General features: G+C 75.3%; 30 protein-coding genes and 2 pseudogenes (2 of these 32 only partly in view). 19 read left to right on the plus strand and 13 right to left on the minus strand.

All coding sequences use genetic code 11. From position 1 onward, the window contains the following. From ACIQOW_RS10835 to ACIQOW_RS10855, 5 genes are all read right to left on the minus strand, one after another. A protein-coding gene (locus ACIQOW_RS10835; protein WP_401082503.1) for a non-ribosomal peptide synthase/polyketide synthase crosses the window boundary here: on the minus strand, positions 1–4,378 show its beginning. 15,485 nt of this gene lie to the left of the window's left edge; only the first 4,378 of its 19,863 coding nucleotides appear in the window; its start codon is at positions 4,376–4,378; its stop codon lies off the left edge, out of view. A gap of 10 nt (positions 4,379–4,388) precedes the next feature. Further along, positions 4,389–22,085, minus strand: a complete 17,697-nt coding sequence (locus tag ACIQOW_RS10840; RefSeq protein ID WP_401082506.1) for a non-ribosomal peptide synthase/polyketide synthase — start codon at positions 22,083–22,085, stop codon at positions 4,389–4,391. Between the two features lie 134 nt (positions 22,086–22,219). Further along, on the minus strand, positions 22,220–23,587 hold the full coding sequence (locus ACIQOW_RS10845) for a serine hydrolase domain-containing protein (RefSeq protein WP_401082509.1): 1,368 nt from the start codon (positions 23,585–23,587) through the stop codon (positions 22,220–22,222). Positions 23,588–24,447: 860 nt separating this feature from the next. Further along, a complete protein-coding gene (locus tag ACIQOW_RS10850; RefSeq protein ID WP_401082512.1) occupies positions 24,448–25,815 on the minus strand; it encodes a glucose-6-phosphate dehydrogenase in 1,368 nt (455 codons plus the stop codon). After that, positions 25,812–27,641 carry a glycoside hydrolase family 15 protein gene (locus ACIQOW_RS10855; RefSeq protein WP_401082515.1) on the minus strand — a complete coding sequence of 610 codons (1,830 nt, stop codon included), beginning with the start codon at positions 27,639–27,641 and terminating at the stop codon, positions 25,812–25,814. The genes ACIQOW_RS10850 and ACIQOW_RS10855 overlap by 4 nt, the downstream gene beginning before the upstream one ends. Positions 27,642–27,885: 244 nt before the next feature. Between ACIQOW_RS10855 and ACIQOW_RS10860 the strand changes: the two genes are divergently transcribed. After that, positions 27,886–28,932, plus strand: a complete 1,047-nt coding sequence (locus ACIQOW_RS10860; RefSeq protein ID WP_401082517.1) for a lactonase family protein — start codon at positions 27,886–27,888, stop codon at positions 28,930–28,932. Between the two features lie 60 nt (positions 28,933–28,992). On the opposite strand, the pseudogene ACIQOW_RS10865 reads toward ACIQOW_RS10860, so the two are convergent. Then, positions 28,993–29,450, minus strand: a pseudogene (locus ACIQOW_RS10865) (universal stress protein). A 323-nt stretch (positions 29,451–29,773) separates the two neighbouring features. Between ACIQOW_RS10865 and ACIQOW_RS10870 the strand changes: the two are divergent. From ACIQOW_RS10870 to ACIQOW_RS10885, 4 genes are all read left to right on the plus strand, one after another. Then, positions 29,774–30,532, plus strand: coding sequence for a class I SAM-dependent methyltransferase (locus ACIQOW_RS10870; RefSeq protein ID WP_401082520.1), 759 nt, complete (start codon positions 29,774–29,776; stop codon positions 30,530–30,532). Between the two features lie 291 nt (positions 30,533–30,823). Beyond that, positions 30,824–32,308 carry a Y4yA family PLP-dependent enzyme gene (locus ACIQOW_RS10875; protein WP_401082523.1) on the plus strand — a complete coding sequence of 495 codons (1,485 nt, stop codon included), beginning with the start codon at positions 30,824–30,826 and terminating at the stop codon, positions 32,306–32,308. Further along, a complete protein-coding gene (locus tag ACIQOW_RS10880; RefSeq protein WP_401082526.1) occupies positions 32,305–33,639 on the plus strand; it encodes a pyridoxal-phosphate dependent enzyme in 1,335 nt (444 codons plus the stop codon). The genes ACIQOW_RS10875 and ACIQOW_RS10880 overlap by 4 nt, the downstream gene beginning before the upstream one ends. 13 nt (positions 33,640–33,652) lie before the next feature. Next, entirely contained in the window at positions 33,653–34,840 is a 1,188-nt protein-coding gene (locus tag ACIQOW_RS10885; RefSeq protein ID WP_401082529.1) for an aminotransferase class V-fold PLP-dependent enzyme, read from the plus strand. A gap of 19 nt (positions 34,841–34,859) precedes the next feature. Here ACIQOW_RS10885 and ACIQOW_RS10890 read toward each other — a convergent pair whose 3' ends face one another. Further along, positions 34,860–35,573: a BTAD domain-containing putative transcriptional regulator gene (locus tag ACIQOW_RS10890; protein ID WP_401082532.1), complete on the minus strand. Its 714-nt coding sequence runs from the start codon at positions 35,571–35,573 to the stop codon at positions 34,860–34,862. Between the two features lie 586 nt (positions 35,574–36,159). On the opposite strand from ACIQOW_RS10890, the gene ACIQOW_RS10895 reads away from it, so the two are divergent. The 5 genes from ACIQOW_RS10895 (at position 36,160) to ACIQOW_RS10915 (ending at position 39,959) form a co-directional block, all read left to right on the plus strand. After that, entirely contained in the window at positions 36,160–38,679 is a 2,520-nt protein-coding gene (locus ACIQOW_RS10895; RefSeq protein ID WP_401082535.1) for a S8 family serine peptidase, read from the plus strand. A 68-nt stretch (positions 38,680–38,747) separates the two neighbouring features. After that, positions 38,748–38,930 (plus strand): hypothetical protein, encoded by a 183-nt coding sequence (locus ACIQOW_RS10900; RefSeq protein ID WP_401082537.1) that lies wholly within the window; start codon positions 38,748–38,750, stop codon positions 38,928–38,930. A gap of 67 nt (positions 38,931–38,997) precedes the next feature. After that, positions 38,998–39,189: a hypothetical protein gene (locus ACIQOW_RS10905; RefSeq protein WP_401082540.1), complete on the plus strand. Its 192-nt coding sequence runs from the start codon at positions 38,998–39,000 to the stop codon at positions 39,187–39,189. Positions 39,190–39,305: 116 nt separating this feature from the next. Continuing rightward, a complete protein-coding gene (locus ACIQOW_RS10910) occupies positions 39,306–39,656 on the plus strand; it encodes a hypothetical protein (protein ID WP_401082543.1) in 351 nt (116 codons plus the stop codon). 102 nt (positions 39,657–39,758) lie between these two features. Next, positions 39,759–39,959, plus strand: a complete 201-nt coding sequence (locus ACIQOW_RS10915; protein WP_401082546.1) for a hypothetical protein — start codon at positions 39,759–39,761, stop codon at positions 39,957–39,959. A 128-nt stretch (positions 39,960–40,087) separates the two neighbouring features. On the opposite strand, the gene ACIQOW_RS10920 is transcribed toward ACIQOW_RS10915, so the two are convergent. After that, complete coding sequence (locus ACIQOW_RS10920; RefSeq protein ID WP_401082549.1) at positions 40,088–41,167, minus strand: inosamine-phosphate amidinotransferase 1; 1,080 nt, start codon at positions 41,165–41,167, stop codon at positions 40,088–40,090. A gap of 489 nt (positions 41,168–41,656) precedes the next feature. Beyond that, positions 41,657–43,534: a hypothetical protein gene (locus ACIQOW_RS10925; protein ID WP_401082551.1), complete on the minus strand. Its 1,878-nt coding sequence runs from the start codon at positions 43,532–43,534 to the stop codon at positions 41,657–41,659. A 254-nt stretch (positions 43,535–43,788) separates the two neighbouring features. Here ACIQOW_RS10925 and ACIQOW_RS10930 point away from each other — a divergent pair, with 254 nt between their 5' ends. From ACIQOW_RS10930 to ACIQOW_RS10940, 3 genes are read left to right on the plus strand one after another with little or no spacing between them, the layout of a single operon-like run. Beyond that, positions 43,789–44,772 carry an HpcH/HpaI aldolase/citrate lyase family protein gene (locus ACIQOW_RS10930; protein ID WP_401082554.1) on the plus strand — a complete coding sequence of 328 codons (984 nt, stop codon included), beginning with the start codon at positions 43,789–43,791 and terminating at the stop codon, positions 44,770–44,772. Between the two features lie 2 nt (positions 44,773–44,774). Further along, the gene (locus ACIQOW_RS10935) at positions 44,775–46,034 is read left to right on the plus strand and encodes an aminotransferase class I/II-fold pyridoxal phosphate-dependent enzyme (protein ID WP_401082556.1); all 1,260 of its coding nucleotides are present in this window, start codon (positions 44,775–44,777) and stop codon (positions 46,032–46,034) included. Between the two features lie 12 nt (positions 46,035–46,046). Beyond that, complete coding sequence (locus tag ACIQOW_RS10940) at positions 46,047–46,577, plus strand: MaoC family dehydratase (RefSeq protein ID WP_401082559.1); 531 nt, start codon at positions 46,047–46,049, stop codon at positions 46,575–46,577. Between the two features lie 14 nt (positions 46,578–46,591). On the opposite strand, the gene ACIQOW_RS10945 is transcribed toward ACIQOW_RS10940, so the two are convergent. The 4 genes and pseudogenes from ACIQOW_RS10945 to ACIQOW_RS10960 form a co-directional block, all read right to left on the minus strand. Continuing rightward, the gene (locus ACIQOW_RS10945) at positions 46,592–47,587 is read right to left on the minus strand and encodes a zinc-binding alcohol dehydrogenase family protein (RefSeq protein WP_401082562.1); all 996 of its coding nucleotides are present in this window, start codon (positions 47,585–47,587) and stop codon (positions 46,592–46,594) included. 44 nt (positions 47,588–47,631) lie between these two features. Further along, positions 47,632–48,957: a peptide ligase PGM1-related protein gene (locus ACIQOW_RS10950; protein WP_401082565.1), complete on the minus strand. Its 1,326-nt coding sequence runs from the start codon at positions 48,955–48,957 to the stop codon at positions 47,632–47,634. Between the two features lie 302 nt (positions 48,958–49,259). Further along, positions 49,260–50,351, minus strand: coding sequence for a chitinase (locus ACIQOW_RS10955; protein WP_401082889.1), 1,092 nt, complete (start codon positions 50,349–50,351; stop codon positions 49,260–49,262). Between the two features lie 42 nt (positions 50,352–50,393). After that, positions 50,394–50,990, minus strand: a pseudogene (locus tag ACIQOW_RS10960) (carbohydrate binding domain-containing protein); the annotation flags it as partial. A gap of 244 nt (positions 50,991–51,234) precedes the next feature. On the opposite strand from ACIQOW_RS10960, the gene ACIQOW_RS10965 reads away from it, so the two are divergent. The 6 genes from ACIQOW_RS10965 to ACIQOW_RS10990 form a co-directional block, all read left to right on the plus strand. Next, positions 51,235–51,366: a hypothetical protein gene (locus ACIQOW_RS10965; protein WP_401082568.1), complete on the plus strand. Its 132-nt coding sequence runs from the start codon at positions 51,235–51,237 to the stop codon at positions 51,364–51,366. A gap of 23 nt (positions 51,367–51,389) precedes the next feature. Continuing rightward, entirely contained in the window at positions 51,390–52,379 is a 990-nt protein-coding gene (locus tag ACIQOW_RS10970) for a radical SAM/SPASM domain-containing protein (protein ID WP_401082571.1), read from the plus strand. A gap of 149 nt (positions 52,380–52,528) precedes the next feature. Next, entirely contained in the window at positions 52,529–53,839 is a 1,311-nt protein-coding gene (locus ACIQOW_RS10975) for an alpha/beta hydrolase (RefSeq protein ID WP_401082574.1), read from the plus strand. A gap of 35 nt (positions 53,840–53,874) precedes the next feature. Further along, positions 53,875–54,933 carry a trypsin-like peptidase domain-containing protein gene (locus tag ACIQOW_RS10980; RefSeq protein ID WP_401082577.1) on the plus strand — a complete coding sequence of 353 codons (1,059 nt, stop codon included), beginning with the start codon at positions 53,875–53,877 and terminating at the stop codon, positions 54,931–54,933. A gap of 4 nt (positions 54,934–54,937) precedes the next feature. After that, entirely contained in the window at positions 54,938–56,035 is a 1,098-nt protein-coding gene (locus ACIQOW_RS10985; RefSeq protein ID WP_401082580.1) for an effector-associated domain EAD1-containing protein, read from the plus strand. A 5-nt stretch (positions 56,036–56,040) separates the two neighbouring features. Further along, on the plus strand, positions 56,041–57,671 hold the 5' end (the start) of the coding sequence (locus ACIQOW_RS10990; protein ID WP_401082583.1) for an AAA family ATPase. 2,449 nt of this gene lie beyond the right edge of the window; the window shows 1,631 of its 4,080 coding nt (coding positions 1–1,631); it begins with the start codon at positions 56,041–56,043; its stop codon lies beyond the right edge, outside the window.

The following is a 57,671-nucleotide window of genomic DNA, read 5'->3' on the forward strand; positions in this document are numbered from 1 at the left end:
GCGGCTCGTCCGGGGCGAGGTCGCGGCCCGGGGCCTGCCCGGCGGGGGCGAAGTCGCCGGCCGCGGGGGCGGTCCACTGTCCGTGGTAGTTGAAGCAGACCTGCGGCAGCGGGACGTCCCGCAGGGCCGCGGCGCCCTCCGAGGGCGAGCCGAGCCTGGCCAGCGCCTCGTAGCCGAGGCCGCGGCGGGGCACGGCGCGCAGCCGCTCCTTGACCCGCTTGAGGGTGGCGGCCCAGTCCGCGTCCCCGGGCAGCTCCAGGGTGACGGGGTACTGGGTGGTGAACCAGCCGACGGTGCGGGAGAGGTCGAGGTCGTCGAAGAGCTCCTCGCGGCCGTGGCCCTCCAGGGCGACGGTGACCCGGCCGCTGCCGGTCCAGTCGGCCAGGGCCCGGCCCAGCGCGCTGAGCAGCACGTCGTTGACCTGGGTGCGGTAGACCTCGGGGACCTTGCGCAGCAGCGCCTCGGTGGTGGCCGGGTCGAGCCGGGTGCGCAGGGTGCGCACCGAGCCGGCCGTGGGGGTGCCGGGCAGGTCGACGGGCAGCGGCTCGGCGGGGGTGGCGGTCTCGGCGGTCCAGTACGGCAGGTCCTCGTCCAGGCCGCCGGCCCCGACCAGTTCGGCGAGCCGGTGCGCCCAGTCGGTGAACGCGGTGGGCTCGGGCTCCGGCCGCGGAGTGCCGCCCCCGGCGGCCTGCCGGTAGGCCTGGTGCAGGTCGGCGAGCAGCACCCGCCAGGAGACGCTGTCCACGGCGAGGTGGTGGGCGGTCAGGAAGAGCCGGGGCCGTTCCTCGCCGCCGGTCCTGAACAGGACCGCGCGCAGCAGGGTGCCGGCGGCCGGGTCCAGCTCGGCGCGGGCGGCCTCGGCGGCCCGCAGCCCGGCGGCCTCGGGGTCCTCGCCGGGGGCGGGCGGGTCGAGCCGGGTGAGGAGCGGTCCGGCGTCGGCGGCCGGCTCCTGACGCCGGCCGGCGCCGGCCGGGGTGAAGCGGGTGCGCAGCGCCGGGTGGGCGGCGACCAGTGCGTCCAGCGCCCGTTCCAGGGCCGGTTCGTCGAGCCGGTGCGGCAGGTCGAGCAGCATCGACATGGTGAAGTGCCGCAGCGGGCCGTGGGCGGCGAAGAACCACTCCTGGACCGGGGTGAGCGGGGCCGGCCCGGCCTCCCGGCGGCGCTCGACGGCGGCCGGCGCCCCGGCGGTGCGGGCCGCGGCGGCCAGGTCGGCGACGGTCTGGTGGCGGAAGACGTCCTGGGAGCCGATCCGCAGCCCGGCGGCGCGGGCCCGGGAGACGGCCTGGATGCTGAGGATGGAGTCGCCGCCGAGTTCGAAGAAGTTGTCGGTGACGCCGACCCGCGGCACGCCCAGCACCTCGGCCCAGATCGCCGCGAGGGTCTCCTCCTCGGGGGTCCGCGGGGCGGTGAACCCGCCTTCCCCGGCGTCGGTTCCGGGGGCGGGCAGGGCGCGGCGGTCCAGCTTGCCGCTGGTGGTGAGCGGCAGCGCGTCGAGCACGGTGAAGGAGGACGGCACCAGGTGGTCGGGCAGCACCCGGCGCAGGGCGGCGCGCAGTTCGGCGGCGGGGCGGGCGGCGCCGTCGGTGAAGACCAGGTAGGCGGCCAGCCGGGCGTGGCCGTGGACGTCCGGCACGGCGAGGACGGCGGCGCCCGCGACACCGGGCAGGTCGAGCAGGGCGGCCTCGACCTCGCCGGGTTCGATCCGGTGGCCGCGCACCTTGACCTGGTCGTCGGCGCGCCCGAGGTACTCCAGGCGCCCGTCGGCCGTCCAGCGGGCGAGGTCGCCGGTGCGGTACATCCGGGTGCCGGGCGGGCCGTACGGGTCGGCGGTGAAGCGGGCGGCGGTCGGGCCGGGGCGGCCGGCGTAGCCGCGGGCGACCTGGGCGCCGGCCAGGTGGAGCTCGCCGCTCACCCCGGGCGGCACCGGCCGCAGCCGCCCGTCCAGGACGTAGGCGCGGATGTTGGGCAGCGGGCGGCCCACCAGCGGCCGGTCCCCGCCGTCGATCCGGCAGGCGAGGGCGTCGACGGTGCACTCGGTGGGGCCGTAGTAGTTGTAGGCGGCCACCCCGGTCCTGGCGGCGAGGTCGCGCCAGAGCCGGGGGCCGACCGCCTCGCCGCCGAGCATCAGCACCCGGGGGCGGTGGCGGGGGTCGTCGAGCAGCCCGGCGGGCAGCAGTTGGCGCAGGTAGGAGGGGGTGAGGTCGAGGAAGTCGATCCGGTGGCGCACCACGTACTCGACCAGGGCGGCCGGGTCCATCCTGGTGGTCTCGTCGACCAGGTGCAGCGGGTGGCCGTCGGCCAGCAGCAGCACGCCCTCCAGCGAGGTGTCGAAGGAGAAGGAGGCGGTCAGCGCGACCCGCAGCGGCCCGCCGCCGGCGTCGGCGACGAAGCCCGCCCGGTGGGCGGCGAGCAGGTGGACCAGGGCGCGGTGCGGGACGGTGACGCCCTTGGGGCGGCCGGTGGAGCCCGAGGTGTAGAGCACGTACGCGGTGGTGTCCGGGTCCGGCGGGGCGAGCGGGCCGGTGTCGCCGGGGTCGGTGTCCGCCAGGGTGCGCAGCGTCGGCTCGTCCAGCAGCAGGGCCGGGCGGGCGTCCTCCAGCAGGTGGCGCACCCGCTCCTCGGGCAGCGCCGGGTCCAGCGGCAGGTAGCCGGCGCCGGTCTTCCAGACCGCGAGGACGGCGACCACCAGGTCGGCGGTGCGCGGCAGTCGCAGGGCGACCAGCCGTTCGGGGCCGGCGCCGCGGGCGGCCAGGTGGCGGGCGAGCCGTTCGGCGCGGGCGTCCAGGGTCGCGTGGTCGAGCCGTTCCTCCCCGGCGACCAGGGCCGGGGCGTCCGGGGTCAGGGCCGCCCGGCGCCGGAACAGTTCGGGGAGGCTGGTCTCCTCGACGGGCAGCGCGGTGCCGTTCCAGTCCCGGGTGACCTGCGCGGTCTCCCGCGCGGAGAGCAGCGGCAGGGTGCCGAGCGGGCGGTCTGGTTCGGTGGCTGCGCCCTCCAGCAGCCGCAGCAGCTGGCCGGCCATCCGCGCGGCGGTGGGCGCGTCGAAGAGGTCGGCGCGGTACTCCAGGACGCCGGTGAGCGCCTCGCCGTCGGGGACGAACTCCACGCTGAGGTCGAAGGTGGCGGCCTGCCGGGGCACGGTGACCGGGGCGGTGGCGGGCCCGTCGGCGGTGCCGGCCGCGGGCGGGGCGGGGTGCAGCAGGACCAGCACGTCGAACAGCGGGTTGCGGCCGGCCTCGCGGGGCGCGCCGACCGCTTCGACGAGCCGTTCGAAGGGCGTGTCGCCGTGCGCGAGGGCGTCGTTGCCGGTCTCGGTGGCGGCCGCGAGCAGGTCGCGGAAGGAGGCGCCGGGCTCGACCGGGGTGCGCAGCACCACGGTGTTGACGAAGCAGCCGACGGCCCGTTCCAGCTCGGTGCGGGAGCGCCCGGCCGTCAGCGAGCCGACGGTGACGTCCGGCTGCCCGGACCAGCGGGCCAGCAGCGCCTGGGTGCCGGCCACCAGCGCGGTGTTGAGGGTGGTCTGCCGTTCGGCCGCGAGGGCGCGCAGCCGGGCGGTGAGCGGCGCGGGGACGGTGAAGGCGTGCAGGGCGCCGGGGCCCGCCTCCTCGCCGCGCCGGGGGTGGTCCAGCGGCAGTGCGGGCGGCACCGCGCCGGCCAGCTTCTCCCGCCAGTGGGCGAGCTGCCGTTCCAGCCGGTCGCCGGACAGCTGTTCGCGCTGCCAGAGCGCGAAGTCGGGGTACTGGGCGGCGACTTCGGGCAGATCGGGCTCCTCGCCGCGGGCCAGGGCGGCGTGGGCGGTGCACAGTTCGTCCAGGACGACGCCCATCGACCAGCCGTCGGTGACGATGTGGTGGGCGGTCAGCTGGAGCACGTGGGAGTGCTCCGCCTCGGCGACCAGCAGGGCGCGCAGCAGCGGCCCCCGCGCGAGGTCGAAGGGCCGGGAGTACTCCCGCAGCAGGACGTCGTCCAGGCTCTCCCCCGCGTCCGGTGCCAGGACCGGCAGCGGCACCGGGGCGGCGGGGCGGACGCGCTGCACCGGCCGCCCGTCGTCCTCCTCGAAGACGGTGCGCAGCGCCTCGTGGCGCGCCACCACGGCGGTGAGCGCCGCGGCGAGCGCCGTGCGGTCCAGCTCTCCGGTGAACCGCAGGGCGACGGCGCTGTTGTAGCGCGGGTCGCCGGGGCGCAGCCGGTCCAGGAACCAGAGCCGCTGCTGGACGAAGGAGGCCGGCAGCGGACGGCCGCGGTCGGCGCGCGGGATGGCCCGGCCGGCGGCCTCGGCACCGCCGCCGGACCGGCCGGCCAGCCGCTGCCGCAGGGCCTCGCGCAGGTCGGCGGGCAGCGCGGCGGCGCGGTCCCGCTTCGAAGGCGTCGAAGGCGTCATGGTCGGCTCCTCACCGTTCGTCATCGTCGGGGCTGCCGGTGGCGCCGGCTTCGTCGGGGCCGCCCAGCGCGGCTTCGAGTTCGCTCAGCACCAGGTCCTCCACCAGGTCCGCCAGGGCGGCCACGGTGCGGGAGACCAGCACGTCGCGGGGGGTGAGCGTGACGCCGAAGGCGTCGTTGGCCCGGGAGGCGATCAGCAGGGCCCGCATCGAGTCGCCGCCCAGCCGGAAGAAGTCGTCGGTGGCGCCGACGGCGGTGTGCAGGGTGTCGGCCCAGATCTCCGCCACGGCCTCCTCGGTGGGGGTGCGGGGTTCGACCCGTCCGGCCGGTTCGGCCTCCTCCGGTCCGGGGGCGGGCAGCGCCGCGCGGTCGGTCTTGCCGCTCGCGGTGAGCGGGAAGCGCTCCAGCACGGCGAAGGCCGAGGGGACCATCGGGCCGGGCAGCGAGCGGGCGGCCAGCGCGCGCAGTTCGGCGCCGGTCGGCGGTTCGGCGCCGGGGGCGGCCAGCAGGTGGGCGACCAGCCGGGGCAGCCCGGGCTCGTCCTCCCTGATGCTCACCACCGCGTCCAGCACGGCCGGGTGGCGGGCCAGTACGGCCTCCACCTCGCCCGCCTCGATCCGGTGGCCGCGCAGCTTGAGCTGGTGGTCGGTGCGGCCCAGGTAGTGGAGTTCGCCGTGGCGGTCGCGGCGCACCAGGTCGCCGGTGCGGTACATCCGGGTGCCGGGCGGGCCGTACGGGTCGGCGGTGAACCGGGCGGCGGTCAGTCCCGGGCGGCCGAGGTAGCCGCGGGCCAGGGCGGGGCCGCTCAGCCACAGCTCGCCGGGGACGCCGTCGGGCACCGGGCGCAGCCGGGCGTCCAGGACGCGGGCGCCGGTGCCGGGCAGCGGGCGGCCGATCGGCGGGGCGGCGCCGTCCGCGGTCAGCGGCGCGGACCAGGTGGCGACCACGGTGGCCTCGGTGGGGCCGTAGGAGTTGACCATCCGGTGGTGCGGGGCCCAGCGGGCGACCAGGTCGGGCCCGCAGGCCTCGGCGCCGACGATCAGCGTCTTCAGCGCGGGCAGGGTGCCCGGGGTGCCGGCCGGCAGGGTGGCGAGGGCGGCGGGCGGCAGCAGGGTGTGGGTGATCCGCTGGGCCGCGAGCAGTCCGGCGAGCTGTTCGCCGAGCAGCGGCCCCGGTTCGGGCACCACCAGCCGGGCGCCGTGCGGGAGGGCCAGGCACAGTTCCAGCACCGAGGCGTCGAAGCTGGGGGTGGCGAAGGCCAGTACCCGGTCCCCCGGGGCCACCCCGTAGTGCGCGGCCTCGGCGGCGGCGAAGGCGGCGAGGCCGCGGTGGGTGACGACGACGCCCTTGGGGGTGCCGGTGGAGCCGGAGGTGAAGATGACGTACGCCGGGTCGTCGAGGTCGAGCGGGCGGCCGCGGTCGGCGTCGGTGGGCCGGTGGCCGGGGGCGCCGTCCGGGTCGGCGGCGAGCAGTTCGGCGACCTCCTTGGCGTCCAGGGTCAGCGCGGGGGCCGCGTCGCGCAGCATCGCCCCGATCCGTTCCTCGGGGTAGTGCGGGTCGACGGGCAGGAAGGCGGCGCCGGTCTTCGCCACCGCCAGTTCGGCGAGCACCGTGTCGGCCGAGCGGGGCAGCAGCAGGGCGACGATCCCGCCCGGGCCGGCGCCGCGGGCGATCAGCCGGTGGGCGAGCCGGTTGGCGTGCTCCTCGGCCTCGGCGAAGGTCAGCTCCAGGCCGGCGGCGCTGAGCGCGACGGCCCGCGGCCACCGGTCGGCGGCTGCCTCGACCAGGGCGGGCAGGGTCGCCGGGGGCACCGGGGCGAGTGCCGGGCGGGCCGGGCCGTGCAGCAGCCGTTCGCGTTCGCCGGGCGGCAGCAGGTCGAGCCGGTCCAGCGGGGTGCCGCCGTCGGAGGCGGCCAGCGCGGACAGGGTGTGCAGCAGCCGGTCGGCCAGCCGCTCGGCGGTCTCCCGGTCGAGGTGGCGCGGGTCGTGGCCGAGTTCCACGGCGAGCCGCTCGCCGGGCGAGACGACCAGGGTGAGCGGGTAGTTGGTGGCCTCCCTGGCGTCCAGGTCGCGCACCAGCAGGCCGTGCGCGCCGGCCGTGGCGTCGCCGACCGGGTAGTTCTCGAAGACCACCAGGCTGTCGAACAGCTCGGTGCCGGGCGGCACCCGGCTCAGCCCGTGCATCCGCGCCAGCGGCAGGTGGTCGAAGCGGCGGTCCTCGGCCTGCTCCTCCTGGAGGGTGCGCAGCCAGTCGGCGCAGGGCCGCGCGCCGTCGACGGTGACCCGGGCGGGCAGGGTGGTGATGAACAGGCCGACGATGCCGTCGGAGCCGGCCAGGTCGGCGGGGCGGCCGGAGACGGTGGTGCCGAAGCAGACCCGCCGTTCCCCGCTCCAGCGCGACAGCAGCAGCGCCCAGGCGCCCTGGACGACGGTGTTGAGGGTGAGGCGGTGGCGGCGGGCGAACTCCTGGAGCCGCTCGGTCCGCGCCTCGTCGAGCCGGTAGGAGAGCCAGTCCCCGGAGCGGGCGGTGTCGCCCGGGGCGGGCCGGCGGTCGTAGGGCAGCGGGGTGGGGGCGGCGAGGTCGGCCAGTACGCCGCGCCAGTGCGAGACGGCGGCGCCGGTGTCGCGGGCGGCGAGCCAGCCGACGTAGTCCGCGTAGGGGCGGCGTTCGGGCAGGGCGGGCCGTTCGCCGCGGGCGAGGGCGGCGTGGGCGGCGAGGACGTCCGCGAGGACGTGGAAGACGCTCCAGCCGTCCAGCAGGACGTGGTGGAACTCCCACACCACCCGGACGGCGTCGGGGCCGAGCCGGATCAGGTCGAGCCGCAGCAGCGGGGCGCGGTCCAGGGCGAGCGGGCGGGTGCGCCGGTCGGCGAGCAGTTCCTCCAGCCGGCCCTGCCGCTGCTCGGCGGTCAGGGCGCTCCAGTCGTGCTCGGTGACCGGGAGCACCGCCTGCCGGTGGACGACCTGGAGCGGCACCGGAACGCCGCGCAGGACGACGGAGGTGCGCAGCACCGGGGTGCGGTCGACGACGTGCTGCCAGGCGGCGGCCAGCAGGCCGGGGTCGCGGGCGCCGTCCAGGACGAAGGTGATCTGTTCGACGTACAGGCCGTGTTCGGCCTCGTCCAGGCCGTGCACCACCATGCCGGTCTGGGTGGGGGTGAGCGGCTGGATCTCCGTCACCTCCCGTCCGGTGCCGGCCAGCCGGTCGACGGCGGCCTGGTCGAGGCCGGCCAGCGGGAAGTCCGAGGGGGTGCGTCCGCCGGCGCCGGGTCCGGCGCAGTGGCGGACGATCTCCCGCAGCTCGTCCAGCAGTTCGGCGGCGAGCCGGGCGACCGTCCCGCTGTGGTGCACCCGGCGGGAGTAGGACCAGGTGAAGGAGAGCCGGCCCTCGGTGACCTGCCCGAGCACGTCCAGCAGGTGGGGGCGGCGGGCGGTGCGGTCCATGCCGCCGGTGAGCGGGCCCGCCGGGGCGTGCAGCAGGCCGCCGGGGGTGGCGGTCCAGTCCTGCCGGCCCAGGTAGTTGAAGCCGATCCGCGGGAGCGTGAGGCCGGGTGCCGGGCTGAGGTGGCGCAGCGCGCCGTGGCCGAGGCCGCCGCCGGGGACGGCGCGCAGGCTCTCCTTGACGGCCTTCAGGGCGGTGCCGGTGTCCGCGTCCTCGGGCACCTCCAGGGCGACGGGGTACATGGTGGTGAACCAGCCGACGGTGCGGGACAGGTCGACGCCGTCGAACGGTTCCTCGCGGCCGTGGCCCTCCAGGGTGACCAGCACCCGGCGCCGTCCGGTCCAGCGGGCCAGGACCCGGCCGAGGGCGCAGAGCAGCACGTCGTTGACCCGGGTGCGGTAGGCCTCCGGAACGTCCTGGAGCAGCCGGCGGGTGTCCTCGGTGCCCAGGGCGAAGGTCAGCGACTCCTCGGTGTCGGCCGTGTTCGCGCCGTCCAGGTCGGTGGGCAGCCCGCCGTCCGGGCCGATGTCCTGCGTGTCGTCCACCAGGCTCTGCCAGTACGGGAGTTCCTCGTCGAAGCCGCCGGCCGCGGTGTGGGCGGCGAGCCGTTCGGCCCAGGCCGGGAAGGAGGTGCTCCGGACGCCGAGGTCGGGCCGTTCGCCGGCGCTCAGCGCGCGGTGGGCGCGCTCCAGGTCCTCCAGCAGGATCCGCCAGGACACGGCGTCGACCACCAGGTGGTGCGCGGCCAGCAACAGCACCGGGCGCGGCTCGCCGGCGAAGCGGCAGAGCGCGGCGCGCAGCAGTGGTCCGGCGGCCAGGTCGAAGTCCTCGGCGAGCCGTTCGCCGAGGTCGCGCAGGACGGCTTCCCGGTCCTCGCCCTCGGCCGCCTGGTGGACGTGCAGTTCGGGGGCCTGGCCGGGTTCGGTGCCGTGCTGGCGCCACCGGCCTCCGGCGAGCGGTTCGTAGCGCAGCCGCAGGGCGTCGTGGTGGTCCAGGACGGCGGCCAGGGCGGCCCGGAGCGGGCCCTCCTCGGTGCCGGGCGCGAGGGTGAAGGAGACGGACTGGGTGAGCCGGGCGGGGTCGCCGTCGAGGGTGTCCAGCAGCCAGTGCTGGACGGGGGTGAGCGGGGCGTCGCCGGTCACGGCGCGCTGGTCGGCGGCGGGCCCGGGGCGGGGCGCCCGTTCGGCGGCGCGGGCGAGTTCGGCCAGGGTCTGGTGGGCGAACAGGTCCCTGGGGGTCAGCGCGAGGCCGGCCCGGCGGGCCGCCGAGACGACCTGGATGCCGAGGATGGAGTCCCCGCCGAGGGTGAAGTAGTTGTCGTCGGCGCCGACGTCGGGCACGCCGAGCACCTCGCGCCAGATCGCGGCGAGGGCGCGCTCGGTGTCGGTGCGCGGCGGCCGGTCGTTCCCGGTGCTCCCGGTGTTCCCGGTGCCCCCGGCGGCCGGGGCGGGGACGGGCAGGGCGCGCCGGTCGAGCTTGCCGGTGGCGCCGAGCGGCAGCCGCTCCAGCGGCACCACCAGGGCGGGCACCAGGTGGTCGGGGAGGGAGCGGCCGAGGAAGGCGCGCCACTCGGCCGGGTCGGGCAGGGCCCCGTCGCGCGGCACGGCGTAGCCGACCAGCCGCTTGTGGCCGTCCTGGTCGACCACCCGGGCGGCCGCCGCGGCGACCCGCGGGTGGCGGGCCAGCGCGGCCTCGACCTCGCCGAGTTCGATCCGGAAGCCGCGCACCTTGACCTGGTCGTCGGCGCGCCCGAGGTAGCCGAGTGCGCCGTCGGCGTTCCAGCGCACCCGGTCGCCGGTGCGGTACATCCGGCTGCCGGGCGGGCCGTACGGGTCGGGCAGGAAGCGTCCCGCGGTCAGTCCGGGGCGGCGCAGGTAGCCGCGGGCCACGCCGGTGCCGGCCAGGTACAGCTCCCCCGGCGCGCCGACGGGCACCGGGCGCAGCCGCTCGTCGAGGACGTAGGCCCTGGCGCCGCCGGCCGGGCGGCCGATCGGCGGGTCGCGGTCCGGGTCGCCGGGGTCGCAGGTGTGGGCGGTGGCGTAGACGGTGGCCTCGGTGGGGCCGTAGACGTTCAGCACCCGGCAGCCGGGGACGGCCTCGCGGACCCGGCGCACGGTGCGGGCGGGCAGTCCTTCGCCGGCCAGCACCACGGTGTCGGCCGCGAGGTGCACGGCGCCGTCGGCGAGCAGTCCGCCGAGCGCGGAGGGCACCGCGCTCAGCAGGCCGGCCCGCCAGGGGCCGGGGCGCTCCGCGAGGGCCAGCAGGTCGCGCAGGAGTTCCACCCGGCCGCCGGAGAGCAGCGGCGCGAAGATCTCGAACACCGACACGTCGAAGTTGAGCGAGGTGGCGGCGACCACGTGCTCCAGGCCGCGGCCGGCGAACTCGGCGGCGGCCCAGTCGGTCAGCGCGAGCACCGAGGCGTGGGCGACCACCACGCCCTTGGGGCGGCCGGTCGAGCCCGAGGTGTGGATGACGTACGCGGGGTGCTCGGGCCGCAGGGCTCCGCGCCGCTCCCCGTCCCGTACGGCGTCGGTGCGGGCGGCGGCCAGCCGGTCCCGGCAGGCCGGGTCGTCCAGGACGATCCGGGTGTACGGCCCGTCGGGCAGCCGCCCTTCGGTCGCCGCGGCGGTGACGACGGCGTCGGGCCGGACGTCCTCGAAGAGGTAGGCGATCCGCTCGGCCGGGTAGCCGGGGTCGACCGGCAGGTATCCGGCACCGCTCTTGAGCACCGCGAGCAGGGCCACGGCCAGGTCGACGGTGCGGGGCAGGGCGAGCGCGACGAACCGCTCGGGGCCGGCCCCGGCCTCGATCAGCAGCCGGGCCAGCCGGTTGGAGCGCTCGTCGAGTTCCCGGTAGGTCAGCATTTCGTCGCCGGAGTGCACCGCCGGGGCCTCGGGGGTGCGGGCGGCCTGCCGGGCGAAGGCCTCGGGCAGGGTGCCGGCGGGCGCCCGGCGCACCGGGCCGCCGAGGCGGTCCAGGAGGGCGCGCCCCTCGGCCGGGTCCAGCAGCGGCAGTTCGGCCGCCGGCCGGTCGAGACCGGCCGCCATCCCGGCGAGCAGGGTGCGCAGGCTCGCCCCGAGCCCTTCGACGGTGGCGGCGTCGAAGGCGGCCGGGTCGTGGTCGAGGCTGACCTCGATGGAGTCGCCGGGCGCGACCACCACGCTGAGCGGGTAGCTGGTCGGCTCCAGCACGTGCTCGGTCTCCACGCCGAGGCCGTGCCTGGTCAGCGACCCGGCGTCGAAGGGGTAGTTCTCGAAGACCACGATGCTGTCGAACAGGGCGGTGCCGCCGGGCAGTTCGCTCCAGCCCTGGAGCTGGGCCAGCGAGACGGCGTCGTGCCGCCTGGCCTCGGACTGGGCGTCCTGGACCTCGCGCAGCCAGTCCAGCAGCGGGCGCCGCCCGTCGATCCGCACCCGGGTCGGCAGCGCGTTGATGAACAGCCCCACCATCGAGGTGACGCCGGGGAGTTCGGCGGGCCGGCCGGAGACGATGGTGCCGAACACCACGTCGTCCCCGCCGCCGTAGCGGGAGAGCAGCAGCGCCCAGGCGCCCTGGAGCACGGTGTTGACGGTCAGCCCGGCCTGCCGGGCGGTGGTGCGCAGCCGCTCGGAGAGCCCGGGGTCGAGGGCGACCCGCACCGAGGCCGAGGAGGAGGCGCGGTGGGCGCCGTCCTGGCGGCGGTCCCTGGGCAGTTCGGTGGGGGCGGGGAAGCCGGCCAGGGTGTCCCGCCAGTACTGCTCGACCCGGGCCCGGTCCTGGCCGGCCAGCCAGCGCAGGTAGTCGGCGTAGGGGGCGCGCTCGACCGGTTCGGGCGCGCGGCCCGCGGTGAGGGCGGCGTAGCGCTCGCACACCTCGTCGAAGACCTGGGCCGCGCTCCAGCCGTCCAGCAGCACGTGGTGGAAGGTCCACACCACCCGTACCCGGTCCGGCGCCAGCCGGATCAGGGCCAGCCGCAGCAGCGGTGCGCCGGTGAGGTCGAGCCCGGCCGCCCGGTCCTCGGCGAGCAGCCGGGCGGTGTCCCGCTCGGCCTGCCCGGCCGGGCGCCCGGTCCAGTCGTGGTGGGTCACCGGGACGACGGCGCGGTGCTGGACGACCTGGAGCGGTTCGGCGCCGTCCTGCCAGCTGAGCCGGGTGCGCAGGACGGGGTTGGCGTCGGCGGTCTGCTGCCACGCCTCGGCCAGCGCGTGCGGGTCGGTGACCCCGGTGAGCACCAGCTGGACCTGGTTGACGTAGGTGTCGCCGTCCGGGTCGAGCAGGCTGTGGAAGAGCATGCCGGCCTGCATCGGCGTCAGCGGGTGGACGTCGGCGACCGTCCGGCCGTCCCCGGCGATCCGGTCCACCGCCGCCTGGTCGAGGCGGGCGAGCGGGAAGTCGGCGGGGGTGCGGCCGCCGGCGCCGGGCTCGGCGCAGTGGGCGACGATCTCCTCCAGCGCGCGCAGCATGGCCCGGGCGAGCCCGGCGACGGTCTCCGGGCGGTGCCGGCCGGCGCTGTGGTACCAGCCGATCTCCAGCCGGCCGTCCTCGATCCGGGCGACCACGTCCAGCAGGTGCGGGCGCTCGGTGCCGGGGGCCTCCGCGCCGCCGAGGCCGCCGGGGACGGCGCGGACCAGGGCGGCGCCGTCGGCGGACCAGTCGAAGCGGCCCAGGTAGTTGAAGCTGATGGCGGGGGCGGGCAGGGCGGCGAGCGCCTCGTCCCGGGCGAGGTGGCGCAGCGCGCCGTAGCCGAGGCCGCGGTCCGGCACCGCGCGCAGCTGTTCCTTGACGGCCTTCAGGGCGGTGCCCCAGTCCCCCGCGGGGACGTCGAGGGCGACGGGGTACAGCGAGGTGAACCAGCCGGCCGTCCGGGACAGGTCGAGGTCCTCGAAGAGCCGGTCCTCGCGGCCGTGTCCCTCCAGCCCGACGGCGACGGTGCCGCGCCCGGTCCAGTCGGCGAGCACCCGGCCGAGCGCGGTGAGCAGCACGTCGTCGATCCGGGTGCGGTAGACGGCGGGGACCTCGCGCAGCAGGGCGTCGGTGCGTTCGCGGTCCAGCCGGACGGTGACCTCGCGCAGGTCGGCGGCGGTGTTGCCGCCGTCGCCGTCCACCGGCAGCGGCTCGGCACAGGCCCGGGCGGCCGCCAGCCAGTGGGCGCGCTGCCCGGCGAAGCCGCCGGCGGCGGTGTGCCCGGCCAGCCGGCGGGCCCACTCCCGGACGGAGGTGGTGCGGGCGGGCAGTCGCAGCGGGCGGCCCTCGACGGCCTGCCGGTAGGCGGTCTCCAGGTCCTCCAGCAGCACCCGCCAGGAGACGCCGTCGACGGCGAGGTGGTGGACGGCCAGCAGCAGCCGGTCGGGGCGGGCGCCGTCGTCGCCCGCCGCCGGGGAGCCGACCAGCAGCCGGGCGGTGAACAGCGGGCCGTCGGCCAGCCGGAAGGAGCGGTGGGCGGCTTCGGTCACCGCCTCTTCGAGGGCTCCGTCGTGGACCTCCAGCAGCTCGGGCGCGGCCTCGTCGGCGGGGACGCAGTACTGCTGCCACGCGCCGTCCGGGGTACGGACGAACCGGGAGCGCAGCGCGTCGTGGTGGGCCCACAGGGCGGCCAGCGCGCGGCGCAGCGCCTGCGGGTCGACGGCGCCGGGGGCCTCCACCACCAGGGACTGGTCGAAGTGCCCGGCGTACGGCGGGTTCGGGTCGAGGAACCAGTGCTGGATCGGCGTCAGGCCGACCTCGCCGCTGACCGGTTCGGTGCCGGCCACGGTGACGGCGCTGCCGGCGGCCGCGGCCAGGGCGGCGACGGTGGGGTGCCGGAAGAGGTCGCGCGGGGAGAGCGCGAGTCCGGCGGCGCGGGCCCGGGAGACGACCTGGATGCTGAGGATGGAGTCGCCGCCGAGCAGGAAGAAGTCGTCGTCCAGCCCGACCCGTCCGACGCCGAGCAGCTCCGCCCAGATCGCGGCGAGCAGGCGCTCGGCCCCGGTGCCGGGGGCGCGGTGCGGCCGGTCGCCGCCCGCCCGTTGCGGGTCGGGGGCGGGCAGCCGGCGGCGGTCCACCTTGCCGTTGGCGGTGAGCGGGAGCCGGGGCAGGGTGACGTACGCCGCGGGCACCATGTAGTCGGGCAGGCCGGCGGCCAGGTGGGCGCGCAGGTCGGCGGCGGTGGGCGGCTCGGCGCCCTCGGCGGGCACCAGGTGGGCGACGAGGAGCTTGCGTCCGGCCTCCTGGTGCAGTGAGACCACGGCCTCGGCGACGGCCGGGTGGGCGGTGAGCCCGGCCTCGATCTCGGCGGGTTCGATCCGGAAGCCGCGGATCTTGATCTGGTCGTCCGCGCGGCCGACGAAGTGCAGTTCGCCGTCCTCGCTCCACCGGACGGTGTCGCCGGTGCGGTACATCCGGGTGCCGGGCGGGCCGAAGGGGTCGGCCCGGTAGCGGGCGGCGGTCTCGCCGGGGCGGCCCGCGTAGCCCCGGGCGAGCCCGGCCCCGGCGATGTACAACTCCCCGGTGATGCCTGGTGGTTGGGGCTGGAGCGCACCGTCCAGGACGTACACCCTGGTGTTGTCCAGCGGGCGGCCGATCGGCAGCACGGCGGGCAGCACGGCGCCGGGCAGGAAGGCCCTGCGGGTGGCGAAGGTGGTGGTCTCGGTGGGGCCGTAGCCGTCGACCACGGTGAGGCCGGGGCAGGCCTCCAGGACCCTGCGGACGGCCGCGCCGGGCACCGCCTCGCCGCCGGTCCACACCTCGCGGGCGCCGCGCAGGCAGCCCGGGTCCTCCTGGGCGAGCAGCCGGAACAGGCCCGCGGTCAGCCACAGGCAGCGCACGCCCCGCTCGGTGACGGCGTGCCGGACGGCGGCGGCGTCCAGCTCGGCGGGCGGGGCGAGGACGGCGGTGCCGCCGCGCAGCAGCGGCACCCACAGCTCGTAGGTGGCGGCGTCGAAGGCGTGCGGGGAGTGCACCAGCACCCGGTCGTGGCCGGTGAAGGCGCGGTCCAGGGCGAGTGCGGCGACGTCCCGGCGGCGTACCGCGACGCCCTTGGGGGTGCCGGTGGAGCCCGAGGTGAACATCAGGTACTGGACGTTGTCGGGGTGGACGGCCGCCGGGGCCGCCGGGGCCACGACCGGCGGGTGCTCCTCGGGCAGGTCCACCCGCAGCACCCGCCCGGCCGGGCGCAGTCCGGCGGCCGCGCCGGCCCGGTGGGCGTCGGTGAGCAGCAGCTCCGCGCCCGCCTCGGCCAGCATCCGGTGCAGCCGTTCGCGCGGCGCCCGGCCGTCCAGCGGCACGTACACGCCGCCGGTGCGGACCAGCGCCAGCTGGGCGACGACCAGCTCGACGGAGCGTTCCATGAGCACCCCGACCGGCTGCTCGACCCGGACCCCGTGCGCGGCCAGCCGCCCGGCCAGTTCGGCTGCCCTGGCGTCGAGTTCGCGGTACGTCAGGCGCTGCTCCGCGGTCTCCAGGGCGACCGCCTCCGGGGTGCGGAGCACCTGCTCGGCGAACAGCTCGGCGATGTCGGCGGCGGGCTCCGGGGCGTCGGTGGCGTTCCAGTCGGCCAGGACGCGCCGGCGCTCCTCCCCGGTCAGCAGCGGCAGCAGCGCGGGCGGGCGGTGGGCGCCCTCGGGCAGGCCGGTCAGCACCGCGGTGAGCTGCCCGGTCAGCCGCCGCACGGTGGACTCGTCGAACAGCCGCGGGTCGTAGCAGAGCCGCAGGTTCAGCTCGGGGCCCGGGTAGGCCAGCAGGGTGAGCGGGTAGTTGGTGGTCTCGATCCCGTCGAGGTCGCGCAGCCGCACGCCGTGGGCGTCGGCCGCGTCCTCGTCGACCGGGTAGTTCTCGAACACCACCAGGCTGTCGAACAGGCCGGTCTGCTCGGGCAGTCCGGTGGCGGCGCGCAGGCGGGTGAGCGGGACGAAGCCGTACCTGCGGTCCTCGCTCTGCTCCCGCTGCACCGTCCGCAGCCAGTCGAGCAGGGTGCCCTCGGCGGGCACCGCGGTACGGGTCGGCAGGGTGGTGATGAACAGGCCGGTCATCGTCTCGACCCCGGGCAGCTCGGGCGGCCGCCCGGAGGAGGTGGTGCCGAACACCACCTCGGCGCGGCCGGCCTGGCGGCCCAGCAGCACCGCCCAGGCGCCCTGCACCAGGGTGTTGAGGGTGAGCCCCGAGCCGCGCGCGAGGTCCTCCAGCGCCCTGGTCGCGGCGGCGGGCAGGGCGAACGGCACGGCCCGGGTGGACTCGGCCCGGTGGCTCTGCACCGGTTCGCGGTCGTACGGCAGCGGGGTGGCCTCGGCCAGCCCGGCGAGGCGGCCCCGCCAGTGCCGTTCGGCCTCGGCGTGGTCGCGCCCGGCCAGCCACGCCAGGTAGTCGCGGTAGGGCCGGCGCTCCGGCACGGTGCCGTACGGGATCTCGCCGTCCCGTCCGGCGCGGGCCAGCGCGGCGTGCACCGCGAAGACGTCCGAGAGCACCTGGAACAGGCTCCATCCGTCCAGGACGAGGTGGTGGAAGGACCACAGCACCCGCACCCGGTCCTCCGGGAGCCGGACCAGCACCAGCCGCTGGAGCGGCGCCTGCCCGAGATCGAGGCCGCGGGCCCGGTCGCGGTCCAGCAGCCCGGCCGGCCGGTCGCGGCGCTCCTCCTCGGACAGCGCCCGCCAGTCCAGGTGGGTGACCGGCACGGCCACCCGCCGGTGCACCACCAGCACCGGCTCGGGCACCCGCTGCCAGCGGACGTGGGCGCGCAGCACGGCGGTGCGGTCGGTGACCCGCTGCCAGGCCTCGGCCAGCCGCGCCGGGTCGGGCACGCCCTCCAGGACGAAGTCCAGCTGCTGGAAGTAGGCGCCGCTGTCCTCCTCGGCGAGGCCGTGGAAGAGCATGCCGGACTGGGTCGGGGTGAGCGGCAGGACGTCCTCCACCGCGCCCGGGTCGTCGCCGGTGATCAGGTCCACCGCCGGCTGGTCGAGCCCGGCCAGCGGGAAGTCGGACGGGGTGCGCCCGGCCGCGCCGGGGCGGGCCGCGTGGCGGGCCAGGCCGGCCAGCTCCTCGGCGAACCGCCGGGCCAGCGCCTCGACCGTCCCGCTCCGGTGCACGGCGGCGGAGTGGAACCAGGTGAACTCCAGCGCGTCGCCGTCCAGCCGGCCGACCACCTCCAGCGGGTGGGGGCGCTCGACGACCGGGTCGGCGTCCAGCTCCAGCGGCCTGAAGGTGCCGCGGAACAGCCCGTCCGCGTCGTCCGGCAGGGCGATCCGGCCCAGGTAGTTGAAGCTGATCCGGGCGGCCGCCACCTCGGGGGCCGTGCCGGGCCTGCCGAGGTGGCGCAGCGCCTCGAAGCCGAGGCCGCGCCGGGGGACGGCCCGCAGCTGCTCCTTGACCTGCTTGAGGACGGTGTCCCAGCCGGCCTCGGCGGGGACGGCCAGAGCGACCGGGTGGCGGGTGGTGAACCAGCCGACCGTACGGCTGAGGTCGAGCTCGGCGAACAGTTCCTCGCGTCCGTGGCCCTCGACGTCCACCACGACCCGCTCCAGGCCGCTCTCCCCGCACAGCGCGCGGCCGAGGGCGCTCAGCAGCACGTCGTTGACCTGGGTGCGGTAGGTGTCGGGCAGGGTGCGCAGCAGGGCGGCGGTGTCGGCGGCGCTCAGCCGGACGGTGACGGAACGTTCGGTGGCGTAGGTGGCGGGTCCGTCCGGCTCCGCGGGAAACGTTTCCGCGGGCCGGCCGGGGACGGCCCCGGCCCAGTACTCCGTCTCGTCCTCGAAGCCGCCCTCGGCGGCGAAGGCGCTCAGCCGCGCGGCCCACTGCCGCAGCGGCGAGGACTTGGCCGGCAGTGCCGCCGCGCCGTCCCGGCCGTCGCGGCGGGCGCGGTAGGCGGTGTCCAGGTCCTCCAGCAGCACCCGCCAGGAGACCCCGTCGACCACCAGGTGGTGGACGGCCAGGTGCAGCACGGGCGGCCTGCCCCCGGCGCGCTCGTGCAGCACGGCGCGCAGCAGCGGCCCGCCCGCGGCCAGGTCGTACGGGCCGAAGTGCGGGGTGTCGTCGTCGGGGCCGGTGTGCCTGGTCAGGACGGTCCGCGGCGCCGGCTCCTCGATCCGCCAGTGCACGGCGCCGGAGCCGTCCGGGGCGGAGAAGGCCGAGCGCAGCGCGTCGTGGTGGGCGACCAGGTCGTTCAGGGCCGCCTCCAGCGCGGCCCGGTCCAGGTCGCCGGGCAGCAGCAGGGAGAGCGCCTGGGCGAAGTGGCCGGCCCGGCCGCCGGCCCGGTCGAACCACCAGCGCTGGATCGGGGTCAGCGCCGCCTCGCCGGTGGCGGCCACCGGTGCGGGCGCGGCCGGCGCCTCGGCGTCCTCGGCGGCCCTGGCGAGCGCGGCGACCGTCTGGTGCCGGTACAGGTCGCGGGAGGTCACCGGCAGCCCGGCCTGCCGGGAGCGGGCCACCACCTGGATGCCGAGGATGGAGTCGCCGCCGAGGTCGAAGAAGTTGTCGTCGGCGCCGACCCGCTCCAGCCGCAGCACCTCGGCCCAGATGCCGGCCAGCGCGCGTTCGGCGGGGGTGCGGGGGGCGACGTGGCGGACGGCGGGCGCGGCCGGCCCCGGGTCGGGCAGCCTGGCGTGGTCGAGCGTGCCGTCGGGGCCGAGCGGCAGGGCGGGCAGCGGTACCACGACCGCGGGGACCAGGTGGTCGGGCAGGGTCAGGGCGAGGGTGCGGCGCAGCGCCTCGGGCTCGATCGGGCCGCCGGGGACGGGCACCGCGTAGCCGACCAGCCGTCCGGGGCTCCCGGTGAGGACGGCGGCGGCCTCGGCCACCCCGGCGCAGCTCCGCAGCGCCCGCGCCGTCTCCTCCGGGTCGGCCGCCAGGCCGCGGGGCCGCGCCCGCTGTTCGACCCGGCCGAGGTGCTCCAGTTCGCCGTCCGCGGTCCACCGCACCAGCTCCCCGGTGCCGTACATCAGCGACCCCGGCGGACCGTACGGGTCGGCGACCGGCCCCGGCTGCTCCCCGAGGTCGCCGGCGAGGTACAACTCGCCCGGCACACCGTCCGGTTGGTGGCGCAGCGCGCGGTCCAGCACGTACACCCGGCTCCAGCCGGGCGGCCCGGCCGGGTCGCCGCCGGGGAGGGCGGCGGGCGGCTTCCGGGAGCCGGGCAGCGCGCGCTGCTCCGCCTCGGGGATCAGCGGCAGTTCGGCGAGGGTGCGCTGCGGCCCGTCCGCCATCGCGGCGAGCAGGCGGTGCAGGTGGTCCGCCAGCGCGGTGACGGTCCGCCGGTCGAACAGGTCGGTGTTGTACTCCACCGTCAGCGCGCAGTCGCCCGCCTCGGACGGGGTGAACTCCAGGACCAGGTCGAACCGGGCGGCCGGGCGGGGCAGCGGGTGCTCCGTGAAGCGCAGGCCGCCGGCCGGGGCCGGGGCGGTGGGGGTCTGCTGGACGACCACCACCTGCACCAGCGGGGTCCGGCCGGGGTCGCGGGGCGGGGCCAGTTCCTCGACCACCCGGTCGAAGGGCACCGCGGCGTGGGCGAAGGCGTCCAGCAGGGTGGTGCGCATCTCCGCCACGAACCGGTCGACGGTGGCCCGTTCGTCCACGTCGGCGCGGAGCACCACGGTGTTCACGAAGAAGCCGGTCACCTCCTCCAGCTCCCGGCGCTCCCGCCCGTTGGTGACGGTGCCGAAGGCGACGTCCCGCTGGCCGGAGTGGCGCGAGAGCAGCAGCGCGGACGCCCCGGCGAACAGGGTGAACACGGTGGTGCCGCGGCCCGCGGCGAGGTGGCGCAGCCGGTCCGCCAGTTCGGCCGGGAGGTGGTGGCGGTGGGCCGCGCCGCTGCTGGTGCGCTCGGCGGGCCGGGGCCGGTCGGTGGGTATCCGCAGGGTCGGCAGGCCGGCCAGGGCGCGCTTCCAGTAGGCGAGGTCGGCCGTGTGGTCGGTCCGGCGGTGCTGCTCCCAGTGCGCGTAGTCGGGGTACTGGAGCGCGGGGGCGGGCAGCCCGTCGGGTTCGCCGGTGGCCTCCGCCCGGTGGAGCGCGGCCAGTTCGCGGGTGAGGACGCCCACCGACCAGCCGTCGGTGACGATGTGGTGCTGCGCCAGCAGCAGCAGGTGGTCGTCGGCGGTGAGCCGCAGCAGCAGCGCCCGGGCGAGCGGGCCCCCGGTCAGGTCGTAGGGCCGTTGCAGTTCCTCGGTGAGCAGGCGCTCGGCCGCCTCGGCGCGCTCCGCGGCGGGCAGTGCGCCGAGGTCCTCGGTGCGCAGCGGCAGTTCGGCCCGTTCGGCGACGTGCTGCGCCGGCTGTCCGTCGACGGTGGGGAAGGTGGTACGCAGCGAGTCGTGCCGGGCGGCGAGGCGGTGCAGGGCCCGGCCGAGGGCCTGGTGGTCGACGGTGCCGTGCAGCCGCAGGGCGACGCCGGTGTGGTACTCGGTGCCGCCGGGGGCGAGGTCGTCCAGGAACCAGAGCCGGAGCTGGGCGCTGGACAGCGGCAGCGGCGCCCCGCGCGGGGCGGGCGGGATCGGTTCGGCGGGCGCGGCGGTGCGGGCACCGTCGAGCAGCGGGGCGAGGGCGGCGACGGTGCGGGCGGTGAAGACGTCCCTGAGGGTGAGCCGGACGCCGAGCCGCTCGCCGGTCCTGGCCAGGGTGCGGGCGGCGAGGATGGAGTCGCCGCCCAGGTCGAAGAAGTCGTCGTCGGCGCCGACCGCGTCGAGGCCGAGGACCTCGGCCCAGATGGCGGCCAGGGCGCGCTCCCGCTCGGTGCGCGGGGCGAGCCGTCCCGCGCTGGGGCGGGCGGCGGGCGCGGGCAGCGCCCGCTGGTCGATCTTGAGCTGCGGGGTGAGCGGGAGTTCGGCCAGCACGACGACGGCGGAGGGCACCAGGTGGGCGGGGAGCCCGGCGGCCAGGGCGGTGCGCAGCTCGGCCGGATCGGGGGCGCGTTCCGGGTCGGCGGGCGTGGCGTAGCCGACCAGCCGGGCGTGGCCGGGCTCGTCCTCGCGGACCACCACCACGGCCTGGTCGACGGCGGGGTGGGCGCGCAGCGCGGCCTCGATCTCGCCCGGCTCGATCCGGAAGCCGCGGACCTTGACCTGCCGGTCGAGCCGGCCGAGGAACTCCAGCTCCCCGGTGGCGTTGCGGCGGGCCCGGTCGCCGGTGCGGTAGAGCCGGGCGCCGGGCGGGCCGAAGGGATCGGCGACGAAGCGGGCGGCGGTCAGGCCCGGGCGGCCGAGGTAGCCGCGGGCGACGCCCTCGCCGCCGAGGTACAGCTCGCCGTCGGTGCCGTCCGGCCGGGGCCGCATGGCCTCGTCGAGCACGTACACCCGGGTGTGCGGCAGGGCTGCGCCGATGCCGGGCGTGCCGGTGCCGGCGGTGAGCGCTCCGGTCCAGGTGGCGACGATGGTGGCCTCGGTCGGGCCGTAGGAGTTGACCATGCGCCGGCCGGGCGCCCAGCGGTCGACCAGCTCGGCGGGGCAGGCCTCGGCCCCGACGATCAGGGTGCGCAGGTGGCGGCCGGCGCCGGCGGGCACGGTGGCCAGGGCGGCGGGCGGGATCAGGGTGTGGGTGATGCGGTGCTCGTCCAGGACGGCGGCGAGTTCCTCGCCGAGCCAGGGGCCGTGCGGGGGGATCACCAGGGTGGCGCCGGTGAGGACGGAGACGAACAGTTCCAGCACGGAGGCGTCGAAGCTGGGCGAGGAGAACTGGAGCACCCGGTCGCCGGGGCCGACCGCGTAGTTCTCGACGGCCGCCGCGGTGAAGCCGCCGATCCCGCGGTGGGTGACGACGACGCCCTTGGGAGCCCCGGTGGAGCCCGAGGTGTAGATCACGTACGCCGGGTGGCCGGTGCCGGCCGGCCGGGGCGGCGCGGCGGCGTCCTCGGGCCCGGCCGCCTCCGGGGCCTCGTCCTGCGGGGCCTCGTTCTCCAGGGCCTCGCGCACCAGCTCCGGGTCGTCCAGGACGAGGGCGGGCCCGGCGTCGGCGAGCATCAGCGCCCGCCGGTCGGCGGGGTAGGCCGGGTCCACGGGCAGGAAGGCGGCGCCCGCCCGGGCGACGGCCAGTTCGGCCGCGATCAGCTCCATCGAGCGCGGCAGGACGAGGGCCACCGTCCGCTCCGGTCCGGCGCCGCGCCGGCGCAGGTCGCGGGCCAGCCGTCCGACCCGTCCGGCCAGCTCGCGGTAGGTCCAGGTGCGCCGGCCGTCGGTCAGCGCGGGTGCGTGCGGGGTGCGGGCCGTCTGGGCGGCGAACAGCTCGTCGAGGGTGCGGTGCTCCGGCGACGCGGGAACCGGGCCGGGGGGTGCGGGGGTGCCGCCGGCCTGCGGCGGAGCGGAGGGGTGCGCGGGCTGGGCAGGCCGGTCGGCCATGGCGGAAGGTCCTTCCGGATGGAGGCGAGCGACGCGGGCGTCGGGGCAGGCGGTAGCCGGCCCGCGGGCCCGGGGAAGCGACGGGATGCAGGGGGAAGCGGCGGTGCGAGGTGTGCCGCGGCGGGCCGGTGGGCTCAGCCGGAGCCGGCCCGGCGGGCGGTGCGCCCGGAGACCTGCACCCGGTCGATCCGGCCGGTGGCCCGGTCCCGGTGGAAGTGCCCGCCGGGCTCGGGGAGGCCGGTGTCGGGGGCGATCAGGTCGTACGAGAGGTCGGCGTAGCAGCGCAGCGGGATCGGCGGGTCGCCGTCCACGGAGAGGGTGGCGGGGCCGTCCCCGGCCGGTTCGACCCGGTAGCGGACCGAGCCGTTGCGGTAGTCGCCCGCGCACTCGGCGACGGCCGCGGGGTCGGCGAGGGCCACCGGCCGGCCCGCGCCCACCGGCTCGATCGCGGCGGGCACCCGCAGGCCGGCCGTCTCCGCCAGGTCGGCGGCGAGGGCCCGCCAGAGCGCGGTGGCGGCCCCGGCGTTCCCGGTGAAGGCGACCACCACACCGCTGTCCGGGTCGGCCCGCAGGTGACAGGAGGTGCCCATGGCGTTGCCGTCGTGGCCGCACCACAGCCGTCCGTGCCGCCGGTAGAGGGCCACGCCGGTGCCCCAGTCGTCCGCGAGCGCTCCCGGGCGGGCTCCCGGTTGCGGGCGGCGCATCCGCCCGGCGACGTCCGGGGGCAGCACCTTGGACCGGCCGACCAGGGCGGCGCCGAGCGCGGCGAGGTCCGCGGCGCTCGCCAGCAGGGCGCCGGCCGGGGCCTCCAGCGGGGCCAGGTTCTGCCGGACGGCCCTGGGCAGGCCGGTCGCGGCGTTGAGCGCGTGTCCGGCGGCGACCGGGCGCCCCGGTATCGCCGTGTCGGTGAACACCGCCGTGGTGCCGAAGGGTTCGAGCAGCAGGGCGCGTACCGCCTCGTGCCAGGGCATCCCGGTCACCGTCTCGACCAGGCGCCCGGCGGCGACGTAGCCGGCGTTGGAGTAGGAGAAGCCGGTGCCGGGCGGGAACAGCGCGTCCCCGGCGGTGCACACGGCGGTCAGGTAGCGCGCCGCGGTGGTCCCGGCGGCGGCGTCGGAGTCGGGTCCGGTGGGCAGTCCGCCGGTGTGGCCGAGAAGTTGACGAATCGATACTTCAGGTAGCTGACGGAACTCCGGCAGGTGCTCGGCGACCGGTTCGTCGAGGTCCAGGTCGCCGTCGTCGGCGAGCAGCATCACCAGGGCGGCCGTGTAGGGCTTGGTCAGCGAGCCCACCGGCACGACGGTGTCCTCGGTGAACGGCGCGCCCGTGCCGGTGTCGGCCACACCGGTGTGCAGGGCCACGGTCTCCGAGCCGGTGTCCAGCACCAGTTGGGCGCCGGGCACCCGGTGGGCACGCGCGAGCACGTCGAGCCGGTGCTGGAGTTCACCGCGCCGGAGGAGCGGCACACGTTCCCGGACGGGCGCCGGGCTGGGGTACGGCATGACGGAAGCTCCCGTTGACTGGTTCTCGGGTGCGGGCGCGCCGGGCGCCCGCGGTGGAATTGCGGATTGGAGTGCGGCACAGCGGGAATTTTCCGGCCGCGGGCCCCGCCCGGCTCAGGACGTGCGGGTACGAGGGGAATCGGCGCGGGCCGCGCCGGTGGCGGTCGGCCGTCCCGGGAATCCCCGGTCACCCGCGCCGGGGCGCCGCACCCGCCCGGAGCCGTTCCGGCGCCGCTCCCACGTGTCCGGACCGGACGGTGCGAATGCGACCCGAATTCCCCGCCGCGCGGGGAACGGCGAACCGGGGAACGGTCCACGGTGAACCGTGGACGACCGAATACTCACCCCGCCGGCGCGACCGGACAGAAACCCGGCCACCGCCGGCCGACTGCTCCCCCGGCCCCCACCTGCGCGTTCGCCGTCACCGGCATGTCCGATCCCCCTTTTTGCGAACCGCCCCCGCAACCGCGGCGCGGAACGCGCCGACACGGCCGGAGAGCCGCACAATCCCTGCCGTCCCGAACGTCCGGACGACGAACGCGCAACAGTCTTCACGGCGGATCAGCCGCTCGCAACCCCCTTCGATTGAACGGAAAGCGACCGCACCCGGAATCGGAACCGCAAAATCCCTGGTGCGACTCGCGGCCCTGCCTGCGACGTCGGATCAGCACCGTGAATTCTTTGGCCGAAAATATGACATCAGAACCTCACCATTCACTCGAACAGTTATTCGCGATTATTCGAGTGAATTTTCGGGCACCTGTGACGGCTGTGCCGGAATTCACCGACTGGGCCGCCTGTGCACCGGCGGCCCGGCGACCACCCCCGCCGTCCACCCCCGCCGTCCACCTCCGCGCCACCTACGGGAAACGCGGCGGCGGCCCCTGCGAGCCGGCCGGGTACTCCTCCAGCGGCACCAGGTCCCGCTCCCAGCCGGACAGCACGGGTTCGAGCACCCGCCAGGCCTCCTCGGCCTCGTCGCCGCGGATCGACAGCGCCGGGTCCCCGTTCAGGACGTCCAGCAACAGCCGCCCGTACGCGGGCAGTTCCTGCGGTTCCATCCGCGCGGTCAGCGAGACCGGGGCCAGCTCGTGGGCGTGGGCGCCGATGCCCGTCAGGTCCAGGGTCAGTCCCTCCGGCTCCAGCTCGAACCGCAGCACGTTGGGCGCGGCCGTCCCGCTGTGGCCGAACGGCAGGTGGGGCACCGGGCGGAAGTGCACCGCGACCTCCTTGCGGTCCTCCCCCAGCGCCTTGCCGCTGCGCAGCCGGAACCGCGTCCCGGCCCACCGCCAGCTCTCCAGCTCCAGCTCCACCTCGGCGAAGGTCTCGGTGCGGCGCTTCGGGCTCACCCCCTCCTCCTCGACGTAGGAGGGCACCTCGCGGTCCCCGATCCGGCCGGCCAGGTAGCGGGCCCGCCGGGTGCGGTGCAGCACGTCGTTCCCGGTGAGCGGCCGCACCGAGCGCAGCACGTCCACCTTCCGGTCCCGCAGGTCCCGTTCGCCGAGCGTGATCGGCGGCTCCATGGCGACCAGGCAGAGCAGTTGCAGGAGGTGGTTCTGGATCATGTCCTTGAGCGCGCCGACGTGGTCGTAGTACCCGGCCCGCCCCTCCAGCGCCAGCGTCTCGTCCCAGGTGATGTCCACCCGGGAGATGTGGGTGCTGTTCCAGATCGGCTCCAGCACCCGGTTGGCCAGCCGGCTGCCGAGGACGTTCTGGACGGTCGTCATGGCCAGGAAGTGGTCGACCCGGAACACCGCCCGCTCCGGCACCAGGTCGGCGAGCAGCCGGTTGAGTTCCTGGGCGCCGGCCAGGTCCTCGCCGAACGGCTTCTCCAGCACGATCCGGCTGCCGGCCGGCAGGCCCGCCGCGTGCAGGGCGGTGATCACCGAGGGGAAGAGCGCCGGCGGGAGGGCGAGGTAGACGGCCACCGGTCCCTCGCCGGCCACCACCGCGGCCACCTCGGCCGGGTCGGTGACATCGGCCCGCCGGTAGTCGACGGCGGCCGCCACCGCCTTCCGCGCGTCGGCCGGGAGGTCGCCGCCGTGCTGGTCGAGCCGGTCGGCGGCCCACCCGCGGTAGTGCTCGGTGACCCAGTCCTCCCGGCTGGCCGCGGTCACCCGGAGCCGGTCGCCGACGTGTCCCGCCGCCCGCAGGGCGGCCAGCGCCGGCAGCAGGAAGCGGGCGCTGAGGTCCCCCGTCGCGCCGAGGACGGCGAGCCGGTCGATCATCCTCGCCCACCCGCCTTCGCCCGGCCGATGCTGACGCCACTGGCGATGATCCCGATGTGACTGAACGCCTGGGGGAAGTTGCCCATGAACTCTCCTGTGGACGGGTCGATCTGCTCGGACATCAGCCCCAGCGGGCTCGCCCGGGAGCACAGCGAGACGTACAGCTCCTCCGCCTCCCCGATCCGGCCCTGGCCGACCAGGTTGTCGACCAGCCAGAAGCTGCACAGCACGAAGGCGCCCTCGTCGCCCGGCAGGCCGTCCGGGGACTCCTCGTGCAGGTAGCGGTGGAGCAGCCCGCCGCCGGCCGAGAGGCGCTCGGCGACGGCGGCGGCGGTGGCCACCATCCGCGGGTGCCCGGCCGGCACCACCTGGCGCAGCGGCAGCGCGAGCAGGCTCGCGTCCAGCGCCCCGCCACCGTCCAGGTGGGCACTGAGGGTCCCGGCGTCCTCGTCCCAGGACTGCTCCAGGATGAGCCGGCGCAGTTCCTCGGCCGAGGCCCGCCACCGGTCGGTCCCGGCGGGCAGGCCGAGCCGCTCGCCGATCTGCGCGGCCCGGTCCAGGGCCACCTGGCACAGGCCCGCCGAGTACGTGAACACCCGGCCCTCGCTGCGCACTTCCCAGATGCCCTGGTCGGGCCGGCGCCAGGCCTGCCCGGCGGTGTCGGCCAGGCCGGCCAGGCCCGCCCACAGCGCGGGCTGGATCTCGCCGCCGGCCCGCAGCCACTGGTCGGCGCAGTCCAGGATCTCGCCGTAGACGTCGTGCTGGCGCTGGTCGGCCGCGCCGTTGCCCCAGCGCACCGGGGCGGAGCGCTGGTAGCCCTCCAGCTCCCCGTCCTCGACCTCGTCCGGCACCGGGCCGCCCCTGAGGTCGTACATGATCCGTGGCCGCCGGCTGGACTCGAAGGCGTCGAGGACCCAGCCCAGGAAGGCGTCGGCCTCGCCGCGGAAGCCGATCCGGCGCAGCGCGAACACGGCGAACGCCGCGTCGCGGATCCAGCTGTAGCGGTAGTCCCAGTTGCGGATGCCGCCGATCGGCGCGGGCAGCGAGGAGGTGGGTGCCGCGACCAGGGAGCCGTTGGCCCAGTCGTCGCAGAGCTTCAGCGTGATCGCGACCCGCCTGACCAGCGGTTCCTGGGGGCCGTCGTACGCGAAGTGCCGCATCCAGCGGCGCCAGGCCTCGGCGGTGCCGCGCAGCGTCGCGTCGGTGTCGAAGCGGTGGTGCCGGTGGAAGCGGCCCCAGGAGAGCACCAGGTCCAGCCGTTCGCCCTGGCGCAGTTCGTGGGTGCCGTGCGGGCCGGTCAGCGGACGGTTGGAGCGCAGGTGCAGCCGCAGGTCGGGGCGCCGGTTCGGCCGCACCTCCAGTCCGCTGAACAGGGCCCTGGTCTGCGCGCCGCCGCGCGGCTCCAGCTCCGCCCGCAGGCGCACCGTCCCGTCCAGCACCACGGCCGAGCGCACCAGTTCGGCCCGGTCGGCCGGTGCGTCGTCGGTGAGGTCGGCGCCGGAGCGCAGGGTCAGCGCGTCGGTGACCCGCACCAGGCCGGTGGGGCCGCGCAGTTCGGTGACCAGGACGCCGGTGTCCGGTTCGTAGCGCTGTCTGGCCTCCACCAGGCCCTCGGGGGCGAGTGTGAACTGCCCGCCGCGGGCGTGGTCCAGCAGTCCGCAGAACAGCGGCTCGGAGTCGAAGCCGGGCAGGCACATCCACGGGATGGTGCCGTCCAGGCCGACCAGCGCGGCGGTCGTACCGTTCCCGATGAGGCCGAGGTCCTCCAGCGGCAGGTAGCCGTGGCGCCGGGTGACCGGCCGGAACGGTGGATCGGGGTCGTACATGCCGCCTCGCTTCCGCAGCTCCGGGGGAACCGGCCGTCGGGGAGGTCGCCCCGGTGCCGCCCGGAAGGTGATCGTCACCCTGACGATCCGAACGACGGCGTCGTCCGGTCCCGGCCGCGCGACCGACAGCTCCCACGTTCCCGGAGATCGGGCCGGTCCGCGATTCGGCCGCTCCGGCAGCGGGTGCCTTCCGGGGAAAGCACCTGCTAGCGTCTGAGCGCAGTGACGGACGGCGGAGGTTGCTGTGGTTGACAGGGGCGCGGAGCGGGCGTTCATCGGGTCGTTCACCTCGACGGGCGGGCGCGGCATCGTCCTGGCCGCGGTCGATCCCGACACCGGGGCGCTGACCGCCACCGGGGTGGTCGAGGCCACCGACCCGTCCTACCTCACGGTCGCACCCGCGCAGGGCGGCCCGGTGCTGTACGCCGTCTCCGAGACGGCGCCGGGCGCGGTCACCGCCCACGACGTCTCCGGCCCCGTGCCCCGGCCGCTCGGCGCCCCCGTACCGGTGGACGGGGACCACCCGACCCACCTGAGCGTCACCCGGGGCCACCTGCTGACCGCCAACTACGGCTCCGGCAGCCTCAGCGTGCTGCCGCTCGACGCCGACGGCACCCCCGAGGCCGCGAGCAGCGTGCTCCAGCACCGGGGCAGCGGGCCGCACCCGGACCGCCAGCGGGGCCCTCACGCCCACCAGGTGCTCCCCGACCCGTCGGGCCGCTGGGTGCTCGCCGTCGACCTCGGCACCGACTCGGTGCGGGTCTGCGCCCTGGACCGGGCGGCGGGCGGGCTGACCGTGCACCAGGAGATCGCGCTGCCGCCCGGCACCGGCCCCCGGCACCTCGCCTTCCACCCCGACGGCCGCCACGTGTACGTGCTCGGCGAGCTGCGCCCGGTCGTGACGGTCTGCCGCTGGGACGCCGACGCCGGGGCGCTCGAACCGGTCGCGGAGGTCCCGCTGTTCCCCGACGGCGTCCAGGGCCCGGTCTCCCCGTCGGCCCCGGTGGTCTCGCCCGACGGCCGGTTCCTGTGGGCGGCGGAGCGGGGCACCGACACCATCGTGCTGCTCGCCCTCGACGGGACGGGCGAGCGGGCCCGGGTGGTCACCTCGGTGTCCTGCGGGGGCCGCTGGCCGCGCGACCTGGTGCTGGGCCCTTCGGGCACCCGGCTGTACGCGGCGAACGAGCACTCCGGCGACGTCACCTGGTTCGACGTGGACGCCACCACGGGCGTCCCCCGCCGGGCGGGTTCGCTGGCCGTCCCGTCGGCGTCCACCGTCCTCTTCACCTGAGCTCAAGCCCGAACCCGAACCCGAACCCGGTCTTGGGCCCGGGGCCGGGCACCGGATCGCTCACTGCCCGCCGTCGCGGACCACCACCACAGGGACGGTGGCGTGCCGGGTGCAGTGCTGGGCCACCGAGCCCAGCAGCATCCCGGTGAAGCCCCCGAGGCCCCGGCTGCCGACCACCAGCAGGTCCGCTCCCCTGGCCGCGTCGACCAGGGCGCCCGCCGGGGTGCCGTAGCGCGCCTCGGCGCGCACCTCGACCGGCGGCTTCTCCCCCACCGCCTGTTCGACGGCCCTGGCCACCTCCTGGCGCGCCCGGCCCTCCAGCACCGCCTCGTCGGTGGCCGCCGGGGGGAACCAGCCGCGCGCGCGTGGTAGGTCGGGTACTCCCAGGCGATCACCGCCTCCACCACGCCGCCGGTCAGCTCCGCCTGGCGCACGGCCCGGCGAAGCGCCAGGTCGGACGACTCCGACCCGTCCACCCCGACCACGATGCGGCCCTTCCCCTCAGCCTGGTCAGCCATGTCTCCTCCTCGACTCGACGGTGGCGGGGTCCGCACGGGTCCGTGGTCCGCCGTCACCGGGCTCGGAGTCCAGCCTCCTGCCGACCACGCGGGGTGCGCAGTCCGGCAGGTCCGGACCGGGCCCCGGGGCTCCGTCCGGACCTGCCGGCGGGTGCGCGGCGGTCCCGCGCCCGCTCCTCGGCGGCCCCGAGTGGAAGCCTTCTGATGAAAACGGATATCGTTTCGCCGGAACCTCGCGCCGGACGGTTGCAGAGTCATATGGACATGACAAACACTGACGGCAAGCGGGACCTCGAACGCGCGGGGACACGGCGGGAGTCGGGATGCGAGTGGATGCGGCGCTGGCCGACACCTGGGTGGAGCGCTGGGAGCGCCAGCAGGAGCGGTACGCGGTGGAGCGCGAGGAGCGGTTCACCGTCATCGCCGACGTGCTGGAGCAGGTCGTCGGCCCCTGCGAGCGGCCGCTCGTCGCGGACCTCGGCAGCGGCCCCGGATCGCTGTCCGCCCGCGTCGCGGCCCGGCTGCCGCACGCGGAGATCGTCGCGGTCGACATCGACCCGCTGCTGCTCGCCCTCGGCAGCGCCAGACACCCGCAGATCAGCCGCTGGGTCGAGACCCTGATCGGCCGTCCCGGCTGGATCGGAGAGCTCGGACTCGACCGCCCGCTGGACGCCGTGATGTCCACCACCGCGCTGCACTACCCGCCGCCGGACGCCCTGCTCGGCATCTACCGCGACCTCGCGGGCGCGCTGCGCCCCGGCGGCCTGCTGGTCAACGGCGACCACCTCATCCCCGAGGACCGCTCCCTCGCCGAGCTGGCCCTCGCGGTCGGCCGGCGCCGCGCCCAGCGGCTGGGCACCGGCACCGCCGAGGACTGGTCCCAGTGGTGGGAGGCCGCCGGCCTGGTCCCCGAGTTCGCCGACCTGCTGAGCGCCCGCGCCCGACAGTTGCCCCCCAGCGACGGCACCGGCAACGGCCTGTCCGCCGCCCAGCACGGCGAACTGCTCCGGATGGCCGGCTTCCGCCAGGCCGGCTCCGTGTGGCAGTACGGCACCAGCTCGGTCGTCGTCGCCCTGCGCTGACCTCCGGCTGCCGGGCCCCGGAACCGGCCAACTCGCCAAGCGGAGCCCCGAGTTACGCATAGGCACAGTCTTTGCGACGGCGTGACACAAATCCCTGTCGATCACAGGTGGAAACAGTTACCGTTTCCCTCGGTCGCCGACGCCCGCCACGGTGGAATCCGCGCACGGGGTCCGACCGCACGCGCGCCTGCCGACGCGCGAACCGCCGGGGACGCCGGCCGACACGGGGCAGCCTGTCGGTGGCGGCATGCCCCCTTCCCGCCGACTTCCCACCATGGAAAGCTGTTTCGCATGCGGCTTCTACCGCTGTATCTCGAACCACGGCTGGAGCCCAGGCTCCGATCCCTCCTGGAGCAACACGACTTCCTGCACACCCTGGTCGACGCCCTGGGCTCACCGCTCAACCTGCTCCTGCCCGGGCAGATCGCGGACAACCTGGCACGCTTCCGGGCCGTCTACCGCAAGCACCACCTGAACGGCCCGATCCACTTCGCCCACAAGACGAACCGCTCCAGCGCCCTGGTGCGCCGGCTCGCCGCCACCGAGGCGGGCGTGGACGTCGCCTCGCTCTCCGAACTCCAGCACGCCCTCGGCGCCGGTTTCACCCCCGAGCGGATCATCGCGACCGGCCCCAAGACCCGCGAGTTCCTCTGGCTGGCGGCCCGCACCGGCGTCACCGTCCACCTCGACTCCCGGGCCGAACTCGACGAGCTGGCCGACCTGGTGCGCGCGCACCGGCTGCCCCCGGTGCGCGTCATGCCGCGACTGTCCGGCTTCCTGGCGCCGGGCGTCACCGTGCTCACCAGGCCGAGCCGCTTCGGCTCCGACGTCGGCGAACTCGACGGCCTGCTCGACGCGGTCGAGCACCACCGGGACGCCGTCGAACTGACCGGCGTCGGCTACCACCTGGACACCACCGGCGTGGCCGAGAAGGCCGTCGCCCTGGAGACCTGCCTCAGGGTGATGAACGAGTGCCACCGCCGGGGCCTGCGCCCCCGCACCATCGACATCGGCGGCGGCTTCGGCGTCAACTACCTGGCCGACGCCGCCCAGTGGGAGCGGTACACCAGCGAGCTGACCGACGCCGTCCTGGGCCGGCGCCCCGCCCTGACCTGGCAGGGGCACGGCTACGGGCTGCGCAACGAGTCCGGCACCCTGCGCGGCGCCCTCGGCCTCTACCCGGCGCACCGCCCGGTGGCCGCCGAGGCCTACCTGGACGAACTGCTCTCGACCCCGGCACCCACCCTCGGACGGCCGCTCGCCACCCTGCTGCTGGAGGGCATGTACGACCTGGCGGTGGAACCGGGCCGGGCGCTGGCCGACCAGTGCGGGGCGACCCTCGCCCGCGTCCTGGAGGCCCGGCACACCCCGGCCGGCGAGTGCCTGGTCCGGCTGGAGATGAACGCCAGGGACGTCGGCCTGGAGGAGCACGGGGTGCTGATGGACCCGGTGCTGCTCCCCCGGCCCGGCGCGCCCACCGCGCCGGACGGCCCGGTCGGCGTCCACCTGATCGGCAACCTCTGCCTGGAGACCGACCTGATCACCCGCCGCACCGTCTTCCTGCCCCGCCTGCCCGTACCCGGCGACCTGCTCGCCTTCGCCAACACGGCGGGCTACCTCATGGACTTCAGCGCCGGCCAGGCGCTCCGCCAGCCCGTCGCGCGCAAGGTCGCCGCGTACCGGCAGGACGGCGCCTGGCGCTGGCGCCTCGACGAGCAGTACTGGCCCGTCGACGTGACGGGCACCGCGGGACGACGGGGGGACGGACGGGCATGAGGTACGACAGCATCACCGACGCGATCGGCGACACCCCGCTGCTCCGGATCGACCCGGCGGTGACCGGCCTGCGCGCCATCGACCTGTACGCCAAGCTGGAGATGCTCAACCCCTTCGGATCGGTCAAGGACCGCGCCGCCTGGAACATGACCCGCGACGCGCTCCCGGCCGCCGTCGAACGCGGCGACACCATCGTCGAACTGTCCAGCGGCAACACCGCCAAGGCGCTCGCCCTGATCGCCGGGATACACGGACTGCCGTTCAGGAGCGTCACCAACCGGATGAGGGTCCCCGAGATCAAGGACCTGCTCCTGCTGCTCGGCGCGCAGATCGAGGAACTGCCCGGCCGCACCGAGTGCCTCGACCCGACCGACACCGACGACCCGCTCACCCGCATCCACCGGATGCTCTCCGAGGCGGACTCCGGCTACCTGCACACCGACCAGTACTACAGCCGGCTCAACGTCGACGCGCACGTCACGGGCACCGGCCCGGAGATCGTCCGCGACCTCGACGGCCGCGCCCCCGACCACTTCGTCGCCTGCGTCGGCACCGCCGGCTCGTCCACCGGCGTGGCCGGCGTGCTGCGCGCCCACAACCCGGACGTGGAGGTGCTCGGACTGGTCGCGCACAAGTCCGACTTCATCCCCGGCATCCGCACCATCGACGAGGTGCACGAGGTCGGGCTGTTCGACCCCGGCACCTACGACGCCATCGCGTCGGTCACCGCCGACCAGGCCATCGACGGCATGCTCACCCTGCTCCGCCGCTGCGGCCTGCCGGCCGGCCCCACCGGCGGCGGCGCCTACTTCGGCGCGCTGCGCCACCTGCGCACCGTGGACGCCGAGTTGACGGAACGCGGAGCCGGCGAGCGGCACACCGCCGTCTTCATCGTCTGCGACCGGGTGGAGAGCTACCTGAGCTACCTGCGCCTGCGCCGGCCCGAGCTGTTCAACCAGCCCCCGCGCCCGAACTCGGTCGGCACGCTGACCCAGGACGAGCTCGCCGCCGCCCGGTCCGTCGACGTCGACGCCGCCCGCAAGTGGATCGCCGAGGAGCGGCCGCTGGTGGTCGACCTGCGCGGCCCGTTCGCCTACGCGGCGCTGCACATCGAGGGCTCGGTCAACATCGTCGACGAGCTCTTCGACGAACTCCTGCACGGCGGCCTGCCGTTCGGCACCCACCAGCCCGTCCTGCTGGCCTGCCCGGTCGGCGAGAAGTCGCTCCGGTACGCGGCACTGCTCACCCGGATGGGACACCGGGACGCGCGCAGCCTCGCGGGCGGCGTCATCGGCTGGCGGGACGCGGGCGCCCCGCTGGTGCGGGACTGAACGGAGGCGGGCCATGACCACCCTCGACGAACTCCACGACTGGCACCGGGAGCTGCGGGCACAGTTCCCGATCATCACCGACAACCCCGACCAGGCGTACCTGGACAGCGCGGCCACCTCGCAGAAGCCGCTGGCGGTGCTCGACGCCGTCCGGCACTACCTGACCACCGCCAACGCCAACGCCGGGCGCGGGACGTACACCTGGGCCAACGCCACCACCGCGCTGGTCGACCGCACCCGCGGCAGGGTCGCCCGCTTCCTCGGCGACCCGGCACCGCTGGACCGCTCCGGCGTCCACTTCGTCAGCGGCGCCACCGAAGGGCTGCGCACGGTGGCCAGGGACTGGCTGCCCGGGCACCTGCGGGACGGCGACGAGATCATCGTGCCGTTCGCCGACCACCAGGCGAACGCGCTGCCCTGGCTGGAGGCCCGGCAGCTGCTGGCCGGCCGCGGCACCCACGTCACGGTCCACGAGCTGCCGTACGACCCGTCCTCGCACGACTACGACCACACCGCGCTGGCCGGACTCGTCACGGAGCGCACGGCGTTCGTCGCCGCCACCCACGTGCACCACGTGTACGGCGGCGACATGAACGTCCACCGGATCCGCGCCGCGGTCGGCCCCGAGGTGCCGATCTGCCTGGACGCCGCCCAGAGCGTCGGCCACCTGCCGGTCGACGTCGCCGCCCTGGACGTCGACTTCGTGGTCTTCTCCGGGCACAAGACGATGGCGCTGCCCGGCACCGGCGCGGTCTGGGCCCGCAACACCCGCGGCCCGGTCTTCGCCCCCGGCGGCTGGGCCGGCACGCCCAACACCTGCGGGATCGCCAGCCTGGAAGCCGCCCTCGACTGGCTCGACGCCGCCGGACCGGAACGCGTCCGGCGCTGGAACACCGCCCTGGCCGCCCGGCTCACCGACGGGCTGCGCACCCTCGCGCCGTACGAGGTCCTCGGCTGCCAGCTCAGCCTCGCGGCCGGCTCCGAGGTCCAGCAGCGCGAGGGCATCGTCACCTTCCGCCACCGCGGCATCCCCTCCAACGACCTCGGCTTCGTCCTCGCCAGCCACGGCCTGATGGTCCGCGCCGACGGCCACTGCCAGGGCCGGGCCGGGGAGCGCGACAGCTCGGTGCGGGTGAGCCTGCACGCCTACAACGGCCCGGAGGAGGTGGACCGGCTGCTCTCCGTCCTGGCCGGGCTGTAGGGCGCGTCCTGATCGGCCGTCACATCCGCTGGAGGTTCCGCACCAGTCCGGTCATCTTCGGCGAGGGGGCGACGTTGAGCTCCCGTTGCAGGAACGAGCGGTAGTGCTGGTAGGAGCGCAGCGCGCTGGCGAGGTTGCCCTCGGCGAGGTGCACCTCGACCACGATCCGGTGGGCCGTCTCACGGACGGGGTCGATGGCGATCGCCGCCAGCGCGGTCTGGAGGGCCGGCAGGTAGCGCTCCGCGTCGCACAGTTGGTGAGCCAGCCCCTCCAGGGCGTACAGCCTCAGCTGGTCCCACCGTTCGCGTTCCGGCGTCAGCCACTCCTCCTCCCAGCCCGGGAGGAGTTCGGCGGCGAGGTCGTCCACGAGTTCGTCGCAGCCGGCCGGCAACCGGTCGAGCCCGGCCACGACCTGTCGTGCGGAGTTCCGGGCGGAGCGCAGGTCCACCCGGACCTCCGGCTTGAGGCGGAGCCACTGCCCTGAAGTCTCGATCGGTATGGCCGGACCCCGCCGCCTCGCGTGGTAGAGCGCGGTGCGCAGGTTCGCGCCCGCACGGCACTGCGTGCAGTCCGGCCAGAGCCGTTCGGCGGCCGCGGCGCGCTGGACGCCGTCGTCGTGCAGGGCGAGGAAGGCCAGCAGGTGCTGGGCACTCACCGGGAGGGAGACAGCGCCTCCCGCGTCGGTGGCCTCGAAGCCCCGCAGCAGTTCGATGCGCGGACCGTCCCACAACACACCCCCACTCTGCCGCGACGGGCCGTCGCCCGCACCCGTTCGGGCGCGCCCCGGTTGCGGCCGAGGCGCGTCACCGCCGTGTTCCGTCCGGTCCCGGATCAGCGTCGCGCCGGCGTCGTACGGATGGTACGGAGGCGTCACGGAGATGCCGCCCGGGCGTCACGGCCGCCGTCGCCGACCGTCACGGTGCTCACCGCCACCGGCCGCCCGACACTCCAATGGCCCGCCGCCGAACGGGTGTTGGAGAAGAATTCGGCACCTCGCGGACACCCGTGGCGGTCCGCGGACGCGCCGACGGTCACCGGGTGTGCATCCGCGGGGCCCGGCCGCGAAACACGGCCACGGCGGTTCCGCCACGAGGACGCGACGCCCCCGCGACGGCACCCGCCCGCCCGCCGCGACGCTCCCCGGCACACCCGCGCGACGGCCGTCTCGTTGACTGGCAGCACCTGCCGCGGGGCCTTCGCGACAGGGCGACCGGCGCCCACCGCCCAGCGCGGTGCGACCGTCCGGCCGCGGCACGACACACACCGCTCGGCGGGGCACACCCGGTGCCCCCGCCCGACACCGGGAAAGGTGAGGCCGCATGAAGGCCAGATCGGTGCTGCGCGACGTCCGCGCCCCCGAGGGCGAACTCCTCGGCGACCCGGCCGTGTGCATCGCCGTCCTGGACGGTCCCGTCGACCTGTCGCACCCCTGCTTCGACGGCGCGGACCTCACCCGGCTGGACACCCTCGTCGCCGAGCCGGCCGGAACGGGCCCGATGTCGCTGCACGGCACCCATGTCGCGGGCCTGCTCTTCGGCCGGCCGGGCAGCCCGGTGACCGGGATCGCCCCGCGCTGCCGCGGACTGATCCTGCCGGTCTTCACGGACGCGGGCGAGGGACGGGTGCCCCAACTCGACCTGGCCCGGGCCGTCGAACGCGCCGTGCAGGAGGGTGCGCACATCATCAACATCAGCGGTGGCGAACTCGGCCGGGACATCCAGCCGGACCCCCTGCTGGAGCGGGCGCTGCGGCTGTGCGACAAGAGCGGGGTCCTGGTGGTCGCGGCCGTCGGCAACGACGGCTGCGACTGCGCCCAGGTGCCGGCCGCCGTCCCGACGGTGCTCGCCGTCGGCGCGGCCGGCCCCGACGGCGAACCTCTGGACATCAGCAACTGGGGCTCCGCGTACGCCGCCCACGGCGTTCTCGCCCCCGGGAGCGATGTCGAGGGGGCCGCCCCCGGCGGGGGGAGCGCGGCCCTGACCGGCAGCAGCTTCGCCACCCCGCTGGTGTCCGGAGTCGCCGCCCTGCTGGTCGGCGCCCAGGTACGCGCGGGGCGCCCGCCCGACCCCCGGGCGGCCGGTCAGGCCCTCCTGCGGGGGGCGCGGTCCGCACCCTGCGCACCCGCCGACGCGCCGGAGTGCCGCCGCCGGCTGGCCGGCCACCTGGACGCGGCCCGGGCGTACGAGCTGATCACCCGAGGAGACCTGACGGACCATCCGGCCAGTGCCGGAACCACGGCGGACGGCGCCCGCCGCACCACCCCCTCCCCCGAGGCCGGGGTCGCCACGGCCGGCGCACCCCCACTGCTCGGGGCCTCCCCTTACGACTCGCACGAGGGAGCCAGCACCATGGACACCCAGAGTGTTCCCGTCGCCACCGCAGAGGCCGTTCACGCCACCCAGGTCGCACCGGCCGTGCAGGCGGCCCCTGCCGTCCAGGCCGTTCCGGGCCCGGAGGCCGTCCAGGCCTTCCAGGCCGTCCCGGCCGCGCAGACCGCACCGTACGAATCGGTCACCCCGGCCGCAGCCGCCGGCGGGGTGCCGGGCGCCGTCCCAGCGGGTGCCGTCCCCGCGGGCGCCACCGCCTCGGGCGCGCAGCCCGCGAGCCCCGCCGCCCCGCCGCCCGCGCCCGCCCCGGCCCAGCCGGCCCCCTGCGCGTGCCAGGGCGGCGGGCCCTCGGCGGCCGGGCCATCAGGTGCCGGGCCCTCGGGTGCCGGGCCCTCGGGTGCCGGGCCGTCCGGCGGCGCACCGGCGGGCGGCGGCGTCCGGCCCTCCTGCGCCTCCACCAACAACCGCCCGCTGGTGTTCGCGATCGGCCAGGTCGGCGTGGACTTCCTGACCGAGGCCCGCCGGGACAGCTTCCGCCAGCTGATGGACCCCGTCGAGCGGGACGTCGAAGGGCAGCCCGGCGTGACCAGGGAACTGCCCGCCAATCCGTACGACGCCGAACAGCTGCACCGGTACCTGACCGTCAACCCGTGGGCCTCCGACAAGGTGACCTGGACGCTGAACCTGGAGAGCACGCCGATCTACGCGATGGAGGCCGAACCCTCGGCGGGCATGGACTGGACCAGCAACCCCCTCGTACACCTGGGGGCCACCAAGGACGACGTGGAGGCGATCGTCAACGACCGCTCCAAGCTCGCGGACGCCCTGCTGGCACTCGCCTCGCCCGCTCCCCCGGTGTCCACGATCTACCGGTCGTTCCGGGACGCCTACCTCGGCCAGCACCGGTACACCCAGGACGAGGACGGCTACATCTCGCGGATCTCGATCCCCGGCCGGCTGACCGACCGGACCGTCCGGCTGTTCTCCGGACAGATCGTGCCCGTCGTCGAGGTGAAGAGCCGCGGCGTCTACATCTGGTACCAGAAGCAACTGGTGGACGCCGTGGTGGCGGCCGTCCTGAACCAGGCGCAGCACGACTCGCTGACGATCGACGAGAACTACGTCCGCATGACCATGGACACCTTCCTGGACAAGGTCTACTACCAGTTCCGCAACCTCGGGCAGACCTCCGCCGACCGGGCGCTGAACTCCGCCGGGACGAACGCGTTCTCGGTCGCCGGCCCGATCAGCAAGGCCATGATGCTGGGCCAGAGCATCCCCAGCAGCGCCGCCCGGCAGGCCGGCAGTCCGGTGTCCCTCTACTGCATCGACACCATCTCCGTCGCGAAGAGCCCGTACTGCCGGATGGGATCGGACTGCCAGGACGTGAAGGTGACCTTCTTCGACCCCGAGGACGACCGGCACGCGCGGGTCAGCATGCTGTTCACGATCGACGTCAGCGACGAGTTCCCCGTCACCCTGGCGCCGGCCCACCAGTTCCTCGAGTCCTGAGCACCGGGCACCGTCGGTGCCCACCCCGACGGCACCACCCGGCGCCACCCTCCAGGAGGAGGCGGATCATGAAAACCCCCGCAACGCTCCCCGGGCCCACGTCCAGGCTGCCGGTCCTCGCCGCGCCCGTCCGCAGGGACGGCCGGGACGAGGCCGGCCGACTGCCCGCGGGCCCGGGTGTCGCACCGGCCCGCTCGGCCTGTGCCGGTCTCACCGGCCCGGCCAGGAGCATGTGCTGCGCCGCCCTCTGACAGCCCGCCCCGGCGGGCCCGGCGGAGGACGGAGTACAACCAGCACGACGAGAAGGGATGAGCAGAAATGACCAAGGAAGAATTCCGCGAGGAGTACCGGACGTGGTCCCCCACGCCGCAGCTCCCGAAGCTGGCCCCTCCGGTCGACCGCACCGGCCGCACCGGCGGCGCCCTGGGCGAGACCCCCGGCGTCGAAGCCGACTTCGACTGGGGCAAGCTCGCCAGTGGCGTCCTGAGCGCGATCCCGAGCTTCTTCTGATGATGAGGCACCCCGCGCCGGCGACGGGCCCCGACCGGTCCGTCGCCGGCCACCCCACCCGGTGACGCCGCCACGTACGGCCGCCCACCGGAGCACCGAACCGGAGAGGCAGGACCATGTACGAGCAGCCGCCGCCCCAGGTGCCACCGGTCGACCGCGCGGTCGGCTACGACCCGTACCTGAAGGTGATCAAGGAAACCGTCGACATCGGCGCGAGCCGGAACTCGGTCATGCCTCCCATGAGCGTGATCGCCGGATTCACCAGCGGGACGAGAAGGCCGGCCGGCACCGTGGCCGCCGTTCCGAACGCGGCGACTCCGGCCGCCCCGCCGACCGTCCAGATCATGGACGGCCCCGGGGGACTCTACGGCCCCAGCTTCGCGGACCCGGCCCCCTGGGCCTGCGGCGGCGCCCCCACCCCCGGCTGCATGCCGGCACCACCCCCCGCCATCGGAGGCCTGTACTGACCCCTGCCGGCCGCCCCGGGCGGCCGCGTCCCGGGCCTCCCGGCAGGTCCGCCCCGCGCCGTCCGCCCGACGCGACCGGCACACACGAAGGGAAGAGCGACCATGACCCTGGAAGACGTCCGCACGGAGCACCTGGCGTGGTCCCCCACCCCGCAGCTCCCGAGGCTCGCCCCGCCGGTCGACCGCACCGGCCGCACCGGCGGCGCCCTGGGCCAGGGCCCGGGCGTGGAGGCCGACAGCTTCTGGGACACCGCTTTCGACGTCCTCAAGACCGTGGCCCCGGTGGCCCTGGCGGTGCTCTGACGAGATGCACCCACGGACACCACGTCCACGCCGCGCCGGCCGCGAGGCCCACCCGCCTCGCAGCCGGCGCCATCGCGTCCAGTGCGCGCGGCCCCGGCCCGGCGCCGGCCGGGCCCCTCCCCGCGCCGTCAGGACAGGTAGTCCTCCAGCCCGCCGTCACGCCGGATGTCCAGGGTGGCGCAGTGGAAGCCGCCGCCGAGCACCCGGGAGTGCCGCAGCCGGTGCGGCAGGACGGTGATCCCGGCGTGCTCCAGCAGCTTGATCAGGCCCTCCTGACCGGACTCGACGATCGCCGTGTCCGGGGAGACCATCAGCAGGTTCATGCTGATCCAGCTCTCGCTGAGCGCGTGCTCCGGCGCGTCGGCGGAGGGTTCGGCCGGCGGGCACCACAGGACGTCCCAGCCCCGCAGCGGCTCGGGGACGGTCTCCGGGCTGATCCGCTCGGGGTTGAGCAGCACCAGCCCCGGCCGCAGCAGCGTGATGGTGCTGTCGATGTGGGTGTAGCCGTAGACGTCGCGCAGCGGGTGCAGCCGCAGTCCGCCGTCACCGAGCAGGCCGAGGGTGGACTCCAGCCAGCGCAGGCCGAGTTCGTTCCCGCTGCGGGAGACCTGGTAGAACACGTCCCGGCCGAGCCGCAGCACGTTCGCCGCGTCGAAGACCGGCTCGGCCTCGCCCAGCAGCGGCAGCCCGTCCGCGTCGAACTCGAAGAGGTCGTCGGCCAGTTGCGGCCGGGGAGCGGCCAGCCAGCGGGCTCCGCGGCGCAGGTAGTCCTGGAAGAGCGGACGCAGCCCGAAGACCTCGAAGTAGCGCTGCCGCATCGGGCTCGCCACCTCGATCAGGGTCTCGCCGACCACCAGGGTCAGGTCCCGCGGGCAGTAGGAGTGGAAGCCCCCGTCCGCCTTCCACAGCGGGGAGGTGAACTCGGCCGCGTGGTCGACCGCTTCGGGCTGGTGGACGGTGACGCCGAGGCCGCGCAGGGTGGCCGTCAGCGCGTCCAGGTCCTCCTCGGTCTCCTCCACGACCTGCCGCGAGTAGGGTCCGGCCGCGATCGAGGCGAGGTCGGCGGCGCCGGTCTTCGGGAAGCAGGACAGCCAGGAGGACGGCTCGGTCTGCTCGGGCAGCCGGGCGCCGACGGCGGTCCCGACCACGACCTCCCGCAGTGTGGTGAACTCGTCCCAGCTGTGCACCGGACGGGCCGAATCGGACATGACTCCCCCTTGACGCGGGTGTAGGGAAAAGCGGAGAGGACGGTGAACGCGACGGCTCCGCACCGCACCGCCGGGCGGTGGCACCGGGCGACCGCTCGCCGTCGGCGGAGCCGGGCCCCGAGCATGCGGAACCAGCAGTGGAAATCGGAAGGGATTAATCGCCGGACCGGCTCCGGCCGACCACGGCGTACGGGAAATCACCGGCCGGGCAGCCGAATTCGCCTTTCGGGGAGCCGGGATCAACCGTCAAGCTACCCGGACGACCGACGGCGGCGCAAGGACCGTGATCGGCACCGAACACGCCGCCGCAGCGCACCGCCGATCGATCCGCCCGTTGTTCGACCCCCCTGTTCCGACGCTGATCAATAGCCGGGCGAAGAACCGTCCGGCGAAGGACCGCACCCTGGCGGCCGCGGCAGCGGCCCACACCGCTCCGCGCCACCGCCGCCGGGCGCTCGCCACCGTCAGGCGCCCACCGCCGCCCGGCACTCACCACCGCCAGGCCCGGCGGATCCGGCTCCCGCCCGCCATGGCCAGCAGCGCCCCGCCCGCCGCGGCGACGCCGGCCACCGCCAGGTTCTGGCGCTGCGCCCGGCGCCGGTCGGCGGCGGCCGCCCGGGCCGAGGCCGCCAGGAAGGCCCGCTCGACCCCGGCCACGGCCAGTTCCCCGGCCGCCACCCGCCGCATGATCTGCTCCAACCGGACGCCCCGGTAGAGCAGTTCGGGGTCCCGGTCGGTGGCCGCCCAGCCGCGCGCGGCCGCGGTGAGCCGGCGCTGCCGCCACAGCGCCTCACGGCCCTCCGCCAGCCATCCGCGCAGCCGGGGCCAGGCCAGCGGCAGCGCGTGGTGGGACAGCTCGACGGTGTCCCGGTCCACCACCACCAGCCGTGCCCTGACCAGCCGTTCCATCACCTCGGGGACGCCGGGGTCGTCGAACTCGGCCCGCCGGACCGGCTTGCGGGTGCCCTCGTCGCCTCCCGGCACCAGCCCGCCACCCGGCAGCAGGCCGTCGCCGGGCGTCAGCCCGTCGCCCAGGGCCATCGGGCCGCCGGCGGCGTCCTCGCCGGCTCCGAGCAACTCCCCGCCGAGCCGCAGGAACACCGCCCGGGCCCGCGCCTGGTCGGACGCCTCCAGCCCGTTGTACAGCGCCTCCGCCGTCCGGGCCAGCGCGCCCTCGAAACCTCCGGTGGCCTGGAACCCGGCCAGGGTGAGCGCGTTGCCGCTGCGCCGCCGCCAGGTCTCCAGCAGGGCCGCGGACACCAGGGAGAACGCCCCCGGCTGCTGCGCGGCGGTCGAGATCAGGACGGCCAGCAGGGCGCCCTCGACGGTGCATCCCGACCGCAGCGCCGGCTCGGTGATCGCCCGCCGCAGCTCGTCCGGCGCCGGACGCCCCACCGACAGCACCCCGTGCCGGCCGGCCCCGGCCAGCCCCGGGTGCTCGGCGAACAGCGGCCCGCACTGGTCCGAGCGGACCACCAGCACCACCCGGCACCGGTCCGGAGCCGCCACCGGCAGCCCGGCCAGGGCCTCGGCCGGACCGCCCGCGGCCGTCGCCACCAGGGCGTCCAGAAAGCGCGCCCGCTCGGCGGCGTCCCGGCAGCGGGTGCGCAGCTGCTCGCCCTGGTCCACCACCAGCACCGGGTCGCCGGCCGTCGGCCCGTACCCGCCGCGCGTCGCCTCCCCGGCCGGCACCACGCCCCCGGCCGGCACCGTCTCCCCGGCTCGCTGCCCGAGCCGGGCGAGCGCGAGCGCGTACGCCTCCATGGGTCGTTCACCGGGGGTCAGCAGTGCCACCGGGACACCGCCGTCGGCCGGGAGCAGCCCCGTTCCACCCCCGGCCCCGATTCTCCCGGCCGCCCCGCCGACCGCCGGAACCCCGCCGAGCCGGGCCAGCAGACCCGCCCTCACCAACGAGGACGTGCCCGCCCCGGACGGCCCGGAGAGCACCACCAGCCGACGTTCGGCCAGCAGCGCGATCAGCCGGTCCAGCAGCGCCTCACGGCCGAAGAACCGCTCGGCGTCGGCCGCCTCGAACGCCGCCGCGCCGGGGTACGGGGCCCGCCCGACGTCCTGGGCGCGCCGCCGGGCGGCGGTGTCGGCGGCCAGTTCGGCGGCGAGCAACTGCCAGCGGTGGCGCCACTCCCGCACGTCCCCGCCGCAGGCCTGCACGTAGGCGAGGGTGACGGCGAGGCTGGGCAGCCGCCGGCCGCCCGCGGCCACCGACAGGCTGGCCGCCGAACAGTGGGCCCTGACCGCGAGTTGGCGGTACGGCGGATGCCCGGCGCGCTCCCGCAGCGCCCGAAGATCGCCCGCGAAGCGCAGCAGTGGCCCGTCCCCCGGGTCCAACGGGCTTTCCCGACGCGGCATTACGGCCCCCTTCTCCATTGAAGCGGTGTCCTGGAATCCCTGGAATCCCTGGTTTCCCACGCGTCACACGCCCCGCGCGTGCCTCGTGCCGATCCCCCCCGGTGATTCATCATGCGCAGCACCGTTGGCGTCAAACATTGGTACGGACGGGTCGGTTGTTCCGAGTTGATGTTCAATGTCCAGCCGCACGGCGCCGAACAAAGCCGGTGGGATAGAACCGGGACCCGCAGCCCTCGCTGACTTCGGAGACATCCATGAAGTTCACGCGGTACTGCCGTTCCCTCCTGTCCACACCCGCGATGGCGGTGGAACGGTACGGCAAGAGCCACCAGTCCGGGGCCGACATCGCCATGGTCGACCTGGAGGATTCGGTCCCACCCGCCCGGAAGGAGGAGGCCCGGCGGCTCGCCGAGGAGTTCTTCGCCCTCCCGTCCGCCAAGCTCGCGCGCAGCGCGGTGCGCATCAACACCCTCTCCGGTCCGGACGGTCTGCGCGACCTGATCGCCGTCACCCGGTACCGCGTCAAACCGGACCTGGTGCTGATCCCGATGGCGGAGTCGCCCCGGGACATCGAGATCGCCGCCGGCGCGCTCGCCGCGGACTGCCCGCAGACGGAGTTCCTGGCCGTCGTGGAGACCCCGCTGGGCATCGAGCACGCGCCCGGCATCGCGGCCGCCGGGCACCGGCTGCGCGGGCTGGTCTTCGGCTCGGCCGACTACGCCTTCGCGGTCGGCGCCCGGCTCTCCTGGGAGGCCCTGGCCCACGCCCGCGCCCGGGTGGTCAACAGCGCCCGCGCCGCGGGGGTGGAGGCGATGGACGCGCCGTTCTTCGAGGTCGCCGACCTCGCCGGGCTGCGCCACGAGGCCGGGCTCGCCCGGGACTTCGGGTTCAGCGGCAAGATCGCCGTCCATCCGCGCCAACTCGCGCTGATCAACGAGGTGTTCAGCCCGGACGAGGAGCTGCTGGCACGCGCCCGCCGGGTGGTCGCGGCGGGTCTGGCGAACGGCCGCTCGGTCACCGTGGTGGACGGGGTGATGGTCGGCATGCCGTTCTTCGAGGCCTCGCAGCGCCTGATCGAGCAGTTCGACCCGCCCCGGCCGGACGAACCCTCCCGGCCGGACGAACCCTCCCGGCCGGACGGTGCCGCCCACTCACCTGACCACTCGCAGGACCACTCACCGGACCACCCGCAGGGCCACGCGCCCGCCGACGCCCCGACCCACCTGACGGAGAAGTGACGATGACCGAAGAATCCATCCTCGGCCCGCGCCGGTACCGCAACGCCGAGGCCATGCTGGCCGCCGCCGACCCGGTCTGGCAGGCCGCCGCCGCCAACGGCCTGATCGGCATCACGGTGGACTCCGAGTCCAACAACCGGCTGATCGTCCGCGAGACCGGACACGAGTTCGCCAACATGGTCTCCTGCGCGTACCTGGGCCTGAACAACCACCCCTCGGTCGCGGCCGCCACGGTCGACGCGCTGACCGAGTCCCGCAGCACCTGGCTGGTCACCTCCACCACCCGGATCCGGCACAACCTGCTGGTGCGCCTGGAGGAGGAACTGGGCGAGCTGTTCGGCGCCCACATCCTGCCGGGCGCCTCCTGCACCTCGCTCACCGCCGGCATCCTGCCACTGGTCGCCTCCGGCCACCTGGACGGCGTCTGCCAGGGCGGCGGCGGGCCCCGGGTGATGGTCTTCGACCGCTTCTGCCACTTCTGCATGGCGTACGTGAAGCCGATCTGCGCGGACGAGTCACTGGTGCTGACCTGTCCGCACAACGACCTGAACTACCTGGAGGACATCTGCCGCAAGTACCCGCGGGTCGCCTACGTGGCCGACGGCGCGTACTCCATGGGCGGCGCCGCGGCCCTCGACGGCCTGCTCGAACTCCAGGACCGCTACGGGCTGTTCCTCTACATCGACGACTCCCACTCGCTGTCCATCATGGGCGAGCGCGGCGAGGGCTTCGTCCGCTCCCGGCTGGAGATGAACCCGCTGACGGTCATCGTCACGAGCCTCGGCAAGGGCTTCGGCACCGGCGGCGGCGTCGCGATGCTCGGCAACCGCGAGCAGTTCGAGTTCCTGCACCGGCACGCCGGCCCGGTCGGCTGGTCGCAGAACATCGCGCTGCCGCTGGTCGGCGCCTCGCTGGGCAGTGCCGCCATCCACCGCTCCCCCGAACTGGCCGACCTCCAGGCCAGGTTGAAGCGCAACATCGACCTCTTCGACGAGCTGCTGCCGACCACCTTCGCGGGCAACGGCCTGCCGGTGCGCCGGATCGACGTCGGGGACGCCGAGCGGGCGGTCAAGCTGTCCGCCCAGCTCTTCGAGCGCGGCTTCTACAGCTCGGCGGTGTTCTTCCCGATCGTGCCCAAGGGCGAGGCCGGACTCCGGCTGATGATGCGCGCCGACATGGACGAGCGGCTGATCCGCGAGTTCGCCGGCCACGTCGGGGAACTCACCGCCGATCTCCGGGACCTGCCGGACTCCAAGGCCTGAGGGGAAGCCGCCATGGACGCGACCGAGCCCACCGGCTACCGGCGGATCGGCGAGCGCCGCTACCGCGAGGTGGTCGGGCGCTACTACGAGGAGTTCGAGGTCGGCGAGGTGGTGGAGCACCGCCCCGGGCGGACCGTCACCGAGCTCGACAACGTGCTGATGAGCATGCTGAGCATGAACGACGCCCCGCTGCACATCGACGCCGCCTACAGCGCGCACACCCCCTGGGGGAAGCCGATCGTCTCCAGCCTGGTGACGCTCAGCATTGTCGGCGGGATGACCGCCCGCTCGACGAGCGGGCGCACCATCGCCAACCTGGGCTGGGAGAACATCCGGATGACCCACCCGGTGTTCACCGGCGACACCCTCTACGCGGAGACCGAGACCCTCGCCACCCGGCTGTCCGAGAGCCGCCCCGGGCAGGGCATCGTGAGCTGCCGCACCACCGGGACGAAGTCCACCGGCGAGGTCGTGGTGGTGTTCGACCGCAGCTTCCTCGTCCCGCTGCGCGGCCACGGCCTGGACGAGGCCGCCGGGTACTGACCCCCGCACACCGCTCAGCCCTCGCGGCGGACGTCCACCAGCACCTTGCCCATGGTCTCCCGCGCGGCCATCGCCCGGTGCGCCGCGGCCACCCCGGACAGCGGCACGGTCCGGTCGATCCGCGCCACCAGGCGCCCGTCGGCGGCGAGCCGGAACAGCTGGCCGGCGATGCCCGTGAACAGCGCCCGGTCCGCCAGCGCGTGCTTCAGCCAGAAGACCGCCAGCCCCGCCGAACCCTCCGCCAGCTCGCCCACCGTGAAGCCGTCCTCCACGCCGCCCCGCGCCCCGACCGACACCAGCCGCCCGAAGGGTGCCAGCCCGGCCAGCCCGGCGCGCAGCACCTTCCCGCCGACCGAGTCGAGGAACAGGTCCAGCCCGCCCGACTCCGCGAGCCGCCCGGCCAGGTCCGGGTCCTCGGGGTCGAACACGGTGTCGGCGCCCAGCGAGCGCGCGAACTCCCGCTTCTCCGGGGTGGAGGCCAGGGCGACGATCCGCCCCGCCCCCAGCTCCCTGGCCAGCTGCACCGCCAGGTGCCCGACGCCGCCCGCGGCCGCGGTCACCCCGACGGCCTCGCCCGGCCGCAGCCGCCCGGTCAGGGTCAGCGCGCCGTAGGCCGTGGCCCCCTGCTCCAGCAGCGCGAGCGCCTGCTCGTCGCCGACGCCGTCCGGAACCTCCACCGTGTGCGCCGCCTCGGGCGCGGCCACCTCGGCGTACCCGCCACCGGTGCGCAGCAGCGCGACGACCCTCCGGCCGTCCCCGCGGCGCCGCCCGACCACGTCGACGCCGAGCACCGCCGGCAGCGGGAAGCGGAGGTACTCGCCGGTGCGGCACTCCAGGTCGGCGTAGTTGAGCCCGGCGAGGGTGACGTCGACCAGCACCCGGCCCGGGCCCGCCGCCGGTTCCGGCACCGTCGCGAGGCGGAGCTCCTCCGGCCCGCCGTATCGGTCGATCACCACCGCGCGCATCCCGGCCCCGTCCCCCGTCACGTCCGCGTCCACGTCCGCATCCATGTCCGCATCCACGCCCTGGTCCGCCTCCACGGTCTCCTCCGGCCTCATCCGGCGAACAGCGCGAGCAGCGCGCTCTCCAGGGCGCGGACGGCCTCCGGGCTCCCGGCGACCACGCAGTACATCACCGAGCCGTCGACGGGCCCGTAGTCGCTGCTGAACAGCACGCCGGTACCGGTCGCCGGGTCGAAGGCCAGCCCGGCCTCGCCGATCGCCGCCACGCCCTGCGCGAAGGAGGGCACCCTGAGGCCCTCCAGCTCCAGGAGGTAGCGGGAGCCGCGGTGCTCCTCGCGCAGCAGGCGGCCGAGGTAGACGTCGAGCAGGTGGCTGGAGCCGGTGAGCCGGCCGTTGGTCTCGTGGAAGTAGATCTCGCCCTTGGGCGTCAGCACGGCGTCCGCGCTGACCGTGCCCCGGTAGCCGATCACCCGCAGTACCTCGCACAACCGGGCGCCCTGGTCGACGAGTTCGGCCAGCGCGCCGGCGTCCGGGGTGACCGGCGGGGTGATCTCCCCGACCACCACCGGCCGCATGACCATCTCACCGCAGCCGGAGAGCACCACGGCCGTGTCGTCGACGGCGAACTGGGCGTACAGCGGCACGGAGTCGCCGAAGTACCGCTCCACCACCACCCGCTGGCAGCGCCCGCCGGTCAGCCAGGTCCACCGTCCGGCCACGTACGCGGCCACCGCCGCCCGGTCCGCCAGCGGCACCACCCGCTCGGCGCCGACCGCCTCCACCCGCTCGTCCCTGGCGAGGATCTCGTTGCCGAGGCCGCCGGCCTGGTACTCGACCTTCACCATCACGCTGTGCCCCTGCGCCAGCAGGTGCTCGATCGCCGCCTCGACCTCCGGGGGCGAGCCGGCCACCCTGCCGGGCGGGATCGGCACCCCGGCGCCCGCGGCCAGCGCCCGGAACCCCGCCTTGCTGTTCACCAGGGCGTTGCCGCCCTGCGCGGCGAAGGGCCGACCCGGCATGGCGTGCGCCACGCCGAGGGCCGCCGCCAGCTCGGCCACCGCGCCGTTCGGCGAGATGGCCAGCACCTCGTCGACGGTCCGCCCGTCCAGCACCCGGCGCAGCTCGGCCAGGAAGCCCGGGTCGGCCAGGCGGTCGGTGGTGAGCACCTGGTCGCCCTGCGCGCCCGGCGGCGGCACCACGAACGCCAGGCTGTCGGCCCGCACCCCGGTCAGCCCGGTGACGTACGCCAGGTACGCCGGATCGGGGCGCCAGGGCAGCACCAGGACGTCACCGTCCTCGGCCCACCAGAGCATCCGCTGTGCCCCGCACCCGGCGGCCAGCTGCTCCGGCGGCGTCATCCCGGTGAGGTCCCCGACCATCTCCTCGGTGCGGTTGTTCGCGATGCAGAGCGTCGTCATCTGGTGAGCCCTCCCGGCGTCCGGCGCTGTCACGGCCCTGGCCCCGACGCACGACACGGGTGTGGCGTGCGCTACAGGTGTAGCGCACCGGGGTTGTTCCGGCTCGGCCCTCGGTCATTGAACAAAACGCCGAACAACCGCCGCGCCCCTCCGGTTGTTCCTCGGGCCGCCACCCGCGCCCCGGACACGGCTGCGCCCCGGTGCACCGTGGTGCACCGGGGCGCGGGAACCCGATGGGGAGGACTCGGAAGGAGGGCTCAGCGGGAGATCAACGGAAGATCAGCTGTGAGGCCTACCGGATGTCAACGGCCCTGGAGGCGCTTGACGTTGTCGCCGAAGCTCCAGCCCTTCGAGCCGTCCCAGTTGATCGACCAGGTCATGAGACCCTTCAGCTGGCCGTTGAAGGCGTTCCACGACTGGCTCACCAGGCCCGGGTCCATGTAGCCGCCACCCGCGCCGGGCTGGGCCGGCAGGCCGGGCACCTGCTTGTCGTAGGGCACCTTGATGGTGGTGCCCTGGATGGTCAGGCCGTTGTTCAGGCACTCGGTCTGCTTGGTGAAGCCCTGGACGGTGCCGGCCTGGTACGAGTCACCGGAGCAGCCGTACATGCTCCCGTTGTAGTACTGCATGTTCAGCCACCACAGCCGGCCGTTGTCCGCGTACTTCTTGATGATCGGCAGGTAGGAACCCCAGATCGACCCGTAGTTGACGCTACCGCCGGTGACGTACGCGGTCTCGGGGGCCATCGTCAGGCCGAAGCCCGCGGGCATCTGGGCGAGCACGCCGTCGATGATGCGGATGAGGTTGGACTGGGAGGCGGACAGCGTGTTGATGTTGCCGCTGCCGGACAGGCCAGTCTCGATGTCGATGTCGATCCCGTCGAAGTTGTACTTCTTGAGGATCGGGACGACGGTCGCCACGAAGCGGTCGGCGACGGTGCTGGAGCTCAGGTCGATGCCGGCGGCGGCACCGCCGATCGACATCAGGATCGTCGCCCCGGCCGCCTTGGCCTGGCACATCTCGGCGGGGGTCGAGACCTTGACGTTGCTGTCCATGCCGTCCTGCCACAGGACGGTGCCGTCCGAGAGGATCACCGGGAAGGCGGCGTTGATCACGTTGTAGCCGTGCGCGGCCATCCGGCTGTCCGTGATCGGCGTCCAGCCCATGCCCGGGTGGACCCCGTTCAGGGCGCCGTCCCAGTTCTCCCAGTACCCCTGGAGGACCTTGCCCGAGGGCTTGGGCTTGGTGGGGCAGGTGTCACCCGGCGGGGTGGTCGGCGGAGTCGTGGGCGGAGTCGTCGGAGGCGTGGTGGGCGGCGTGGGCGGGGTGGTCGGGGGCGTGGTCGGCGGGGTGGTGGGCGGCGTGGTGGTGCCGCCCGGGCCGGCGAGCGACACGTCGTCCGCGTAGAACGCGGGCTGCCCGTACCAGCCGTGCAGGAAGACGGTCACCGAGGTGGTGGTCGCCCCGGTGGTGAAGCCGACGCTGAGCTGGCCGTACGACGGGCTGCTCGCCGTCCAGGTGGAGGCGTTGACGCCGGTGCCGGTGGCGCCCAGGTAGATGTAGCTGCCCTGGACGTAGGCGCTCAGCGTGTACTGGGAGTTGGGCTGCACGCTGATGGTCTGGCTGCACTGGGCGGTGTCCTGGCCGGTCGGCGTGGCCTGGAGCGCGGAGGCACCGGAGTGGACCGGGCTGGTGACGGCCGCACCGGAACCGCCGGAGCAGCTCCAGTCGGAGAGTCCGCTCTCGAATCCGGGGTTGGCCACCAGGTTCGGGGTGGCGGCACCCGCCGTGGCGGCGCCGGACACGGCGAGCCCGGCACCGATGACGGCGATGGCGCTCGCCGCGGCGAGGGAACTCCTCAGGAGGGTCCGCCCGTTGCCGGCGCTGCCGGCCCGGCTCACCCGCGAGGCCCGTTGCAGACCGGACGCCCGGAGCGGCTCGCTGCCGGCCTGGCCGCCTTCGAGGCGACCGGGTTCCGGACAAGGGCGGAACCCGCCCGACTGACGTGGGGTACGCGACCTCCGACGGAACATGCTGTGCTTCCTTCCCGCCGAGCGTCATGGGCATGACCGACGCGTGGGGGCGTGACGCCCGGCTCTGGGTGAGGTGGAACATGTGGGGGCTGTGCCGGACCGGATCGTAGGAAGGATGACAAGCGGCGTCAATAGGTCTGGACCAATTAGGTCTGGACCAATTTCGACGGCCCCTCCCCCGCCGGGAGGCCACGCACACCGCGCCGAGGGCACGGGCCCGCAGGCCGGGGCGGTCGTCGACCAGGTGGTGGAGCTGATCCGCAGCAGCCACACCATCGGCGGACCGTCCGTCACCGTCTTCCCGCGCGGCATTCCGCCGGTGTACGACCACCAGGTCATCGAGGTCTCCGTCGGGGTCGCGAACTCCGCCCGCTGAGACCACGGACGAGCCCCCACCCCATGACCCTCACCGGCCGGCGAGCCGTCCTCCAGGTCCACCCGACCCGGCGGTGCAACCTGCGCTGCCTCCACTGCTACTCGTCCTCGGGGCCGGACGTCGACGAGACCACGGCCCTGCCCGTCCTGGGCAGGGCCGTCACCGACGCCGCCGCCCTCGGCTACGACGTCCTCGGCGTGTCGGGCGGCGAGCCGTTGCTCTACCGGCCACTCACGGACCTGCTGCGCACCGCCCGTACCCACGGCATGCGGACGACCGTCACCACCAACGGCATGCTGCTCACCGAACGTCGGCTGGGCGAACTGACGGACCTGGTCGACGTGTTGGCCATCTCACTGGACGGCACCCCGGACAGCCACGTACGGATGCGGCAGGACGCCCGCAGCTTCTCGGCCATGGAGCGCCGCCTCCCCCTGGTCCGCGCCTCCGGCATCCCCTTCGGCTTCATCTTCACCCTGACCCAGTTCAACGTGCACGAGCTCGCCTGGGTGGCCGACTTCGCCGTCGCCGCGGGGGCGAGCCTGCTGCAGATCCACCCGCTCGAACCGGAGGGCAACGCCGCCGGCCGCCTCCCCGGAGCGGTGCCCGACGTGACCGAGATGCTCTTCTCGGTCCTGGAGGCCGCACGGCTGCGGACGTCCACGGACCTGACCGTCCAGCTCGACCTCGTGGACCGCCACAGCATCGTCGCCCAGGCCGACCGGTTCCTCGCCGACGGCGAGCCGCCCCGGAGGCTCGCCTCCTGGCTCTCCCCACTGGTCATCGAGACGGACGGCACGGTCGTGCCCCTCACCTACGGATTCGACCGCCGCTTCGCCCTGGGCAACCTCGACGAAGCCTCGCTGTCCGAGCTGGCCCGCCACTGGGACCCGTCACCCTTCCGGTCCCTGTGCCGTTCCGTGCACGCCGGTCTGGCGCGCGAGGACGCGCCCGCCCTCGTGAACTGGTACGACGAAGTCACCAGGGCCGCCCGCACCCGCCAGCCCGTTTGAGACCCGCCCCCGCCGTGCCCCGATTCGGCACCGGACCTGCGGGAACCGCCCAACCGTGCCCGCCCCAAGGCCTATGATGCGACCGATCCGGTTCGGCACTCGTTGTCGCGCCGGGTCGGGTTCGTCCCGAACAAGGCGGCTGGGGGCCGATGTTGGACACGTGGGATGTGCTGGAGCCGGCTGTCGCGCGGGTCTGGCCGAAGGCGCCCGACAGCCTGTCGGAAGCCGAGTTCGAGCGGCTGGAGGCCGAGGTCCTCGTGGCGCTGCGCGCCCTGGAGACCGCGCGCGGCCGTGCGCCGTCGCCGGGCCAGGACGCGCCCGACGCCGTCGAGGAGGCCGCCCACGCGGTGGCCGCCGCCTTCGAGGCGTACCCGCCGCTGGACGACCTCCTCGCCGCCGAGTTCGACGCGCTCACCGACGGCCGGGAGCGCTTCGGTCCGGACGCTCCCCCGCCCTCCTGGGGCACCACGACGCGCTCCCTGCTCGTCCCCGTCCTCTACGCCACCGACCGCGCGCCGGCCACCGGGGCCGGGACGGCGTACGGCGGCGAGCGCGGCCCGCTCTCCTACGGAGAGGCCCTGGTGAACGTCCCCGACGACCACCGCGTCGGCGCCGTCGAGAAGCCGCGCTGGTGGCGGCTGCGGTTCCGTACCAGCCCGGACCGGGACACCCACCTCGGCGAAGTCACCCCGCTCACCGCCGCCGGGTTCGCCGAGCGGGCCCGCGGCCGCCACCTCCCCGGCAACGGCGAAACCCCCCGATCGGCACTGGTGTTCGTCCACGGCTACAACGTCTCCTTCGCCGACGCCGCCGTCCGAGCCGCCCAGATCGCCTACGACCTGAACTTCACCGGCCTGCCCATGCTGTACAGCTGGCCGTCCAAGGCCGCCGTCACCGACTACCCGGCCGACGGCAACGCCGCCCGCCGGGCCGTCCCGCACTTCCAGGAGTTCCTGCGGCACGTGCTGACGGACACCGGTGTCGACGAGGTGCACCTCGTCGCCCACAGCATGGGCAACCGGCTGGTCACCGACGCCCTGGCCGACCTGGACACCACCGCCCTCCCCGAGGGTGCCGGCCGGCTCGGGCAGGTCGTCTTCACCGCGCCCGACGTCGACGCCGAGGTGTTCCGCCAGCTCCTGCCGAGGATCGTCCGCCAGGCGCGCGGCTGCACCCTCTACGCCTCCGCCAACGACCGCGCGCTCGCCGTCTCCAGCCACCTGGCCGAGTACCCCCGGGCGGGCCAGGCCGGGCCGGGCGTGGTGGTCGCGCCCGGCCTGGACACCGTCGACGTCTCCGAGCTCGACACCGGTCTGATGGGCCACTCCTACGTGAACGACCACCGCTCCGTGCTCTCCGACCTGTACGGGCTGCTGCGCCACGGCCACCGCCCGTCCGAGCGCTACGGGCTGGTCCGGATCCCGCACCAGGACGGCGCGTACTGGGCCTTCCAGCCGTAACTCCCCACCCTCTCCGACGAGCGAACACACAGGGCATGGCGACGACGACCCCCTCCCAGCGAACGACCCACTTCCTGGACAGCTTCCCCTTCCGGTGGGACCACCCCGGTGCCGGCGAGCTCCGCGACCTGCTCGCCTCCGTCCACTTCCGGGTCAACCCGGTGCTGGAGCTGGCCCAGCAGACCGGCATCCGCCCGGCCGACGTCAACTGGGACCAGCCGATGACCCAGGTCTGGTTCGACCTCATCAGCGTCGCCCGGAAGCAGGAGAAGCTCCGACCCCTGCTCGACCGGATCGCCGACGGCCCCGACCGGGCCCTCGCCGCCCGCCTGCGCGAACTGCTCGCAGCCCACCCCGTGCTCCCCGCCCCCGCGACGGAGCTCCCGGCAGGCACCTGGGCCGCCTTCCGGGATCCGGACGAACAGGAACGGCAGATCTTCGGCGCCGCCGAGTACCTGGACGTCGCCTTCCTGCGCCGCGGCGCCGAACTCGCCACCGCCGTCTGCCGCCTGCTGGTCACCCACGCCGACGGCACGACCTGCTACGGCACCGCCTTCCGGATCGGCCCCGACCTCCTGCTGACCAACCACCACGTCCTGTACGCCGACGGCCGTGCCGCCGTGGCGGTCGAGGCCTGGTTCGGCTACGAGCAGGACCTCGACGGACGGGCGCTCACCTACCGCACCGTCCGGTGCGACACCGCCACGGCCGTCGGCCGGCCCGAGGGCGACTGGGCCGTGATCCGCGCCGCCGGACCGCTGCCCGAGGACGCCCTGGTGGTCCCGCTGCCCGAGCGGGTCACCGTCGCCGAGGGCGACCGGGTCTGCATCATCCAGCACCCGCACGGTCTGGTGAAGAAGCTCGCCGTCCGCCACAACGTCGTCCGGCACGTGGACGAGCAGGTGGTGCAGTACTGGACGGACACCGATCACGGCTCCTCCGGCGCCCCCGTCTTCGACGAGCGCTGGCGGCTGGTCGCCCTGCACCGCGGCTACGACCGCGTCGGCGGGCGGCTCACCGCCTCGGAGTTCCGCAACGAGGGCCTGCGGGTCGAGCGGGTGGCCGAGGCCCTGGCCGCCGCCGGGGTGGGGTGAGCCGGTGGCACTGCTGGACCTGCGCGCGTTCCCCCACGACGACCCCAGGGGCAAGGCCCTGCTCGACGCCCTCATGGAGGTCTACTCCCTTCAGCCGCCGGCCCGGCAGATCGCCGCCCGCGCGGGCGTCAGAGCGGCGGAGATCGACTGGCAGAGGTCGATGTACGACGTCTGGCCGGACATCGTCGACAAGGCCGCGACGACCGGACTCCTGCGCAGGCTCGTCGAGGTCGTCGCCGAGGACTCCGACTCCCGGGCCGCCGCAGGGGTGTTCGCCGACTTGCTGGACGAACAGGAGGTCGCACGATCCGTCGACCCGTTCGACCACGGACTGATCAATGACGGGTGGTGCGCCTTCTTCGACCGCAAGCCCCTCCGTTCCCGGCTGCGGGACATGGTGCTCGACCGGGGCCACCGGGTGCTCACCGTCGAAGGCGGTCCGCGGAGCGGACGGACCTTCACCTGGTTCCTCATCCACCACGTGCTGACGAGCCGGGGCATCAACCCCTGCCGGATCAACATCAACGAGTACACCGAGCCGGTCCGGGTCTCCGACCTCGCCGAGTTCCTCAACTACGAGTTCCGGGGGTGGAGCGTGGAGATCGACCACCACTCCTCCGAGGACCAGCAGGCCGACCGGCTGGTCAGACAGCTCAGGGGACGGATGCGCGAGGAGCGGGGGTGCGTCCCGGCACAGCCGCGGCACTGGCTCGTCTTCGACGACTCGGAGGCCCTCCGCTTCACCGAACCCGCCCTGCGCGCGGTCGTCCGGCTGATCAGGGCCGTGGTCGAGGGGGAGATGGCGGACCGGATGCGGATCGTACTGCTCGCCTACGACGGCTGGCTGCCGCCGGACATCGAGTGGCATGCCGCCCGGGAACGGCTGGGTCCGATCGGGGTCCAGGACCTCCGCGACTTCTTCCACACCGTCGCCGCGGAAGCCGGCCACCCGATCGACGCCGTGACCGCCGACGGTCTCGCCGTCAAGGTGCTGAGCGAGACCGGCCACGACACCTGCCTCCCCGACGGCCCGCTCCCCCTGACCGACGAGATCCAGCGCACGGCTGTCGGCCTCGGCCGAAACCTCTACCAGGGATGTTGACGACGGTGACCGAGACCGGCACGCTGCCGCCCCACGCCGACTACCGCGAACGGACCGTCCTGCTGGGCGCGTTCACCGCCGAGGGCCTGGCTGCGGCTGCCCCGGACACGGACGGCGCCGGCACCGACGCGTCCCTGCGGCACTTCCTCATCCACGACTGCGAACGGGTCACCACTCGGGAGGGACGCCGCTGGCGGCTCACCCCCGAGGTCCGCACCGCCACCATCGAGACCCTGGGCTGTCCGGAACGCCTGCGGGCCGCCCTCACCACCGCACCCCGCACGGGCCCCGACCCGGCGCGCGACTGGGCCGAGCGGTTCCTCGGCTCGGCGAACCCTCCGCTGGACCGGCAGGGCTTCGACGAGCTGTTCGCCGCCCTCACCGTGGTCGGCTGGTTCCGCGACGCCCCCCGGGCACGGGCCGCGCTCGACGGCCACGGGCTGACGCTCCCGTCCTCCGACGAGGTGCAGCAGCACCTCAAGCGGGCCCGGCTGCTGCAACCGCTCCAGGCCCTCGCCGACGAGACGTTCACCGGGCGGGAGGACGAACTCGGGGCGCTGGCCGGCTACGTGGACGGCAGGGACGGCTACTCCCCCTGGCTCCTCGTGCACGGACCGGGCGGGGTCGGCAAGTCCACGCTGCTGTCGCGCTTCCTCCTGGAGCGTGCCGGACCCGCCCCCGCCGCCCACCTCTACCTGACCTTCGAGCGCCCGGAGCTGGCACCGGAACGCCCGCTGACCGTCCTCGTCGAGGCCGTCCGCCAAGTCGCCCTGCTGGCACCGCGGATGCGCGACCGGGCGGACGCCCTGGGGCACTCCCTGCGCCGCGCCGTCGCCGCCGACCTCAGAGCGGAGCGGGACCGCAGTTCCTCGTCCGGGCACCGAAGCTCGCGGAACCACGACACCGACCTGCTGCTCCACAGGTTCGGCTCCTTCCTGGCCGCCGTCGGGGCCGACCACGACGGCCGGATGCCGCTGCTCGTCCTGGACACCTTCGAACGGGTCCAACGGCGCGGCCGCTTCGCCCAGGACCGCCTGCTGCACACCCTGGACAGCCTGCGGTGGACCTGCCCGAACCTGCGCGTCATCGCCGCAGGCCGCGCGCCGGCCGACGACCCCCGCTTCCGCTCCGTCCCCCTCGACGGGTTCGACCCGCCGACGGCCCGCCACTTCCTGCGCCGGCAGGTCACCACCCTCGCACGGGCCACCGACGAGGAACTGGACCTGGTCACCGACACCGTCGGCCGGAGCCCGCTCAACCTCAAACTGGCCGCCGCCCTGCTCCGCCACGAGGCCGACGCCCTGCGGGACCCGGCCCTGCACGAGCGGCTCCGGGACAAGCTGGAGGCCGAGACCGTCCAGGGCGTGCTGTACCGGCGCATCCTCGACCACCTGGACGACCCGGACCTGCGCCGCATCGCCAGTCCCGGCCTGATCGTCCGGAAGGTCACCCCGGACGTCATCCGCACGGTCCTGGCCGAGCCGTGCGGCCTCGGCGCGGTGGACGAGGACCGCGCGCTGCACCTCTTCCAGGACTTCCGGCGCGAGGCCTCCCTCGTCGACGAGGTGCCGGGGCGGCTCGCGGTGGTCCACCGGGCGGACGTCCGCGCCGTCATGCTGCCGCTGCTCCGGCGGGA

Source organism: Kitasatospora sp. NPDC091335 (assembly GCF_044757205.1).
Taxonomy (GTDB): Bacteria; Actinomycetota; Actinomycetes; order Streptomycetales; family Streptomycetaceae; genus Kitasatospora.

What these genes read in the sequence shown, in the direction of transcription:
- ACIQOW_RS10840 (WP_401082506.1), bottom strand. Translation starts at nt 22,085, where the DNA reads ATGGCCGACCGGCCTGCCCAGCCCGCGCACCCCTCCGCTCCGCCGCAG.
- ACIQOW_RS10845 (WP_401082509.1), bottom strand. Translation starts at nt 23,587, where the DNA reads ATGCCGTACCCCAGCCCGGCGCCCGTCCGGGAACGTGTGCCGCTCCTC.
- ACIQOW_RS10850 (WP_401082512.1), bottom strand. Translation starts at nt 25,815, where the DNA reads ATGATCGACCGGCTCGCCGTCCTCGGCGCGACGGGGGACCTCAGCGCC.
- ACIQOW_RS10855 (WP_401082515.1), bottom strand. Translation starts at nt 27,641, where the DNA reads ATGTACGACCCCGATCCACCGTTCCGGCCGGTCACCCGGCGCCACGGC.
- ACIQOW_RS10870 (WP_401082520.1), top strand. Translation starts at nt 29,774, where the DNA reads ATGCGAGTGGATGCGGCGCTGGCCGACACCTGGGTGGAGCGCTGGGAG.
- ACIQOW_RS10875 (WP_401082523.1), top strand. Translation starts at nt 30,824, where the DNA reads ATGCGGCTTCTACCGCTGTATCTCGAACCACGGCTGGAGCCCAGGCTC.
- ACIQOW_RS10880 (WP_401082526.1), top strand. Translation starts at nt 32,305, where the DNA reads ATGAGGTACGACAGCATCACCGACGCGATCGGCGACACCCCGCTGCTC.
- ACIQOW_RS10885 (WP_401082529.1), top strand. Translation starts at nt 33,653, where the DNA reads ATGACCACCCTCGACGAACTCCACGACTGGCACCGGGAGCTGCGGGCA.
- ACIQOW_RS10895 (WP_401082535.1), top strand. Translation starts at nt 36,160, where the DNA reads ATGAAGGCCAGATCGGTGCTGCGCGACGTCCGCGCCCCCGAGGGCGAA.
- ACIQOW_RS10900 (WP_401082537.1), top strand. Translation starts at nt 38,748, where the DNA reads ATGAAAACCCCCGCAACGCTCCCCGGGCCCACGTCCAGGCTGCCGGTC.
- ACIQOW_RS10905 (WP_401082540.1), top strand. Translation starts at nt 38,998, where the DNA reads ATGACCAAGGAAGAATTCCGCGAGGAGTACCGGACGTGGTCCCCCACG.
- ACIQOW_RS10910 (WP_401082543.1), top strand. Translation starts at nt 39,306, where the DNA reads ATGTACGAGCAGCCGCCGCCCCAGGTGCCACCGGTCGACCGCGCGGTC.
- ACIQOW_RS10915 (WP_401082546.1), top strand. Translation starts at nt 39,759, where the DNA reads ATGACCCTGGAAGACGTCCGCACGGAGCACCTGGCGTGGTCCCCCACC.
- ACIQOW_RS10920 (WP_401082549.1), bottom strand. Translation starts at nt 41,167, where the DNA reads ATGTCCGATTCGGCCCGTCCGGTGCACAGCTGGGACGAGTTCACCACA.
- ACIQOW_RS10925 (WP_401082551.1), bottom strand. Translation starts at nt 43,534, where the DNA reads ATGCCGCGTCGGGAAAGCCCGTTGGACCCGGGGGACGGGCCACTGCTG.
- ACIQOW_RS10930 (WP_401082554.1), top strand. Translation starts at nt 43,789, where the DNA reads ATGAAGTTCACGCGGTACTGCCGTTCCCTCCTGTCCACACCCGCGATG.
- ACIQOW_RS10935 (WP_401082556.1), top strand. Translation starts at nt 44,775, where the DNA reads ATGACCGAAGAATCCATCCTCGGCCCGCGCCGGTACCGCAACGCCGAG.
- ACIQOW_RS10940 (WP_401082559.1), top strand. Translation starts at nt 46,047, where the DNA reads ATGGACGCGACCGAGCCCACCGGCTACCGGCGGATCGGCGAGCGCCGC.
- ACIQOW_RS10945 (WP_401082562.1), bottom strand. Translation starts at nt 47,587, where the DNA reads ATGGATGCGGACGTGGACGCGGACGTGACGGGGGACGGGGCCGGGATG.
- ACIQOW_RS10950 (WP_401082565.1), bottom strand. Translation starts at nt 48,957, where the DNA reads ATGACGACGCTCTGCATCGCGAACAACCGCACCGAGGAGATGGTCGGG.
- ACIQOW_RS10970 (WP_401082571.1), top strand. Translation starts at nt 51,390, where the DNA reads ATGACCCTCACCGGCCGGCGAGCCGTCCTCCAGGTCCACCCGACCCGG.
- ACIQOW_RS10975 (WP_401082574.1), top strand. Translation starts at nt 52,529, where the DNA reads ATGTTGGACACGTGGGATGTGCTGGAGCCGGCTGTCGCGCGGGTCTGG.
- ACIQOW_RS10980 (WP_401082577.1), top strand. Translation starts at nt 53,875, where the DNA reads ATGGCGACGACGACCCCCTCCCAGCGAACGACCCACTTCCTGGACAGC.